This is a genomic window from Ruegeria sp. THAF57 (assembly GCF_903914075.1).
In the GTDB taxonomy this organism is placed as follows: Bacteria; Pseudomonadota; Alphaproteobacteria; order Rhodobacterales; family Rhodobacteraceae; genus Ruegeria.
On record NZ_CAIWNQ010000003.1, the window covers coordinates 615505 to 671815 of the forward strand.

General features: G+C 57.6%; 52 protein-coding genes (1 of these 52 cut by a window edge). 30 read left to right on the forward strand and 22 right to left on the reverse strand.

Annotated features, from left to right (window positions below; translation table 11 throughout):
• The first annotated feature begins 90 nt into the window (after nt 1-90).
• A complete protein-coding gene (locus RUESEDTHA_RS10925; RefSeq protein WP_180886750.1) occupies nt 91-1362 on the forward strand; it encodes an MFS transporter in 1272 nt (423 codons plus the stop codon).
• A gap of 110 nt (nt 1363-1472) precedes the next feature.
• Nucleotides 1473-2048, forward strand: a complete 576-nt coding sequence (locus RUESEDTHA_RS10930; protein WP_180886752.1) for a DUF924 family protein — start codon at nt 1473-1475, stop codon at nt 2046-2048.
• Here the strand turns inward: RUESEDTHA_RS10930 and RUESEDTHA_RS10935 are convergent.
• Nucleotides 2045-2479: a hypothetical protein gene (locus RUESEDTHA_RS10935; protein WP_180886753.1), complete on the reverse strand. Its 435-nt coding sequence runs from the start codon at nt 2477-2479 to the stop codon at nt 2045-2047. The two genes, RUESEDTHA_RS10930 and RUESEDTHA_RS10935, sit on opposite strands and share 4 nt — an antisense overlap.
• A 216-nt stretch (nt 2480-2695) precedes the next feature.
• Between RUESEDTHA_RS10935 and lpdA the strand changes: the two genes are divergently transcribed.
• Nucleotides 2696-4090: a dihydrolipoyl dehydrogenase gene (gene lpdA, locus RUESEDTHA_RS10940; protein WP_180886754.1), complete on the forward strand. Its 1395-nt coding sequence runs from the start codon at nt 2696-2698 to the stop codon at nt 4088-4090.
• 141 nt (nt 4091-4231) lie between these two features.
• On the opposite strand, the gene RUESEDTHA_RS10945 is transcribed toward lpdA, so the two are convergent.
• Nucleotides 4232-5617 (reverse strand): dipeptidase, encoded by a 1386-nt coding sequence (locus RUESEDTHA_RS10945; protein ID WP_180886756.1) that lies wholly within the window; start codon nt 5615-5617, stop codon nt 4232-4234.
• A gap of 332 nt (nt 5618-5949) precedes the next feature.
• Here RUESEDTHA_RS10945 and hemA point away from each other — a divergent pair, with 332 nt between their 5' ends.
• The 4 genes from hemA (at nt 5950) to RUESEDTHA_RS10965 (ending at nt 10408) form a co-directional block, all read left to right on the forward strand.
• Entirely contained in the window at nt 5950-7173 is a 1224-nt protein-coding gene (gene hemA, locus RUESEDTHA_RS10950) for a 5-aminolevulinate synthase (RefSeq protein ID WP_180886758.1), read from the forward strand.
• Between the two features lie 128 nt (nt 7174-7301).
• Nucleotides 7302-8516, forward strand: a complete 1215-nt coding sequence (locus RUESEDTHA_RS10955; protein ID WP_180886760.1) for a helix-turn-helix domain-containing protein — start codon at nt 7302-7304, stop codon at nt 8514-8516.
• A 71-nt stretch (nt 8517-8587) separates the two neighbouring features.
• Complete coding sequence (gene ispG / locus RUESEDTHA_RS10960) at nt 8588-9709, forward strand: flavodoxin-dependent (E)-4-hydroxy-3-methylbut-2-enyl-diphosphate synthase (RefSeq protein ID WP_180886761.1); 1122 nt, start codon at nt 8588-8590, stop codon at nt 9707-9709.
• 132 nt (nt 9710-9841) lie between these two features.
• On the forward strand, nt 9842-10408 hold the full coding sequence (locus RUESEDTHA_RS10965; RefSeq protein WP_180886763.1) for a hypothetical protein: 567 nt from the start codon (nt 9842-9844) through the stop codon (nt 10406-10408).
• Between the two features lie 55 nt (nt 10409-10463).
• Here the strand turns inward: RUESEDTHA_RS10965 and RUESEDTHA_RS10970 are convergent, their stop codons facing one another.
• Nucleotides 10464-11222: a DsbA family protein gene (locus RUESEDTHA_RS10970; RefSeq protein WP_180886764.1), complete on the reverse strand. Its 759-nt coding sequence runs from the start codon at nt 11220-11222 to the stop codon at nt 10464-10466.
• Nucleotides 11219-12601, reverse strand: coding sequence for a M48 family metalloprotease (locus RUESEDTHA_RS10975; protein ID WP_180886766.1), 1383 nt, complete (start codon nt 12599-12601; stop codon nt 11219-11221). The genes RUESEDTHA_RS10970 and RUESEDTHA_RS10975 overlap by 4 nt, the downstream gene beginning before the upstream one ends.
• Here RUESEDTHA_RS10975 and RUESEDTHA_RS10980 point away from each other — a divergent pair.
• From RUESEDTHA_RS10980 to RUESEDTHA_RS11005, 6 genes are all read left to right on the forward strand, one after another.
• A complete protein-coding gene (locus RUESEDTHA_RS10980; RefSeq protein WP_180886768.1) occupies nt 12600-13757 on the forward strand; it encodes a pyridoxal phosphate-dependent aminotransferase in 1158 nt (385 codons plus the stop codon). The genes RUESEDTHA_RS10975 and RUESEDTHA_RS10980 overlap by 2 nt on opposite strands.
• A gap of 72 nt (nt 13758-13829) precedes the next feature.
• Entirely contained in the window at nt 13830-15050 is a 1221-nt protein-coding gene (locus RUESEDTHA_RS10985) for an N-acetylmuramoyl-L-alanine amidase (protein WP_180886771.1), read from the forward strand.
• A 95-nt stretch (nt 15051-15145) separates the two neighbouring features.
• On the forward strand, nt 15146-17635 hold the full coding sequence (locus tag RUESEDTHA_RS10990; RefSeq protein ID WP_180886773.1) for a penicillin-binding protein 1A: 2490 nt from the start codon (nt 15146-15148) through the stop codon (nt 17633-17635).
• A 90-nt stretch (nt 17636-17725) separates the two neighbouring features.
• Nucleotides 17726-18850, forward strand: coding sequence for a peptide chain release factor 2 (gene prfB, locus RUESEDTHA_RS10995; protein ID WP_180886774.1), 1125 nt, complete (start codon nt 17726-17728; stop codon nt 18848-18850).
• A 186-nt stretch (nt 18851-19036) separates the two neighbouring features.
• A complete protein-coding gene (locus RUESEDTHA_RS11000; protein WP_180886776.1) occupies nt 19037-20431 on the forward strand; it encodes an amidase in 1395 nt (464 codons plus the stop codon).
• 36 nt (nt 20432-20467) lie between these two features.
• Nucleotides 20468-21250 (forward strand): DUF2189 domain-containing protein, encoded by a 783-nt coding sequence (locus tag RUESEDTHA_RS11005; protein WP_180886777.1) that lies wholly within the window; start codon nt 20468-20470, stop codon nt 21248-21250.
• A gap of 9 nt (nt 21251-21259) precedes the next feature.
• Here the strand turns inward: RUESEDTHA_RS11005 and RUESEDTHA_RS20875 are convergent, their stop codons facing one another.
• The 3 genes from RUESEDTHA_RS20875 to RUESEDTHA_RS11020 all read right to left on the reverse strand — a co-directional run bounded on the left by RUESEDTHA_RS20875 (nt 21260) and on the right by RUESEDTHA_RS11020 (nt 24686).
• On the reverse strand, nt 21260-22012 hold the full coding sequence (locus RUESEDTHA_RS20875) for a helix-turn-helix domain-containing protein (RefSeq protein WP_255431693.1): 753 nt from the start codon (nt 22010-22012) through the stop codon (nt 21260-21262).
• A gap of 294 nt (nt 22013-22306) precedes the next feature.
• On the reverse strand, nt 22307-22867 hold the full coding sequence (ilvN, locus tag RUESEDTHA_RS11015; RefSeq protein ID WP_171122214.1) for an acetolactate synthase small subunit: 561 nt from the start codon (nt 22865-22867) through the stop codon (nt 22307-22309).
• 67 nt (nt 22868-22934) lie between these two features.
• A complete protein-coding gene (locus RUESEDTHA_RS11020; protein ID WP_180886779.1) occupies nt 22935-24686 on the reverse strand; it encodes an acetolactate synthase 3 large subunit in 1752 nt (583 codons plus the stop codon).
• Nucleotides 24687-25108: 422 nt separating this feature from the next.
• Between RUESEDTHA_RS11020 and RUESEDTHA_RS11025 the strand changes: the two genes are divergently transcribed.
• Nucleotides 25109-25954, forward strand: a complete 846-nt coding sequence (locus RUESEDTHA_RS11025; RefSeq protein ID WP_180886781.1) for a hypothetical protein — start codon at nt 25109-25111, stop codon at nt 25952-25954.
• A 91-nt stretch (nt 25955-26045) separates the two neighbouring features.
• Here the strand turns inward: RUESEDTHA_RS11025 and RUESEDTHA_RS11030 are convergent, their stop codons facing one another.
• Nucleotides 26046-26693 (reverse strand): response regulator transcription factor, encoded by a 648-nt coding sequence (locus tag RUESEDTHA_RS11030; protein ID WP_171122217.1) that lies wholly within the window; start codon nt 26691-26693, stop codon nt 26046-26048.
• Nucleotides 26690-28123, reverse strand: a complete 1434-nt coding sequence (locus RUESEDTHA_RS11035) for a cache domain-containing protein (protein WP_180886783.1) — start codon at nt 28121-28123, stop codon at nt 26690-26692. Before RUESEDTHA_RS11035 ends, RUESEDTHA_RS11030 begins: the two co-directional genes overlap by 4 nt.
• Nucleotides 28124-28371: 248 nt before the next feature.
• Here RUESEDTHA_RS11035 and RUESEDTHA_RS11040 point away from each other — a divergent pair, with 248 nt between their 5' ends.
• From RUESEDTHA_RS11040 to RUESEDTHA_RS11050, 3 genes are all read left to right on the forward strand, one after another.
• On the forward strand, nt 28372-29454 hold the full coding sequence (locus tag RUESEDTHA_RS11040) for a TRAP transporter substrate-binding protein (RefSeq protein WP_171122219.1): 1083 nt from the start codon (nt 28372-28374) through the stop codon (nt 29452-29454).
• A gap of 122 nt (nt 29455-29576) precedes the next feature.
• Nucleotides 29577-30503 (forward strand): TRAP transporter small permease subunit, encoded by a 927-nt coding sequence (locus RUESEDTHA_RS11045; protein ID WP_180886784.1) that lies wholly within the window; start codon nt 29577-29579, stop codon nt 30501-30503.
• Between the two features lie 17 nt (nt 30504-30520).
• Nucleotides 30521-32875, forward strand: coding sequence for a TRAP transporter large permease subunit (locus tag RUESEDTHA_RS11050; RefSeq protein WP_180886785.1), 2355 nt, complete (start codon nt 30521-30523; stop codon nt 32873-32875).
• Nucleotides 32876-33013: 138 nt separating this feature from the next.
• Here RUESEDTHA_RS11050 and RUESEDTHA_RS11055 read toward each other — a convergent pair whose 3' ends face one another.
• The 4 genes from RUESEDTHA_RS11055 to RUESEDTHA_RS11070 form a co-directional block, all read right to left on the reverse strand.
• Nucleotides 33014-33403, reverse strand: coding sequence for a VOC family protein (locus RUESEDTHA_RS11055; protein WP_180886786.1), 390 nt, complete (start codon nt 33401-33403; stop codon nt 33014-33016).
• Between the two features lie 6 nt (nt 33404-33409).
• Nucleotides 33410-34234 carry an arginyltransferase gene (locus RUESEDTHA_RS11060; protein WP_180886787.1) on the reverse strand — a complete coding sequence of 275 codons (825 nt, stop codon included), beginning with the start codon at nt 34232-34234 and terminating at the stop codon, nt 33410-33412.
• Between the two features lie 78 nt (nt 34235-34312).
• Complete coding sequence (locus tag RUESEDTHA_RS11065) at nt 34313-34744, reverse strand: RDD family protein (RefSeq protein ID WP_180886788.1); 432 nt, start codon at nt 34742-34744, stop codon at nt 34313-34315.
• A 67-nt stretch (nt 34745-34811) separates the two neighbouring features.
• Entirely contained in the window at nt 34812-35225 is a 414-nt protein-coding gene (locus tag RUESEDTHA_RS11070; RefSeq protein WP_180886789.1) for a DUF2852 domain-containing protein, read from the reverse strand.
• 220 nt (nt 35226-35445) lie between these two features.
• Here RUESEDTHA_RS11070 and RUESEDTHA_RS11075 point away from each other — a divergent pair, with 220 nt between their 5' ends.
• From RUESEDTHA_RS11075 to RUESEDTHA_RS11090, 4 genes are read left to right on the forward strand one after another with little or no spacing between them, the layout of a single operon-like run.
• On the forward strand, nt 35446-38235 hold the full coding sequence (locus RUESEDTHA_RS11075) for a glutamine-synthetase adenylyltransferase (protein WP_180886791.1): 2790 nt from the start codon (nt 35446-35448) through the stop codon (nt 38233-38235).
• Complete coding sequence (locus tag RUESEDTHA_RS11080) at nt 38222-38494, forward strand: hypothetical protein (protein WP_180886792.1); 273 nt, start codon at nt 38222-38224, stop codon at nt 38492-38494. Before RUESEDTHA_RS11075 ends, RUESEDTHA_RS11080 begins: the two co-directional genes overlap by 14 nt.
• A gap of 38 nt (nt 38495-38532) precedes the next feature.
• A complete protein-coding gene (locus RUESEDTHA_RS11085; protein WP_180886794.1) occupies nt 38533-39735 on the forward strand; it encodes an RSP_2647 family RNA methyltransferase in 1203 nt (400 codons plus the stop codon).
• On the forward strand, nt 39732-40274 hold the full coding sequence (locus RUESEDTHA_RS11090) for an RSP_2648 family PIN domain-containing protein (RefSeq protein WP_180886796.1): 543 nt from the start codon (nt 39732-39734) through the stop codon (nt 40272-40274). Before RUESEDTHA_RS11085 ends, RUESEDTHA_RS11090 begins: the two co-directional genes overlap by 4 nt.
• A 94-nt stretch (nt 40275-40368) precedes the next feature.
• Here the strand turns inward: RUESEDTHA_RS11090 and RUESEDTHA_RS11095 are convergent, their stop codons facing one another.
• Nucleotides 40369-41058, reverse strand: coding sequence for a M48 family metallopeptidase (locus tag RUESEDTHA_RS11095; protein WP_180886797.1), 690 nt, complete (start codon nt 41056-41058; stop codon nt 40369-40371).
• Nucleotides 41059-41195: 137 nt separating this feature from the next.
• Between RUESEDTHA_RS11095 and RUESEDTHA_RS11100 the strand changes: the two genes are divergently transcribed.
• Nucleotides 41196-41717, forward strand: coding sequence for a hypothetical protein (locus tag RUESEDTHA_RS11100; protein WP_180886799.1), 522 nt, complete (start codon nt 41196-41198; stop codon nt 41715-41717).
• A gap of 9 nt (nt 41718-41726) precedes the next feature.
• Here RUESEDTHA_RS11100 and RUESEDTHA_RS11105 read toward each other — a convergent pair whose 3' ends face one another.
• The 5 genes from RUESEDTHA_RS11105 to RUESEDTHA_RS11125 all read right to left on the reverse strand — a co-directional run bounded on the left by RUESEDTHA_RS11105 (nt 41727) and on the right by RUESEDTHA_RS11125 (nt 45862).
• Nucleotides 41727-42911 (reverse strand): VWA domain-containing protein, encoded by a 1185-nt coding sequence (locus RUESEDTHA_RS11105; protein ID WP_171122245.1) that lies wholly within the window; start codon nt 42909-42911, stop codon nt 41727-41729.
• Nucleotides 42912-42914: 3 nt separating this feature from the next.
• Nucleotides 42915-43085, reverse strand: coding sequence for a hypothetical protein (locus tag RUESEDTHA_RS11110; protein ID WP_171126576.1), 171 nt, complete (start codon nt 43083-43085; stop codon nt 42915-42917).
• Between the two features lie 3 nt (nt 43086-43088).
• Complete coding sequence (locus tag RUESEDTHA_RS11115; protein ID WP_180886801.1) at nt 43089-44453, reverse strand: DUF2927 domain-containing protein; 1365 nt, start codon at nt 44451-44453, stop codon at nt 43089-43091.
• On the reverse strand, nt 44450-44899 hold the full coding sequence (locus RUESEDTHA_RS11120; protein WP_180886802.1) for a GNAT family N-acetyltransferase: 450 nt from the start codon (nt 44897-44899) through the stop codon (nt 44450-44452). Before RUESEDTHA_RS11120 ends, RUESEDTHA_RS11115 begins: the two co-directional genes overlap by 4 nt.
• A gap of 117 nt (nt 44900-45016) precedes the next feature.
• On the reverse strand, nt 45017-45862 hold the full coding sequence (locus RUESEDTHA_RS11125) for a MoxR family ATPase (RefSeq protein WP_180886803.1): 846 nt from the start codon (nt 45860-45862) through the stop codon (nt 45017-45019).
• A gap of 373 nt (nt 45863-46235) precedes the next feature.
• Here RUESEDTHA_RS11125 and dksA point away from each other — a divergent pair, with 373 nt between their 5' ends.
• Together dksA and RUESEDTHA_RS11135 are read left to right on the forward strand one after the other, a co-directional pair.
• On the forward strand, nt 46236-46658 hold the full coding sequence (gene dksA, locus RUESEDTHA_RS11130; RefSeq protein ID WP_180886805.1) for an RNA polymerase-binding protein DksA: 423 nt from the start codon (nt 46236-46238) through the stop codon (nt 46656-46658).
• Between the two features lie 70 nt (nt 46659-46728).
• Nucleotides 46729-47880, forward strand: a complete 1152-nt coding sequence (locus tag RUESEDTHA_RS11135; RefSeq protein WP_180886806.1) for an FAD-dependent monooxygenase — start codon at nt 46729-46731, stop codon at nt 47878-47880.
• 4 nt (nt 47881-47884) lie between these two features.
• Here the strand turns inward: RUESEDTHA_RS11135 and xth are convergent, their stop codons facing one another.
• A complete protein-coding gene (gene xth, locus RUESEDTHA_RS11140) occupies nt 47885-48664 on the reverse strand; it encodes an exodeoxyribonuclease III (protein ID WP_180886808.1) in 780 nt (259 codons plus the stop codon).
• A 281-nt stretch (nt 48665-48945) separates the two neighbouring features.
• On the reverse strand, nt 48946-49269 hold the full coding sequence (locus RUESEDTHA_RS11145; protein ID WP_180886810.1) for an iron-sulfur cluster assembly accessory protein: 324 nt from the start codon (nt 49267-49269) through the stop codon (nt 48946-48948).
• Nucleotides 49270-49345: 76 nt separating this feature from the next.
• Between RUESEDTHA_RS11145 and RUESEDTHA_RS11150 the strand changes: the two genes are divergently transcribed.
• Nucleotides 49346-50518, forward strand: coding sequence for a deoxyguanosinetriphosphate triphosphohydrolase (locus RUESEDTHA_RS11150; protein ID WP_180886811.1), 1173 nt, complete (start codon nt 49346-49348; stop codon nt 50516-50518).
• On the opposite strand, the gene RUESEDTHA_RS11155 is transcribed toward RUESEDTHA_RS11150, so the two are convergent.
• Entirely contained in the window at nt 50500-51051 is a 552-nt protein-coding gene (locus RUESEDTHA_RS11155; protein WP_180886813.1) for a hypothetical protein, read from the reverse strand. The genes RUESEDTHA_RS11150 and RUESEDTHA_RS11155 overlap by 19 nt on opposite strands.
• Before the next feature lie 132 nt (nt 51052-51183).
• On the opposite strand from RUESEDTHA_RS11155, the gene argS reads away from it, so the two are divergent.
• The 5 genes from argS to scpB all read left to right on the forward strand — a co-directional run.
• Complete coding sequence (argS, locus tag RUESEDTHA_RS11160; protein ID WP_180886815.1) at nt 51184-52929, forward strand: arginine--tRNA ligase; 1746 nt, start codon at nt 51184-51186, stop codon at nt 52927-52929.
• 88 nt (nt 52930-53017) lie between these two features.
• A complete protein-coding gene (locus RUESEDTHA_RS11165) occupies nt 53018-54082 on the forward strand; it encodes an SPOR domain-containing protein (RefSeq protein ID WP_180886817.1) in 1065 nt (354 codons plus the stop codon).
• The gene (gene nagZ, locus RUESEDTHA_RS11170; protein WP_180886818.1) at nt 54079-55086 is read left to right on the forward strand and encodes a beta-N-acetylhexosaminidase; all 1008 of its coding nucleotides are present in this window, start codon (nt 54079-54081) and stop codon (nt 55084-55086) included. Before RUESEDTHA_RS11165 ends, nagZ begins: the two co-directional genes overlap by 4 nt.
• Entirely contained in the window at nt 55076-55870 is a 795-nt protein-coding gene (locus tag RUESEDTHA_RS11175) for a ScpA family protein (protein WP_171126585.1), read from the forward strand. The genes nagZ and RUESEDTHA_RS11175 overlap by 11 nt, the downstream gene beginning before the upstream one ends.
• Nucleotides 55863-56311, forward strand: partial view of an SMC-Scp complex subunit ScpB gene (gene scpB / locus RUESEDTHA_RS11180; RefSeq protein WP_171122275.1) — the 5' portion only. Its footprint extends 208 nt past the window's final position; 449 of the gene's 657 nt are visible here — the first part of the coding sequence; it begins with the start codon at nt 55863-55865; the stop codon falls past the right edge of the window. Before RUESEDTHA_RS11175 ends, scpB begins: the two co-directional genes overlap by 8 nt.

A 56311-nucleotide genomic window follows, 5' to 3' on the forward strand; every position in this document is an offset into this window, starting at 1 on the left:
TTACGGTTATGTCGTAGACAAGCATGCCCAGAGCCGTTTTTCATACCAAAACGAATCCGTAATTCAGACCGATTTTTAGCGGAGGTCCCAATGATCCAGGTCCTGTCCAGCGCATGGGCGCTTCTTCTTGGCGTGGGCCTGCTTATGGTCGGCAACGGTTTGCAAGGCACGATCCTTGGTGTTCGCGGCGAGATTGAGGGGTTCTCGACCCTCGAGATGTCCTTTGTGATGTCGGCGTATTTCGTGGGTTTCCTCGGCGGATCGCGTCTGGCGCCCGAGATGATCCGGCGCGTGGGGCACGTCCGTGTCTTTGCGGCGCTGGCTTCGTTCATTTCGGCCGTGATGATCATGTATCCGATGTTGACCGAGCCTGTGGCTTGGATCCTGGGCCGTGTCGTTATCGGGTTTTGCTTTTCCGGAGTGTACGTTACGGCCGAAAGTTGGCTGAACAATGCCGCCAGCAACGAAAACAGGGGGCAGGCGCTGTCGCTGTATATGATCGTCCAAATGACAGGGATCATCACGGCACAAGGCTTGATGCTGGTCGGAGACCCCGCAGGCTATGAGACCTTCGTGATCGCGTCGATTCTGGTTTCTATTTCCTTTGCGCCGATCCTGTTGTCAATTTCACCTACACCGGCCTTTGACACGACCAAGCCGATGACCCTGCGCGAATTGATGGGCAAGTCACCGCTTGGATGTGTCGGCATGTTCCTGTTGGGTGGTGTATTCTCGGCTCAGTTCGGCATGGCGTCGGTGTACGGTGCACGGGCCGGGCTGACGCTGGTCGAAATCTCGACCTTTATCGCCGCGTTCTACGTCGGGGCCGTCGTCTTGCAATATCCGCTCGGCTGGTTTTCCGACCGCATGGATCGCCGGTTTCTGATCATGCTGGTTGCCATCGCCGGGGCCGGAGGGTCGATCGCCGGCATGTTGTTCGGAACGACATTCCCGATCCTTTTGATTGCTGCTTTCGTGATCGGTGGGATGTCGAATCCGCTCTATTCCCTGTTGATTGCGCATGCCAATGACTTCCTCGAGCACGAGGATATGGCCGCTGCTTCTGGTGGACTGGTTTTTATCAACGGGTTGGGTGCGATTGCCGGGCCGCTGATCACCGGTTGGTTGATGGGCGACGCCGTGTTTGGCCCTCAGGGGTTTTTCCTGTTCATCGCGATGTTGCTGGTCATAACCGCAGGGTACGCAATGTATCGCATGACACAGCGCGCCGCGATCCCGGTCGACGAAACGGGTACGATGTCTCCGCTTTACCCCACAGCCTCACCTGTTGCGTTTGAAGTAGCGCAGGAAGTGGCCATCGAGGCGGCCGAAGCCGAGCAGGACACGCAAGATATTGCCTAAGACACGGATTTATGTCGCAAGTGTTGCAATATGTTACTGTAACAAACCTGTAAAACATCCTTAAATGACGTTACGTCCCTGGGGGAGGCGAACAGACGGAGTTTAGGGCAATGGCAGGGCCTGAAGACGTACTGAGTTTTTGGTTGGATGAAGTCGGTCCCAAGGGTTGGTATTTGCAGGATGATGCGCTTGACGCTGAAATCCGCGAAAAGTTCCAAACCATGTGGGAGGCAGCGAATGAGGGCAAGTTTTCCCTTTGGCTGACCTATCCCAGTGGTGCTTTGGCGTACATCATCCTGATGGATCAATTTCCACGCAACATGTTCCGAGGCAGCGCCAAGGCGTTTGCATCTGACCGCGCGGCCTTATCAGCGGCCAAATGCGCTGTGGACAAGGGGTGGGATCTGAAGATCGACGAGCCCGCAAGGCAGTTCTTCTATCTTCCCCTGATGCATTCGGAAAATCTGTGTGATCAGGAGCGCTGTGTGCGGTTGATGTGTCAGAATGTCAGCAAGGATTCGAGCAATCTTTTGCACGCACGCGCACACCGTGAGGTTATCCGGCAATTCGGGCGGTTCCCATACCGCAACGAAGCGCTATCGCGGCCAATGACCAAGCCCGAAGCGGCGTATGTCGACATGGGCGGCTATGGCGCGACGGTCCGAGAGTTGCAGGCCGCCGGTTAAGACGCAGGCACGCATCCACGTATTTCAATGATCCGGTCGGCGATTGCGTCGGCCGAGGCCTCAATGGCTGTATTGATCAATTCGTCTGGCGATTCCGTCAGTTCCGAAATCCGGGCCTGCTTCGCCTGTAGCTCTTTTTCCAGATTGTCGAGCTTGGCTAAAGCGGTCGAGATTTTCTGCGCCGCCGCGCTATTCGCAACGCTTTCGCCAATTTGAATCGAGGACAAGTCGCTGCGCAAAGCCGCCAACTCACCTCGAACCCCCTGCAGTTCCTGCTTGAGGGGCGCAACAATCTGGATATTCTCAGCGAAGGCTGTCGTGATGCCTTCGACCGTTGAGGCTAGTTTCCACCCCAGAAACAGACACAACGCAACCAGGATGAGTGTGGCGTTCAGCAATGCAAGCAACAGATCTTTAAGCGTTCTGGCCATGATAAGCCTCTTGAATTTCTTGGGTTAAACAATTGCCATCAACAACCGGCCCTTAACTTCTAGCCATAGTAGGCCGCTGGGTATAGGCTCAAATCAGTGCATTTGGCGCCACTTGACCCTGCGTCGCTTTTGTCGCGGGGGCAATGTATTGATGCGCAAATAAATTTAGTTTAATGGTAAACTAATTTCTGAATCGACCTGCGCCGAGAGGGAAACATGGCTGCACAATCTTTTGATCTGATCGTAATTGGCGCCGGTCCCGGCGGGTATGTCGCAGCTATTCGTGCGGCCCAGCTTGGCCTGAAAACCGCTGTGGTCGAACGTGAACATCTTGGCGGCATCTGCCTGAACTGGGGATGTATCCCGACCAAGGCGCTGCTGCGGTCGTCAGAGGTATTTCACCTGATGGAACGGGCCAAGGATTTCGGACTGAAGGCGGACAAGATCGGCTATGATCTGGACGCTGTTGTCAAACGCTCACGCGGGGTTGCCGCGCAGTTGTCCGGCGGCATTGGTCATCTGCTGAAGAAGAACAAGGTCACCGTGGTGATGGGCGAGGCGACAATCCCCGCCAAAGACAAGGTTTCGGTCAAAACCGACAAGGGAACCGAAGAGCTGACGGCCAAGAATATTGTTCTGGCCACAGGCGCCCGGGCCCGCGAATTGCCGGGCCTTGAGGCGGACGGCGATCTGGTCTGGACCTACAAGCACGCATTGCAGCCGCCGCGCATGCCCAAGAAACTGCTTGTCATCGGGTCCGGTGCGATCGGTATCGAATTCGCCAGCTTCTACAACACGTTGGGGGCAGATACGACAGTGGTCGAGGTGATGGATCGCGTGTTGCCCGTTGAAGATGCAGAAATAAGCGCCTTTGCTAAAAAGGCGTTTACCAAGCAGGGCATGACCATCATGGAAAAGGCGATGGTCAAGCAGTTGGACCGCGCCAAGGGCAAAGTGACCGCACATATCGAGGTCAAGGGAAAGGTGGAAAAGCATGACTTTGACACTGTAATCTCAGCGGTCGGGATCGTCGGCAATGTCGAGGGGCTGGGCCTTGAAGCATTGGGCGTTAAGATTGACCGGACACATGTGGTGACGGACGAATACTGCCGGACCGGGGTCGATGGCCTTTACGCCATTGGTGATATCGCAGGCGCTCCGTGGCTGGCGCACAAGGCCAGCCACGAAGGGGTCATGGTTGCCGATCTGATCGCGGGCAAGCACGCGCACCCGGTCAAGCCAGAAAGCATCGCAGGCTGTACCTATTGCCAGCCGCAGGTCGCGTCAGTGGGATATTCCGAGGCGAAAGCCAAAGAGCTAGGCTATGATATCAAAGTTGGTCGCTTCCCTTTCATCGGCAACGGCAAGGCGATCGCGTTGGGCGAACCGGAAGGGATGATCAAGACTATTTTCGACGCCAAGACCGGAGAGCTCTTGGGTGCACATATGATCGGCGCTGAAGTCACGGAGTTGATTCAAGGGTATGTTGTCGGGCGCCAGTTGGAGACAACCGAAGAAGACCTGATGAATACGGTATTCCCGCATCCGACACTGTCGGAAATGATGCATGAAAGCGTACTGGACGCGTATGACCGGGTAATCCACATGTGAAGGGCCGCCAATGGGGGCTCTGCCTCCGCCGCCCGTATCGGGCGACTCCCCCGGGATATTTTTAGCCAGATGAAACGGGGGATCCGTACTTCATCTGGCCTCAAATATCCCGGAGCGCGAGGCAGAGCCTCGCATTAAAGTCTATCTGGTCAGAGCGTCCAGAATGCGCGCCCATGATCGGATGCCCTTGTGGAAGCTTTTGACGTCGTATTTCTCATTGGGGGAATGGATCGCGTCATCGTCGTTGGCGAAACCAACCAGCATCGAGTCCAGCCCGAGCTCGGTGTTGAAATAGCCGACGACCGGGATAGAGCCTCCCATACCTGTGAAAACAGCCTCGCGGCCCCATTCATCGGATAAGGCACCCCGGGCGGCTTCGAATTCGGGGCGGTCCAGATTCATGACAGAAGCGGGCGAGCCTTCCAGGTCGTTGTCCCATTCAATCTTTGCATCCGTCGACAGGCGTTGCTCGACATGCTTTCGTATCTTGTCGCGCAAGTCATCCGGATCCATGTCGCCGACCAGACGGCAGGTGATTTTGCAATGGGCCTGCGATGGGATAACCGTTTTTGAACCGGCACCGTTGTATCCACCCCAAAGTCCGTTCACCTCGAGCGTTGGGCGGGCCCATTGCTGTTCAAGCGCGGAAAACCCTTTTTCGCCGTGCGGCTGCGTGTACCCAACAGAGTTGAGGTATTCGGCCTCATCAAATCCACAGCCTTCCCATTGGCGAAGCTGTTCGGCTGGAACGTCGTGGACACCTTCATAAAAACCGTCAACGGCGACGCGGCCAGTTTCGTCATCGTAAAAAGACGCGACAATTTTTGATAATTCGCGAAGCGGATTCAGGCCGGGGCCACCATAGTGACCCGAATGCAGGTCAATCCGGGGTCCGATAATTGTGAATTCGTCTTTGAGCATCCCGCGTAGTTGAGATGCGATGGAGGGAACGCCACGCGACACCATCGACGTGTCGCAGACCAAGGCCAGATCTGCCTTTAGTTCAGCCGCGTTTTCGCGCAGGAACGGGACCAATGAGGGCGAGCCGGATTCCTCTTCACCTTCAAAGAAGAAAGTGATGCGGCAGGGTAGGGTGCCGTGAACGGCTTTCCAAGCGCGGCATGCTTCGACGAAGGTCATCAATTGACCTTTGTCATCGGATGAGCCTCGGCCCCGGATAACCGGGCCATTCTCGGTCTCTTCGATCGCGGGGTCGAACGGGTCACGATTCCACAGGTTCAAAGGGTCGACGGGCTGAACGTCATAGTGACCATAGAACAGCACATGCGGCGCGTCGTTGCCCTCACCGATATGTCCCACGACCATGGGATGCCCGGTGGTTTCCCGCTTTTCCGCCGCAACTCCGATGGATTGCAAATCCGAGACCAGCCAGTCGGCGGCCTGACTGACATCAACGTCATAGGCCGGATCCGTTGAGATCGAAGGAATGCGGAGCAGTTCCATCAGGCGGTCTATTGAGGTTTGAAGATCGGCGTCGATACGGTCCAGAACAGAGTCCAGCGACATGGGGGTCTCCTGCCATTATGATTTTGGCGGAACCCTATCAGCGCCATCGGCGCCGTCCAGTGCGCTTTTGACGATCGCGGGGCAAGAGGCGAAAATAGTAGGTGGATTTTCCGTATTGCCTGCGTCGTTTCCCCGCGTCTGTTTGTCGAAACTTTACTTGTCGAGTGGGATGCAAAAAGATATTTGATGCAAATCAAATACGCATTCTCTTAGCTCGTTATATGTTTTGAGCTTAAATTGAGTGCATCGGTGCAATTTCGGATCTGTCGGAAACGGTGCCATAAAAGACGTTCGACCGTTGTGAACAAGGTCGGGCAAGTAAGGAGAAACCGGTGGACTATACTGCTCAGCTTGATTCAGCGATCGCAAGGCTACATGACGAAGGCCGCTACCGGACTTTCATTGATATCGAACGGCGCAATGGTCACTTTCCTTATGCTGTTCGGACGCGCCCTGACGGGTCGCAGCAGGACATCACCGTATGGTGTGGCAACGACTATTTGGGTATGGGGCAACACCCGGTCGTACTAAACGCGATGCACGAGGCCGTTGACGCCGCCGGAGCTGGTTCGGGCGGCACGCGCAACATTTCGGGGACGACTGTGTATCACAACCAGCTTGAAGCCGAGCTTGCTGATCTGCACGGAAAAGAAGCGGCGTTGCTGTTCACAAGCGCCTATATCGCCAATGACGCAACGCTGAGCACGCTGCCAAAGCTGTTTCCGGGTCTGATCATCTATTCTGATGCACTGAACCATGCATCAATGATCGAAGGTGTGCGTCGCAACGGTGGTGCCAAGCGCATTTTCCGTCACAACGATGTCGCCCATCTGCGAGAGTTGCTTGAGGCTGACGATCCCAAGGCGCCCAAGCTGATCGCATTTGAATCCGTGTATTCGATGGACGGTGATTTTGGCCCAATCGAAGAAATCTGCGACTTGGCTGATGAATTCGGCGCGTTGACCTACATTGATGAGGTTCACGCCGTCGGCATGTACGGCCCGCGCGGAGGCGGTGTGACAGAGCGTGATCGTTTGGCGCATCGTATCGACATCATCAACGGTACACTGGCAAAAGCTTTTGGCGTGATGGGCGGCTACATTGCCGCGAGCGAAAAGATGTGCGACGCCGTACGCTCTTACGCGCCGGGCTTCATCTTCACGACCTCTCTGCCGCCTGCGGTCGCTGCGGGCGCAGCGGCGTCGGTCGCGTATCTGAAGAATGCGACAGAACTGCGCGAACAGCATCGAACCCAGGCACAGATCCTCAAACTGCGCCTCAAAGGGCTGGGACTGCCTTTGATTGATCACGGCAGCCACATCGTTCCTCTGATCGTCGGTAACCCGGTCCACACCAAAATCCTGAGCGATCGGTTGCTGGACGACCATGGAATTTACGTTCAGCCGATCAATTTCCCGACGGTTCCGCGTGGAACCGAGCGCTTGCGATTCACCCCTTCGCCGGTGCATGGACCCGACGAAATGAACCGTTTGGTAGTCGCGATGGACGAACTTTGGTCACATTGTGCGCTAAATCGCGCCGAACTTGCTGGTTAACCTCACGCCAAAGTGTGCAACTTGTTTGTCGCGTGTTAAGCTTACGCTAACAAAATCAGTGTTCGAATCATTCAGGCAGTGATTCGGCGCTAGCGTTAAACACGCGTAGGCAAAATGGGGCAGCAGGGATGATTGGGCGCAGATCTCAGCGCGAATCCGAAGACGACGTTGACGTCCGGCCAAAAGGCTATGACGATTATGAGGTGCGGCTTGGTGACATGATGCGCGGCGAACGCGCCACCATGGGCAAATCTCTACTGGACGTTCAGCGAGAATTGCGGATCAAAGCCAATTACATCGCAGCCATAGAAGACTCTGATCCAGATGCCTTCGACACACCCGGCTTCATCGCCGGGTATGTGCGTTCTTATGCCCGCTATCTGGGCATGAACCCTGATGAGACATTTGCGGCCTTCTGCAAGGAAAGCGGATTTGAGGTCGCGCATGGTATGTCCGCAGAGGCGTCCGTTGTCCGTAAGCCGGTGGGCGGCTTGCCCGCCCGGGGTCCGATGGGCCGCGACCCGTTCATTTCGCCGAATACGCCGTATATTCCAGGCAAAGAGTCTCTGGTCAGCCAAATTGAGCCTCGTGCGATTGGATCGTCAGCGGTGCTGTTGGCTTTGATCTGCGGTATAGGCTACGGCGGGTGGGCAGTTCTGAACAAAATCCAGCAGGTGCAGGTTAGCCCGGTTGAACAAGCCCCGGTCGTTCTGTCCGACCTTGATCCGCTAAATGTCGCGCGTGCTGACGGGTCAGCGGAAGAGGTGGAGACCATTCAAACCCCCAGCGCCGAGGCACTGGATCGTTTGTATCGGCCACAGGCCCTGGATGTTCCCGTGCTTGTTGCACGTGACGCACCGATTTCGACACTTGATCCGCGTTCGGTCGGAACATTCCTTCCGCCAGAGCCGCCAAAGATCGAAGTGGCCGAGGTTCACACTGTCGAACGCCCGGCACTGCCGCAGGTGGTTGAACAACTGGACACAACGCTCAAAATCGTAGCCGTCAACCCGGCATGGATGCGGGTTACAGCCGCGGATGGCAGCATCATATTCGAAGGCACTCTTGGCACGGTCGAGCAGGGCAATACGTTCGAAGTTCCGCTTACGGAAGAACCTCCGCAACTGCGCGCCGGGGCGTCCGGGTCGGTATATTTCTCGATGAACGGTGAACATTTTGGCCCTGTTGGAAATCCTGGAACGGTCGCAAAGGGCGTAATCCTGTCCAAGGATGCTGTGGCTGAGCGTTACGATGTTGCCGATCTTGAGGCTGAACAGAATAGCGCCCTAAAGCGTTTGGTCGCCGAATTGCAGGCTGAAGCTCTGCAAGACCCGGCTGAGTGATCTTGCCATTGCGATGCCCCTGTAGGCGAACTATTTAAAGTCCCAACTCAGGCAGTCTTGGATCCGTCCCCATGTCGCTCAATCACGTTCGCCCGTGGCGCAATATCTATCGCCGCAAATCCCGTCAGATCATGGTCGGCGATGTCGCCATCGGCGGGGATGCTCCGATTGCCGTGCAGACCATGACCAACACGCTGACCACCGACGTGGCAGCAACAGTGGCACAGGTGCAGGCCGCAGCCGAGGCAGGGGCGGATATCGTGCGGGTATCGGTCCCGGATGAGGCGTCTTCAAAGGCCCTGAAAGACATCGTGCGCGAAAGCCCGGTGCCCATCGTGGCCGATATCCATTTCCACTATAAACGCGGGATCGAGGCTGCTGAGGCAGGTGCCGCCTGCCTGCGTATCAATCCGGGCAATATTGGCGATGAAAAGCGCGTGCAGGAGGTGATCAAGGCTGCCCGTGACCATGATTGCTCGATCCGAATTGGGGTCAATGCGGGGTCGCTGGAAAAGCACCTGCTTGAGAAATATGGCGAACCATGCCCCGAGGCGATGGTCGAAAGCGGGCTGGAACATATCCGTATTCTGGAAGACAACGACTTTCACAACTTCAAGATCAGCGTAAAGGCCAGCGACGTGTTCCTGTCGGCGGCGGCGTATCAGGGTATTGCCGAGGCTACCGACGCGCCGATCCATCTGGGCATTACCGAGGCCGGAGGGTTGGTCAGCGGCACCATCAAGTCTGCCATCGGGCTGGGCAACCTGTTGTGGATGGGGATTGGCGACACGATCCGCGTCAGCCTGTCCGCAGACCCGGTCGAAGAAGTCAAGGTAGGCTATGAGATCCTGAAATCTCTGGGCCTGCGCCATCGCGGCGTGAACATCATCTCGTGCCCGTCCTGTGCGCGTCAGGGGTTCGACGTGATCAAGACGGTCGAAGCGCTGGAACAACGGCTGGAACATATCAAGACGCCCATGAGCCTATCCATCATCGGTTGCGTCGTGAATGGCCCCGGTGAGGCGCTGATGACCGATGTTGGCTTTACCGGCGGCGGGGCCGGTTCTGGCATGGTCTATCTTGCGGGTAAGGCCAGTCACAAGATGTCCAACGATCAGATGATCGACCACATCGTGGAAGAGGTCGAGAAGAAGGCCGCCGAACTGGATGCAGCCGCAGAAGCTGCGGAATAGCGCCTTTTCGATTTTCGTTTAGGGCGGACTGTTTCTAACAAAAAACCTTGCCTGTCAGCAGGAGCCGCCATTCTTTTGCCAAACTTAACCTGAAAAACACCCTTCAGGTTGAGCAGTTCAAGGCATTTTCAAATGAAGTTTCTTTTGAGCGTGGCCGCAGTTTCCTGCGCCATTTTGGCAGCATGCAGCAGTGGATCAGGCGAGTATGACAGATACCCCCGGGACGTGAATGTCCCGGTCCCGGAAAACGCCGCAAATACCAAGTTGCGCTATCTCTCGGCTGATCTCGCGCCGTACAATCAGAGTGGTACAGTCACAAGCATCATCGTGACCCTCGGGCCTGGCGGACAGTCAAAACCGCCCAAGGACACGCCTCTGGTGCTGGCAGATCCGGCATTGGCTGCACGTGTTGCGGCATCCTTGTGGGACGGAAGCGACTCTAGGGCCGCGATGAGCCTTGCGCAGCAGGTCGCGCGTTCGACGTATTGCCGTTCTGGTCCAATTACCCCGAACAACGGTGTTCGCCGGATCTCGAACCCGCAGGACATCAGCGCCGTTCTCGCAGAAAGTCAGAAGCAGGGGCGTGATGTCGTTCCCGCGGGTATCAAAGGTATATCTGTGCCTGCCGCGCAATTTCGGTCGGATGGCACGAATAGGTGGGTTGTTTGGCTGAAATGCGACGCGCCCTTTCCGTACTAAGCGCGCGCCGCACAAAGAGTAAGCGGAGGCGGGTGTTGGTCCGCCTCCAATCCGATTAGCCCTGTTCGGCGCGTACGCCGTTGGCAATCTCAATCATTTGGTCAGCCGTCAGGTATCCGCGCAGCATCTCGGTTCCCAGAACAAACGAAGGTGTGCCGGAAATCTGCATACGCCGCGCCAACTCGCGCGTTTGGTTGATCTCATTCGTTACCTGATCACTGTTCATCGCTTCGAGGATTGCTTCGCTGTCCAGACCCAACCCGTCCGAGATACGGCGCAGGGTCACTTCGGACGGCTGGCCGCCGAATTCCAGAAGTGCGTCGTGAACCTGTTTGTAAGCGTCGTCGCCAGCCACATGTTTGGTTGCAACGGCAAAGCGTGATGACAGGACCGATGCATCGCCCAATATCGGAAACTCTTTGATAACCAATCGGATATTGCCATCTTCTGACAAAAGCTCGGCCACTTCGGGGACGGCCCGGCGGCAATAGCCACAGCGATAGTCCATGAACTCGACCAAGGTGATATCGCCGTCCGGGTTGCCGCCAACCCAGCTATATCCATCATTGAACAACTCGTCGGCGTTGGCGCTCACCAACTCCTTGTCGGCCTGTGCTTCGGCCACGGCGTTGCGCTGTTCAAGGATATTGATGGCCTCGATGATCACTTCCGGGTTTTCCAGAAGATACTCGCGAACCTGTTCTCCGAATTTTTGTTTTTCAGCATCGGTCATGGCGTTCAGGTCCAATGCCTGAGCGGGGCCTGTGATCAACGAAAGCCCCAGCAGGGCTGGCGCAGCGTGTCTGAGGATCATTTTCGCTTCCTTTTTGTTTTCTTAGCTTGTTCTGAGGCAATCAGCACATCCTGTGCACGTTGCCAACCAGGTGAACCTTCGGGCAATTGCCCGACAGCCCGTCTTGCGTGAATACCTGCATCTGCCAGCCGACCTTGCAAGGCATATCTTTCGGCGGTCACGGCCGAGGCCATGCCTTTGTTGCCGACTTTGGCGTATGCAACGCCCAAATCCTGCATCAATCGGGCATTTCGGTAGTCTCTATTTCTTGCTTTTTCAAGGGCTTGTAAGGCGTTATTGGTCTGACCTTGCGCCAGGAGCGCCCGACCGTATCCGGCAAGGATCAGCGCATTGTTGGGAGCCAAATCCACTGCCTTGCCATATGCGGTAACGGCGTCCTGCACCTTGCGGTTTTCCAACAATATTTGCCCTTTGAGTTCGTAATAAAATGGATCATCGGGCCGAATATCCAGTGCTTGGTTGATTGCGGCTCTGGCGTTCGCCAGATCGCGGTTTTGGTGATAGGCCGCCGCTTCGCGCATGAGGCGAATGTCCCGCGCGCTTTCTTCCTTGGCTCGGCGCATGGTCCAGGTCGGGGACCGTATAAAGGCCGACAGTTTACCCTTTGTGCGCGCGAACCAGTAATCAGCACTTTGGTTGGGTTGCGCTTTATCTCCGAATTCTTCCATGAAAGCTTCGGCAGCCCGCAGGCGCTCGCGGCTGGTGGGGTGCGAGCGCATGTAGGGGTCTTGATTGATTGTGCTTAACAGTTCCTGTCCCGCAAATTTCTGGTGCAGCGCAACCATCCCGCTGGGCGAGATACCCGCCCATCTGAGATAGCTTGCAGCGCTGCGATCAGCCGAAGATTCTTCGGCACGGGTATGTGCCAGAAAACTGCGCAGAGCCGAGCCGGAGGTGCCCGCCGCGATGCCTGCAGCGGCCTCGCCGCCGCCCGCAGCGGCCACCACAAGGGCAAGTGCGGTTCCCAACTGGGCGTTCCTTTGCGCGGCTTTCAGGTTCTCTACCCGCCGTGCAAGATGGCCGTTGGCGATATGCGCGGCTTCGTGTGCAATCACCGCCTGCAGCATTTCCGGGCTTTCGACGGTCAAGATCAGCCCATAATTCAGGTAGATCGCGTTATAGTCGATGACGAAGGCGTTGAACGTGCTGTCATTCACCACCAAAATTTGCACACGATTGGTGTTCAGCCCCGCTGCGCGCAGGACCGGAAACGCCAGTTCACGCAGCCCGTATTCGATATCGGGGTCACGAATCAGGCTTTGCGCTGCGGTTTGAATGGCGCTTGAAAACCATGTCACTGCGATCAGCAACAGGGCCGGGATTGACGCCAGCCTGGATACGCGTTCAAAAGCCATGGCTGCAACATGGGAGATGGGCATGAGAAACTCAACCCGGTCCGGGGTCGATCCCTTTATCGTGATGGACGTTATGGAGGCCGCGCGCCGCGCTGAAGAGGCCGGACGCACCATCATTCACATGGAGGTTGGCCAACCGGGAACCGGTGCGCCGCAAGGGGCGACTGATGCTCTGGCAAAGGCCATGAAAGAAGGGCCACTGGGGTACACGGTTGCTCTGGGCCTTCCGGCTTTGCGGCAGCGGATCGCGCGGATGTATGGTGAGTGGTATAATGTCGACCTCAACCCCGAGCGTGTCGTGGTCACTCCGGGCTCATCAGGCGGTTTCCTTTTGGCCTTCACGGCGCTGTTTGACAGCGGGGATCGTGTCGGTATAGGCGCGCCGGGTTATCCGTCCTACCGACAGATTTTGAAGGCTCTGGGGCTGGTGCCGGTCGATCTGCCAACCGCGCCGGAAAACCGACTCCAGCCTGTGCCGTCAGATTTCTCGGGGCTTGATCTTCAGGGGCTTATGGTCGCGTCGCCAGCCAATCCAACTGGGACAATGCTGGATCATACCGCGATGCAGGCGTTGATCGGGGCCGCGCACGAGCAGGGCGCCTCGTTCATCAGTGATGAGATTTATCATGGGTTGGAATATGAGGCCAAAGCCGTCACAGCGTTGGAGGTGACGGATGAATGCTATGTGATCAATTCGTTCTCGAAATATTTCTCGATGACGGGCTGGCGTGTGGGCTGGATGGTTGTGCCCGAAGATCAGGTACGCGTTGTCGAGAGGATCGCCCAGAACATGTTCATCTGCGCGCCGCACGCCAGTCAGGTTGCGGCTTTAGCCGCGATGGAGTGCGAAGAAGAATTGCAGGCAAACCTTGATGTTTACCGGGCCAACCGCGCCCTGATGCTGGAGGGGTTGCCGAAGGCAGGGTTCACGAACATCGCACCGCCTGACGGGGCATTTTATGTCTATGCCGATGTGTCCGACCTAACGGATGACAGCCGTAGCTTTGCGGCGAAAATCCTTGAAAAAGCGGGTGTGGCGGTCACTCCGGGTCTCGATTTCGATCCTGTGCGTGGCCATACGACATTGCGGTTTTCCTACGCCAGATCGACGGCAGACATAGAAGAAGGCCTGTTGCGTTTGCAAAGACTCATGGCTGAACGCTCTGTATCGGCGGGCTGAGCACGGGGCGTTCACAAGCGGGCGCTCTTCGGCTAAGCTGGGCGTCAAACGATCTCGGGAAAACTTGAGGCCATGAGCAGGATTCTATTCGCCATTGCGCTGATCTGGGCGCTGCACGGGGCTGCCGTTGCGCATGATTTCAGCGCGCTTGCACGCGTGTTGCCCGATGACAGCCGTGTCGCTGATAACGGGCGAGCCGGAGTTCAGGTGCAACTTGGTCTAAGCCAGGGCGTTCCATACCGGGTTTTCACCCTGCGCGATCCCTATCGAATGGTTCTGGATTTCCAGGAGGTCGACTGGACCGGTCTGGACCGCGACAGCTTTTTGCAGACGGATCGCGTCAGTGGGGTGCAGTATGGGGCCTATGTGCCTGGATGGTCGCGCATGGTTCTGGAGCTTGGCGCGCCTTTGGCGGTTGAGACTTCGGATATGCGCGTCGATCCGGTAACGGGTAAGGCGAAGTTGATTTTGGACCTGAAAGGGACTGATTTTGATACGTTTTCCGCCAGTGCAGGTGCGCCGCGTCAGCCCGGTTGGGACCTGCCGGAAGCATCGGTTACCCCTCCGGCGCGGGATGAGGACGGAACGCGCCTGCTGCGGGTGATGCTGGATCCGGGGCACGGCGGGATCGACCCCGGTGCCGAGGTTGATGGTCTGAACGAAAAAACCCTCATGCTGACCTTTGCGCGCGAGCTGCGTGAAATGCTGTTGCGTGCTGGGGGATATGACGTGGTCATGACACGCGTCGACGATCAGTTCGTGTCGTTGGAGCGCCGCATCACACTGGCGCACAGGGCCGGTGCTGACGTCTTTATCTCGTTGCACGCAGACATTCTGTCCGAAGGGCGGGCGCATGGAGCTGCTGTTTATACCCTGTCCGAGGACGCGTCGGATGTGGCAAGCCTAAGACTGGCGGAGCGTCATGATCGCGGCGATCTGATATCGGGAATTGATCTGAGCGGTTCGGACGATCAGGTGGCGGATGTTTTGTTGGACATGGCCCGCAGGGAAACCAAGCCGCGCACCGACGCGCTTGCGCAAGCTTTGGCTGAAGGGATGACACAGCAGGGTGGGCCGATGAACAATCGCCCGATCCGAACGGCCTCGTTTTCGGTGCTTAAGGCGGCTGACATCCCATCTGTTCTGATTGAGTTGGGGTTTCTGTCCAGCCCCAGAGACCTAGAGAACATACGAAACCCTGAGTGGCGTACCGGTATGGCGCGCGGCATTCGCGACGGGCTGGTGCGCTGGCGTCAGGATGATCTGGTCAGACGGTCGCTTATTGGGCAGTGACCCTGCGGCGCAAAACGGCTAATATTGGCCATCGTGTTTTGACCCCGGGCAGGCGCATCACTATATAGGCGGCACCGCGAGCAAAAGGCAGTAACGTGATCCGTTTCATTCTATCCATTTTCGGGGCGATATTCAGCCTCGTGACCTTGGGCATTTTCATGGCCGCGCTGGTGATTGGTGCGGTCTTTTGGATGTATGGGCGCGATCTGCCCAGCCATGAATCGCTGGCGCAATACAAGCCGCCGACGATCAGCCGGATTTATTCCGGCGAGGGTCAGTTGATCGACGAATTCGCGCAGGAACGCCGCCTGTTCACACCGTCCGAGGAAATTCCGGATCTGGTGAAACAGGCGTTTATCTCGGCCGAAGACAAGAACTTCTACACCCATCAGGGCTATGACCCGCGCGGCATCATTGCGGCGGGCGTCGAAGCGGTGAAATCCAAGGGTGAGAATGTGCGCGGGGCGTCCACGATCACCCAGCAGGTGATGAAGAACTTTTTGCTGTCCGGCGACCGTCGGGCCGAGCGAAAGATCAAGGAAATCATCCTCGCCACGCGGCTTGAGGATACGCTGGACAAAGAACAGATCCTTGAGCTGTATATGAATGAAATCTTTTTGGGTCAGAACTCATACGGTGTGACCGCAGCGGCTCAGACCTATTTCAACAAAACTTTGCAGGAACTTGCCCCGCATGAGGCGGCAACCCTTGCCGCCATGCCCAAGGCACCGTCCGATTTCCACCCGGTGCGCGAGAAAGAGCGCCTGCTGGCCCGCCGCAACTATGTGCTGCGTGAGATGAACCAGAACGGATATATTGATCAGGCGACCTTTGAGGCAGAAACCAACATGCCTCTGCGCTCGGTCCAGAACGGTGATTTCGAAAGCTTCCGCACGGCCCTGCCGCCGCGTGATTACTTCACCGACGAAATCCGCCGCCAATTGAGTGAGGATTTTGGTGAGGGTGAGTTTTTCACCGGAGGCTTTACCGTCCGCGCCTCGGTCGACGAAGAGATGCAGGTCGAGGCGGCCCGTGCATTGCGCGTAGCTTTGCAAAAATACGACCGTTCCCGCGGTAAGTGGCGTGGCACGGGCGAGGTGATCCCTGAAGACAAACTGACGGATGAGGTGCTGTGGCGCGAGGCGCTGGCCATCACCGAAGTCCCGCGTGACGTGGTCCTGCCAACGCAATGGTATCCTGCAGTCGTGCTGAATGTCGCCGATCAGTCACTGACCGTGGGTATTGAAAATGGCCCGGCAGACGGCACTGTCCCGCGCTCTGACATTCAGTGGATGCAGGGTAATTTTCAGGATAATTTCAAGCGCGGAGATGTCATTCTGGTCATGGCCGGGGAAGAGGGCCAATGGTCCGCCCGTCAGGTGCCCGAAGTACAGGGCGGTTTCGTCGCGATGGATGTTAACTCGGGCCGTGTTCTGGCGATGCAGGGCGGGTTCTCCTATCAGGACTCTGTGTTCAACCGAGCGACGCAGGCGCAACGTCAGCCGGGGTCGAGTTTTAAGCCCTTCGTCTATGCCGCGGCGCTTGACAGTGGGTACAGCCCGGCAACGATCGTCGTGGACGCCCCGATTGAGGTGGACACACCGCAAGGTTTGTGGCGGCCCAAGAACTCATCAAATAAATTCTACGGCCCTACGCCGCTGCGCACCGGGATTGAACAGTCGCGGAACCTGATGACAATTCGTTTGGCGCAAGAAGTCACGATGCCGGTGGTCGCCGGATACGCCGAGCGCTTTGGCGTTTATGACCGGATGGGTGCGTTCCTCGCCAACTCTTTGGGGTCCGAGGAAACGACGCTTTACAAGATGGTCGCAGCCTATGCGATGTTCGCAAACGGGGGCGAGCGGGTTGAACCGACGCTGGTTGACCGGATTCAGGACCGGTTCGGCAAGACGATCTACCGCCACGATGACCGGCAATGTCTGGATTGTAACTCTAGCTGGCTGGAACCGGACGAGTCGCCCACCATCGAAACCAACCGCAGTCAGGTCATGGATGCGATAACCGCTTATCAGTTGACCTCGATGATGAAAGGCGTTGTCGATCGCGGAACAGCGTCGAGCCATATCAATCTTCCGGTGCCGACGGCTGGCAAGACCGGCACGACAAATGAATCCAAGGACGCATGGTTCATTGGCTTCACGTCGAACATTGTGGCCGGCTGCTATATCGGCTACGACCGTCCGCGTCCGATGGGTCGGGGGGCGTATGGTGGCACGATGTGCGGCCCTGTGTTCCAGAGCTTTATGGAAAAAGCCGTCGAAAAGTATGGTGGAGGCCCGTTCGAAGTTCCCCCGGGTGGGCATTTCATCAAGATTGACCGCTTCAGCGGCGCGCGCCTGCCTGCGGATGCAACCGGCGAATACGTTGTGGCCGAGTATTTCCGTGACGGCGTAGATGGTTTTATCGACCGCGTTTACGATGGCGGTTTTGCGATGGGATCAGATCTGCCCTTGTTTGAAGAGGTCCACAGCTCAGGCCGTCAGGTAACCACATCCACAGGCAACACAGTCACCGTCGGTCCAAATGCCAGCCAGGGTGAGTTGCAGGGCGGCGGGCTTTATTAACGATGCGCAGTATTCGGGGTCACGCCGTCTTGTGGTGACCCCACGCACTTGCTATCACGCAGGCCTGATTGAGCAAGTTGGGACGTAACCATGCGCGCCGAAACCCAGAATATCGTGGCGGAAATCGAAAAGTCTCTGGAGCTGCTGGCGCAGCGCATGGACTATGAAACCGCGCCGCACCGGTTGGAGGAATTCAACGCGCGGGTTGAGGACCCCAACCTCTGGGACAGCCCGGAAAATGCGCAGAAACTGATGCGCGAACGTCAGATGCTGGTTGACGCGATCGAAACATATGAGTCGATCAAGACCGACTTGAGCGACAATGTCGAACTGATTGAACTGGGCGAGATGGAAGAGGACAACGAAGTTGTCGAGGACGCCGAGTCTGCGATCAAGTCCTTGCAGGCCAGGGCCGCCAAGAAAGAGCTTGAGGCGCTGCTGGACGGCGAGGCGGACAGCAACGATACCTTCCTCGAGATCAACTCGGGCGCGGGTGGCACCGAAAGCTGCGACTGGGCTTCGATGCTGGCGCGGATGTATGTGCGTTGGGCGGAGAAGAAGGGTTATACGGTCGAGCTGCAATCTGAGACCGCCGGAGAAGAAGCGGGGATTAAGTCCGCGGCTTACAAGATTTCCGGCCACAATGCCTATGGCTGGCTGAAATCGGAAAGCGGGGTGCATCGGTTGGTACGGATTTCGCCCTATGACTCGGCGGCCAAGCGTCATACTTCGTTCAGTTCGGTCTGGGTTTACCCGGTGGTGGACGACAATATCGAGATTGAGGTGAACCCGTCGGATATTCGGATTGACACCTATCGGTCCTCGGGCGCAGGTGGCCAGCACGTGAACACCACAGATTCCGCCGTGCGGATTACGCACATTCCGACTGGCATTGTCGTGACCAGTTCCGAGAAGTCGCAACACCAGAACCGCGATATTGCCATGAAGGCGTTGAAATCACGCCTCTATCAGCAAGAGCTGGACCGTCGGAACGCCGATATCAACGCCGCACACGAAGCCAAGGGTGACGCGGGTTGGGGCAATCAGATCCGGTCTTACGTGTTGCAGCCCTATCAGATGGTCAAGGATTTGCGGACGAACCACGAAACCTCGGACACCAAAGGTGTGCTGGACGGCGATCTGGATGAGTTCATGGCGGCGACGCTGGCGCTGAACGTGGCGGGCAAAAGCCGGTCCGAGGCGCAGGGCGATTAAGCTGGGAAGGGGGCGCTGCCCCCGCCGCGACAAGCCGCGACTCCCCCGGGATATTTTGGGCCAGATGAAGGGGATCCCCAGGTTGCGGGTGGCTTGGAAAGATACATCTAAACAGTGGGTTTTATTGACAGGGCACCCCCGCTAGGCTGACCACTACAGAGTGATGAGAATGCCAATGAGCCCCGAATGGACTTAAGACAAATTAGCGCCTCTGCATTGTTGGCAGAGATATCCGGGCGGCGAGTCTCAGCGGCTGCTGTTGTGCGCGCAACCCTGGACAGGATTGCAGAGGTTAACGGAGCCTTGAATGCAATCGTTGCTTTGCGCGACGAAGATGATCTGATGGCTGAGGCGCGGGCCTTGGATGAGGGGCCGATCTTAGGGCCGCTGCATGGGTTGCCCGTCGCTGTTAAAGACCTTGTGAATGTGGCGGGGATCCCGACCTCGCAGGGGTCGCCATTGTTCAAGGATGATGTGCCTGACGATGACGATCTGATCGCGGCGCGGATGCGGGATGCTGGTGCGATATTGATCGGTAAGACCAACACGCCCGAATTTGGGCTTGGGTCGCATACGTATAACCCCGTCTACGGAGCTACACGAAACCCCTATGACTCGGAACGATCCTGCGGTGGATCATCTGGAGGTGCTGCTGTTGCGTTGGCCACCGGGATGGTCGCGTTGGCGGATGGGTCGGACATGATGGGCAGCCTACGCAACCCGGCTGCGTGGAATAACGTCTACGGGTTCCGTCCGTCGTGGGGGCGCGTACCGGCGCAGCCCGTTGGGGATGGATTTTTGCACCAAATATCGACATTGGGGCCGATGGCCCGAAGCCCCGAGGATCTTGGGCTTTTGCTGGACGTGATTTCCGGCCCCGACAAGCGGCAACCTCTGAGCGCGCCGGTTCAGGCCGTATCGCCGGTACCACCGGCGGACCTGAAAGGATTGCGCATCGGCTGGTTGGGGGATTGGGGCGGCGCATTTCCGTATGAGGATGGAATCTTCGATCTTTGTGAGGATGCGCTGAAGGTTTTCTCGCGCTTAGGGGCCACTGTTGAAGCCGTAGATGCGCCATTCGAACCTGAGAGGATGTGGAAAAGCTGGGAGACTCTGAGATCATGGAGTGTGGCCGCGGGTCTTGCACCGCTTACCGAGCACAGGTCGATGCTGAAGGATACAGCCCAGTGGGAGCTGGATCGCGGGATGGCTTTGACTGCGATGCAGGTGCATCGGGCCAGCCTTGCGCGGTCGGACTGGTTTCGTCGCGCCGTTGAGGTGTTTGACAAATTTGATGTCTTGGCCCTGCCATCGGCGCAGGTTTGGCCTTTTGATCTGGATACGCCGTACCCTACAGAAATTGCGGGTAAAAAGATGGATACCTACCATCGGTGGATGCAAGTCGTTGTGCCCGTCAGCCTGATCGGACTTCCAAGTTTGTCAGTTCCGGCCGGGTTTGGCCCCGAGGGGATGCCGATGGGTATGCAGATTTTTGGACCTCGTGGTGCGGACGCGCGTGTTTTGTCCATTGGGGCTGCGTATCACGAAGCTACGAAATGGCCGCAGAAGCGACCCGCCTGACGAACTCGGGTGGAATAAGGGGAGGAGAGACTGAGAATGGAAAAGCCTTTTGGCGTTCCGAAGATGGGGCCCGTAACGACGGACATGCTGCGCGAGGCCATGCGCCGGGCCTGGGTGGATTTTCGTCGCGCGCCGATGTTCGGGTTGATGTTTGCCGGGGTCTACGTGGTGGCGGGTTGGGCCATTGCCTGGGTCACCATTCAGACGCAGACGTCGTACTGGCTTGTGTTGGCCGCGATTGGGTTTCCTCTGCTTGGCCCGTTTGCCGCTGTTGGATTGTATGAGGTGTCGCACAGGCTAGAGCAGAATGAGCCGCTGGGTTTGGGGGCAATCTTTGGGGTGGTTGCCCAACAAGGTCGGCGTCAACTGCCATCTATCTGTGCGATCATCGTGGTGATGTTTCTGTTTTGGTTTTTTCTGGGTCATATGATCTTTGCCCTGTTCATGGGATTGTCCACCATGACCAATGTATCCACCTCGCTTGAGGTGTATCTGACGCCCAATGGACTTACGATGCTGGCAGTGGGATCGGTGGTCGGGGCGGTTTTCGCGACCGTTCTTTACATGATCACGGTGTTGTCGATTCCGATGCTTTTGGATCGGGAATTGGACTTTGTGACCGCCATGATTGCCAGTTACAGCTATGTCAGTGCAAATTTTCCAGTTATGCTGGGGTGGGGCGTGTTCGTGGCTGTTCTAACTTTTGTCGCGATGGTGCCCTGGTTTCTGGGCCTGCTTGTGGTGTTGCCTCTGCTTGGCCATGCAAGTTGGCATCTCTACCGCCTTATTACTCAGGCAGAAACGGGAGAGCCCGACTAAGATCGAAGTTCAGGCCACTATTTCTTCGGCTGTTCGTTCAGCGCGTCGGGCGGCCCTTGCCGCTGAAAGCGCCGCCTTGGGCTTGGGGCCAAGATAGCGCAGCGCAAGCCTGCGCATTGTTGTGTCATTCGCCGTGGTCTTTGACAGGCAAATAGCAACGCCTCGCCATTGATCAGATTGCGCGTCGTTCCCGCGCTTCACGAGGTAAATTCGACTGTTCTGCGATGCACGGCTGGACATGAGGATATAGATCTGGCGGCCAGCACAAGCTGCAATTCCCTGAACCTCGCGCAGGTTGGACGCAACGCTTTCTTCTCCTGTCGGCGGTTCATAGCTGCGGACCAGTGTGCATTGTGGCAGCCTGCGTGCATGCAGGACCCTGTGCCGGGTCGCATGGGGTTCGTCCAGCCCAGTCTCGGAGACAAAATAGAAACCCGCTGGAAGCAGGTTTTCCGTAAGTGTCCCAGGGCCGGAACCCAGAAATTCAGTCAGCGCCGAGGCCGCCGGGTGGACCGGGGGTAAGTCGATCTCGTCTATAGGGCGCAGAAGGATGCGCGCGTCGACATCGAAGAAATTGCAGATCCGGTCCAGAACGTCCGGGCGCGGAAAGCTTTCACCGCCGAGATATCTGTTGAATTGCGTTCGGTTTATTCCAAGTTGGCGGCAGAGCTCGGAGACCGAGGGGTACTGCCTTGCCAATCGCCGTAGATTTGCGCCGAACATCTTGCGCAGTTCCGCCGGGCTGCGAGTGTTATTCGTCATTTGTGTCCCAGGTTCTTATTGTAACTTTTCAGGGTAACAAACAGCGCACGGACCAACGAATGGTATTGTGCGCTTAATCTTACTGAAGACGCTAACGGGCGCATCCCAACGCCACGCTACCCCCTGAGGCTAGCGTGCAAAAGCGTAAACGCAATAGGCTTTAGTTCGTTTTGTTTGATCTTTATGGCGGTTTTCCGCACAGGGCGGAAAAGGGAATCCCTAAATCCTGTTAGACGCGGATTTTGGGAACAGATACCCCGCCCTCGGTTATGTCCAAGGGCGGGGTGGATATTATCAGTCACCGCGCAGCAGGGCTGCGACTCCGGTGCGGGCCACTTCGACCAATCCCAGCGGGCGCATTAGATCGGCAAAGGCGTCGATCTTGTCCGGTGCGCCGGTGATTTCGAAAATGAACGAATTCAAGGTGCTGTCGACCACGTTGGCGCGGAAAATATCGGCTAGACGCAGGGCTTCGACCCTCTTGTCGCCTTCACCGACGACCTTGATGATCGCCAACTCCCGCTCGACCGAGGGGCCTTCGACAGTCAGGTCGTGGACATCGTGCACCGTCACGATCCGACCCAACTGCGCTTTGATCTGTTCGATCACCTGTGGGGTGCCGGTGGTGACGATGGTGATACGGCTGAGGTGGCCGGTATGATCAACCTCGGCCACGGTCAGACTTTCGATGTTGTAGCCGCGACCAGAGAACAGCCCGATCACACGCGCCAGTACACCGGGCTCATTCTCGACCAGAACTGCTATCGTGTGACGTTCCTGAACGTCCGAGAAGGTGGGCCGTAGGTTATAGGCCGAATGGCGGGTGGCGCCTTTTTTGATATGTAGGGCAGACATTTACGTCCCTTTCATCATCCTGCGAAGGTCGGGCACCGGGGCGCCCGACAAAATTCGACGAATTTTGTTAAACCAGAACCGAACCTTTGGAGTCGATCACGCCCTGCGTCTCGGCCTCGCCCAGCAGCATCTCGTTATGGGCCTTACCTGATGGGATCATGGGGAAGCAGTTCTCGTGCTTTTCGACCAGACAGTCAAAGATGACAGGGCCGTCATAGTTGATCATCTCCATGATCGCGTCATCCAGATCTGCGGGGTCGGAACACAGGATGCCCTTGGCTCCGAAGGCCTCGGCCAGTTTGACGAAGTCGGGCAGCGCTTCGGACCATGAATGCGAGTACCGCTCGCCATGCAGCAACTCTTGCCACTGGCGGACCATACCCAGACGTTCGTTGTTCAGGATGAACTGTTTCACAGGCAGGCGGTACTGAACGGCTGTGCCCATCTCCTGCATGTTCATCAGCCACGAAGCCTCACCCGCGACGTTGATCACCAGCGCGTCCGGGTGGGCCATCTGCACACCGATTGAAGCCGGGGTGCCGTAGCCCATGGTGCCCAGACCACCGGATGTCATCCAGCGGTTGGGGTCTTCAAAGCCCAGATACTGTGCCGCCCACATCTGGTGCTGGCCGACTTCGGTCGTGATATAGCGGTCGTGGTTTTTTGTCAGCTCTTCAAGGCGTTGCAGCGCATATTGCGGTTTGATCGTCTTTTCGCTGTTGGTGTAGGCCAGACAGTTGACCTTACGCCAGTCACTGATCTGCGCCTGCCATTTAGAAACTGCCGCAGCATCGGTCTTGCGACCGCGCGCTTTCCAGACCTTCAGGATATCCTCGAGAACATGCGCGACGTCGCCGACAATCGGGATGTCCACACGGATCACCTTGTTGATGGACGAGGGATCAATGTCGATATGCGCCTTTTTTGAATTCGGCGAAAACGCATCTATCCGCCCCGTGATCCGGTCATCAAACCGCGCGCCGATATTGATCATCAGGTCGCAATCATGCATCGCCAGATTGGCCTCATAAAGGCCGTGCATTCCCAACATCCCCAGCCAATTTTCACCCGAAGCCGGATACGCGCCCAAACCCATCAGGGTCGAAGTGATGGGAAAGCCGGTCGAATCCACCAGTTCACGCAGCAACTGGCTGGCCGCGGGGCCCGAGTTGATCACGCCACCGCCAGTATAAAATACCGGCTTCTTGGCGGTCTCCATCGCGGCGACCAGTTCGGTGATCTCTTCCAGATCGCCCTTCATTACCGGTTGGTAATGCGACGTCGAGGGTTTCGGGCTGGTATATTCACCCGATGCGAATTGCACGTCCTTGGGAATGTCGATCAGCACCGGACCGGGGCGGCCCGAGGTGGCGACGTGGAACGCCTCGTGCATGGTCTCGGCCAGCGAATCCGTGTCTTTTACCAACCAGTTATGCTTGGTGCAGGGGCGGGTGATGCCAACGGTGTCAGCCTCTTGGAACGCGTCCGAGCCGATCATGAAGGTCGGCACCTGACCGGTCAAAACAACAATCGGGATCGAATCCAGCAACGCATCGGTCAGGCCGGTCACCGCATTGGTGGCACCGGGACCCGAGGTCACAAGCGCAACGCCGGGCTTGCCGGTTGACCGGGCATAGCCTTCGGCGGCGTGGACGGCCCCTTGTTCGTGACGCACCAGAATGTGGCGAATGTCGTTTTGCAGAAAAATCTCATCATAGATCGGTAGCACGGCGCCGCCGGGGTATCCGAATACCGTGTCCACGCCCTGATCCTTGAGGGCCTGAACCACCATCTTTGCGCCGGTCATCTCACGTGTCATCTGCTTTGCTCCGTTCGCGACATGTGTCTTGCGTTTTGCCAAAAAAAAGCCCCCGAGATTTTCGGAGGCGCATGGGTTGGATTATGGTTTACCGTTACCGGCCCATGCGCGTGTTTCCTACGATTACGACTAGCGCTTTCATCGCCAGAGGCTCCTTTTTTGCGTGCAGGGACATTATGGGCGGTAAAAGGGGGCGTCAACAGGCAATCGTACCAATTTTGTATCTTGAGTGGTTAATTTTGCGACATTTTATTGCGCGTATTGGCGCCTGGCCGGAAGATTCGAGAAGATTTCCTGTCGTCTGCATGTGCATCGCAAAAATAACAGTGTCGGAAAGCGTCATGGCAATGTCCTAAACAAGCATGTTCAGCCGATTGGGTTGGGTACGCTGACTTTGTCTTTGCAGGCAGAGGAGGCGGGAAATGTTGCACGATCTTGTGGATCTGGGACGGTATCCGATCGATTGTCCGGGCTCGCGGGCGTATGATCAATTGATCGGCGATTTGCGGCGTGAACTGGATCAGGACGGATGCGCCGTTCTGCCGGGTTTTGTGCACACCGAAGGGTTGGTGCAATTGCTGCAAGAGGCGCGGGCGACCGCCCCAAAAGCGCATCGCTCGTTCAATCGAACAAACGCCTATTTCACGAAGGATGATCCTGGGTTGGCGGCGGATCATCCTGTCCGGCGGTTCTATGATCGGTCCAATGCCTTTGTGCCGGCTGATAATTTCAAAACATCCGGACCCTTGCGCCGGATCTATGAATTCGAGGGGTTTCTGCCTTTCATCCGCGAGGCCTTGAATGAGGCCGAGGATCGGTTCTTTCGCTATGATGACCCGCTGGCAGACGTCATCATCAATGTAGTTGAGGAAGGGCAGGGCTTTCCATGGCATTTCGATACCAACAACTACACCGTGACATTGGCCATCCAAAACGGAGAGGAGGGCGGCGCGTTCGAGTATGTGCCGAACCTGCGCAGTTCTTCGGACGAGAATTTTGACACAGTGGCTTCGGTGCTGGACGGGAACAGAGCGCGGGTGCGCAAGCTTGAACTGCAACCCGGCGACCTGCAGATTTTCAAAGGGCGCTACTCCCTACACCGCGTTGCGCCTGTCAAAGGGTCGTGCAGCCGGTATGTGGGAATTTTTTCATTTGTCGAGGCCGAAGGTATGTGCGGCGGGGTCGAACGAACTCGGCAATTATATGGCCGTGTTTTGCCGCATCACCTGGAGCGGGAAGGGGTAAGACGGGATAGTCTGCTTGACTGATGCTGGCCGTTCAGAAGGTCCTCCCGCCCATTGTCGCCGCGCCTTTGGCGCGCCTCCGCTGGTTGGCGTGGCAGCGCTGCGCGCTGCGGGATTAAAATCCGGGGCTTGTGCCTTGTAGGACGCCGTGTTCCAACGCATAGCGCGTCAGACCGGCTGTCGATGATATGCCCAGCTTGCGTTTGATGTTCTTGCGGTGCGTCTCGACGGTGCGAACAGAGATATCCAGCGCCTGAGCGACTTCTTTGTTCGACTTGCCTTGCGCAAGCTCCAGCAGGATCGTCTGCTCGCGCCCAGTCAGAGCCTCACGGGTGCTTTCGCCCTTGGGCTGCAACGAGCCACTGGCACCGGTACAAAGGTATTGTTCCCCGCGCATTACGGCGTCGATGGCCTGTTTGATCTCTTCGGTTGGGACATCCTTGAGGACATATCCCTTGGCACCATGACTTAGCGCGGTCGAGATGTATTCCGGGCTGTCATGCATTGACAGGATAAGGATGCGGGTCCGGGGCAGGCGTTCCAGGATGATCTCGGTGGCGCTCAACCCGCCAAGCCCCGGCATATTCAGGTCCATCAGGATGACGTCAGGGGCCAGGTCCGTCGCCTTCTCCACCGCCTCCTGTCCGCTACTGAGCGTTCCAACGACCTGAATCTCGTCATAGCTTTCAAGGATCGACTGAATCCCTTCGGCGACCATCGGGTGGTCATCTACAATAAGGACCCGGATCGTTTGGTCGCTCATGTACCGGCCTTTCGGTTTGGGGTCGCGTCTTCGCGTGGTGGCAACAAATGACTCAGGGGCAGGCTGGCCTCGATCACCGTGCCGCTGCGTGGGCCGCGTGATGACAGAATACGCAAGGAGCCGTCAAGCTGTTCGATACGTTCCTGCATGTTCCGCAATCCGATCCCGGCGCTTGCCTGTCCGGAGTCGCTGCGCAGACCACGACCGTTATCGGTAATGCGCATTGTCGCGCCTTTCTTATGGCCGCGCAAATCAATTGTGACGCGTGTTGCCCCTGAATGGCGCTCAATATTGGTGAGGGCTTCTTGGGCGATGCGATACAGCGCGATCTTGCTGTCCTGATCCAGACGGTTGCGGAAGACAACGGTTGAAAACTCGGTCTCAATCCCGGTGCGTTCGCGGAAATCGTCTGTTAGCGCCTTGAGCGCCGGACCAAGCCCCAGATCGTCCAGTACGCCGGGCCGTAGGTCGCGGCTAATGCGGCGGACCTCGGTGATGGCCGTGCCAAGGTGGTCGATCCCTTTCTCCAACGGATCACGTGCGCCTGCGTCATCACCCCGCGCCAAGCGGCGACGAGCGTTGTCCAAAGCATAGCGCACACCGACCAGTATCTGACTGATTCCGTCATGCAGTTCACGCGCCACGCGACCGCGTTCTTCTTCTTGCGCGTCAAACACACGCTGGGTCAGTTCTTTCAGTTTGGCATCGGCCAGCCTGCGTTCGCGGAAGTTCAACAACATGCCCGAGGCAAAGACGATCAGTACGGCGGCCAGTACGATGCCGCCGATATACATAAAGGTACGCTGAACGCGCGCCTCGACCTCGGCGCGGGCATTGGCGACGGTGGCGACTATATCGTCGATGAAAACCCCGGTTCCCACGGCCCATCGCCAATCTTGCAGGCCGACGACATAGGCGATCATCTGCGCCTCTTCCCCGGTTGAAGGCTTTTGCCACATGAAACTGTGCCAGCCCGCCCCCTGACGGGCGAGGCGGATGAATTCATCAACAACGGGCGTGCCGTCGCTGTCGGTCAGACCTTCCCAGTTGCGGTTGATGAACTGGGTTTGGCGCGGGCTGACCAGATTGTTACCGTCGTAGTCGTAGACGAAAAAGAACCCATCCTTGCCGTAGATCATCGCCGACAGGATTTGGGTCACAAGGTTCTGCGCTACCTTGTCGTCAGTTGATGCGCGGCCATAGATATAAGCGAACCCGTTGCGGGCCTGGGTCACATAGTTGCGCAGTTCTTCCTTCTTGGCCTCGATCAATCTGCGTTCCAGCGCCTGAATCTCGCGCTCGGCCGTTGCGCGGGATTCATACGTCACGAACAGGGCAATCGCTGCGACAGCCACGACCAAGGGAATCGCCGCGACAAGCGACAATTTCTGGCCATAGGTCAGCGAAATCAGATTTCGGAATCCCCTCATGGTCGAATCGATACGCAAGCCAGCGGGAAATTGCAAAATTTTTGAACTTTTGATCGTTATTCCCGGCCATGGGTCAGAAAATTGTGGTGTTTGGCGTCAAATTCACGACCCAAGCCGCCAAAAAACCGCTCCTCCTACGTAGAAGTAGGTATTCACATTCAATTTGGGGTCATTAGGCTGGCGCGCACTGACAACGACTGCCCCCGGCATCGACTGGGGTATTGGATATGTAGGGGAGGAACACTCATATGGATCGTCGTTCATTTCTGAAAACATCTGCTCTGGGCGGCTCGGCTGCTGCGGCCACCACGCTGGCGGCTCCGGCTTACGCGCAGGGCAAGCGCACTCTGACCATGGTGACCTCGTGGGGTCGTGGTCTGGCAGGTGTTTTCGACAGCGCGCAGCGTTGCGCCGACAGCATCACCGCAATGTCTGACGGCAACCTGACCGTTGACATCAAAGCAGCCGGTGAACTGGTTGGCGCGTTCGAGGTCTTCGACGCGGTCTCGTCTGGTCAGGCCGACATGTACCACGCGGCGGACTACTACTTTGTGGGTCAGCACCCGGGCTATGCCTTCTTCACCGCTGTTCCGTTCGGCATGACCGCGCAGGAACTGGTGAACTGGTATTATCACGACGGCGGCATGGAAGCCCATGATGAGCTGGGTCAGATCTTTGGCCTGAAGTCGTTCCTGGCCGGTAACACCGGTGCGCAGGCGGGCGGCTGGTTCTCGAAAGAGATCAACAGCCCCGAAGACTTTAACGGCCTGAAGTTCCGCATGCCAGGTCTGGGCGGTAAAGCTCTGGGTAAACTGGGCGCGTCCGTTCAGAACATCCCGGGTTCCGAAGTGTATCAGGCACTGTCGTCTGGCGCGATCGACGGGACCGAGTGGATCGGACCGTGGGCCGACGAAAAGGCCGGTTTCCAGGAAATCACCAAGACCTACTATACTGCGGGCTTCCACGAGCCGGGTGCAGGTCTGTCGCTGGCGACCAACCGCGACGTGTTCGAGGAACTGACCCCCGCACAGCAGAAGATCATCGAGATCGCTGCCGCCGAAGCGCACCAGTGGAACCTGGCGCAATTCCTGGCCAACAACGGTGCGGCCCTGCAGCGCCTGCAGTCGGGCGGCGTAAAGGTCATGGAATTCCCGGACAGCGTTTGGGATGCCTTCGGCACCGCCAGCCAGGAAGTTCTGGACGAAAACATGGGCGACGAGCTGTTCAAGAAGATCCACGACAGCGCAATGGCTTCGATGGCGGCGTCTTCGGCTTGGTTGAACCTGTCGTCGGGTGCCTACACCGCACAGCGCGACCGCGTTCGCGGCTAATCGCCGGACCTGAACTCAATTGGTTTCCCCGCCGCGTGCGGGGAGACCTTTCCCGTTGCGCATGCAGGGCTCGGACAAGCCAAAAATAAGCTGCGGTGCAACTGACGCGACCTGGGGACAATATGCAGGACGAAAACGGTATCTCGTTCTTCGGCGCCCTGTGGAATGGACTGGTTTGGTTCATTCAGAACATTGCCGAAGCCTTCTATAATTTCGGATATGCCATCACGCATCCGCAACTCTGGCTGAACTGGTCGGACAAAGAAGCCATCATGCGCTTTGTCTATTATGGCGGATCGGTCGAATTCTTCTTTGTGATCTTCACCATCTTTTTGGTTCTGACGGCCATCGGCCTTTATTACCGGAGCTTCATGTGGGGCATGGTGCGCGGTCTTGAGGGGTTCGCCAACACCACTGGGCGTTTCTTTGCATGGGCGGGTCTGCTGATGGTGATCCAGCAAATCGTTATCGTCTTCATGCAGCGCGTGTTCGCGCGGCCGGATATGGCCTTTGGGTTCGGTATCCCGATCCAGATGGATATCAGTTGGTATGCCGAAGAACTGAAGCTGTATAACGCAATGGTCGTGTGCCTGTGCTGTACCTATACCTTCGTGCAGGGCGGTCATGTTCGGGTTGACCTGATCTATGCAGGCATCAGCCATCGGGCCAAGCGTGTGATCGACATGCTGGGTGCGTTGCTCTTCATGATGCCGATGGCGGTGCTGACATGGATGTACGGATGGTACTTCATGTGGCGGCATCTGATCGTGCCGAAGCCTTCGGCCAGCGACACGCTGGATAAACTGGTTCTGAAATCCCGCGCGTTGCGTTGGAATGTGGAAACCATCGGCTTCAGCCCGAATGGGTTCAACGCCTACTTCCTGTTCAAAATCCTTCTGGTGGCCTTCGCAGGCATGGTGTTCCTGCACGCCATTGCATTCCTGTACCGGTCGTATCTGGAATATGTGGAAGGGCCAGACAGCGTTGGAAAATACCTCGACAAGGACAGCCTTGGAGAGGGTGAAGAAGCCTACGAAGGCGCACATTAGGGACGGGGACCCAGACTATGTTATTCGGACTTGATGGCGTCGAGATTGGCCTCATTATCGTGTTCTTCTGCCTTTTCGGAGGCATTCTATCCGGCTTTCCGGTGGCCTTTGCCATCGGTGGGGCGGGGATCATTTCATTCGGGATCATTGCGGCCCTGGACAGTGCCGGGCTGCTGATACATCAAGCGATTGATACCAGCTCACAAGCCTATCGGGACGTGGTGAATTCTGGGATCAAGCCAGATGTGATATCGGTGTTTCGATACCCGGACTTACCGCGCATAGCTGAGCCGGTCTTTGTCTCGGGTTGGGAAACAGCCCTTGACCGCAACGTCTCATTCATCGTGAACCGCATGAATGAACGCGTTCTGGCGGGGCAGTCGATCGAGACTCTGCTGGCCGTGCTGATGTTTGTCCTGATGGGCATCACGCTGGAACGGTCGAAAATTGCAAACGACCTGCTGACGACGATGGCGCGCGTGTTCGGACCGCTGCCGGGCGGTCTGGCTGTGTCGATTGTTGTGGTGGGCGCGTTTCTTGCGGCCTCGACCGGGATCGTGGGGGCCACCGTGGTGACCATGGGCCTGCTGGCGTTGCCGACGATGTTGCGGAACAACTATTCGCCCGAACTGGCGACGGGTGTGATCGCTGCTTCGGGTACGTTGGGGCAGATTATTCCGCCCTCGATCGTGATCGTTCTATTGGGAACTCTGGCGGGAGATTTGTATTCAACCGCTCAGGAAACCCGCGCAGTTGAAGCGGGCTGTACCGACGCGCTGACCTATCTGGGTGAGCCGGCGGTGGTTTCGGTTGGCACATTGTTCCAAGCGGCGCTGCTGCCGGGGATCATGCTGGCCTTGCTCTATGCGCTCTATGCGTTTGGATATGCGTTGCTCAACCCCGACAAGGCTCCGGCTGTTGAACTGTCGGGCGGCAGTGGCGAAGTGATTACCCGCTCAGAAGGTCTGACTTGGCTGTTGGGTGCGCCGGTTGCCTTGATCGTGGGCGCAGTAATGCTGAGTAGTGCCGGTGTCATCGGCAGCCAGAACATCAGCGTTTCGGCGTTCTCTGACATTGGCGAGGGCGCATCGCTGCGCACTAACGTATCTGCGGAATGTAAGGCCTCGATGATCGACCTGCATGGTCAATCCGCCTGGGATCAGGCCGTGGCTGAGCAAGAGGCCATCGACGCCGCAGGTGGAACCAGCGAAGCCACACGACTGACCGAAGAGGAACTGGCCGCTGCTCAGGAAGCCAAAATCGCAGCGGCTGCACCGATCGGAACAGGCGTCGCCGTGATGGTTGTTCTGCTGGGTCTGACGCTGGTCATGGGACGGGGAATTGCACCGTCGCAGTCTACACAGCCCCTGATTGTTGGAGCCATTGGCCTGTTGCTGATGCTATTGGTGGATGTGCTTCTGATCGCGCCGACAACATCGTCCGGGGCAACCTTCCTGCTGTTGGCAGTGCCGTTTGCGCTGGCCATGTATGGCTGTAAGGAAGCTGCGGCGCGGTGCGCGACCAATGATCTGATCCGAGTGGTGTTCCCACCGCTGGTTCTGATCATCGCGGTTCTCGGCTCGATCCTGGGTGGCGTGACCAATCCGACTCCGGCGGCTGCGTTGGGGGCCGGTGGTGCGATCATGCTGGCGGCCTACCGCAAGCTGCAGGATCAGGGACGGTCCGGTAAGGTGATCATCTGGTCGACATTTGCCGTGATCATTGCCCTGCTGATGGGGGTCAACTTTGACCTGCGCATCAATCAGGGCGGTGTGACGGTGGAAACCTGGATTGCCTTCCTCATCGCGTATGGCGCTTACCTGTTCGCCCTGTTCGGCCTGATCTATGGGTGCTGGGTTCTGTTTACCAGCGGCGTTCTGACGCCGGTGGTACGGGAAACCGCCAAGGTGACCTCGATGGTGTTCACCATCCTGATCGGGTCGCAATTGTTGAACCTTGTGGTGATCTCGTTTGGGGGGGAACACTACATTCAGCAATTCCTCAGGAGCTTTGACAACGAGTTCACGGTTTTCCTGATCGTGATGCTGGTCCTGTTCATCCTTGGGTTCGTGCTGGATTTCCTTGAGATCATATACATCGTGATCCCCATCGTTGGCCCGGTGATCTATGGCGGGTCGTTTGATCCGAAATGGGTCACGATCATGGTCGCGGTGAACCTGCAGACCTCGTTCCTGACGCCACCTTTCGGATTTGCCTTGTTCTATCTGAGGGGCGTTGCTCCGAAGGAGGTCACGACGGGGCATATCTATCGCGGGATCATTCCTTTCGTGCTGATCCAGGTGGTCGGAATCGCGATCCTGTGGTTCTTCCCGTCGATTGTGACAATCGTTCCGGATCTGATCCCGAACTGATCTTTGAGTGTCATTCAGTGAAAACGCAAAGGGGGCCTGCTGGCCCCCTTTGCTTTGGTGTTTTGGGAAGGGGCCAGCCCCTTCTTGGCCTGCGGCCAATTCAACCCCGGGATATTTTTGGCCAGATGAAGGGACGGATCAGGTGAATTGAATGAGGTCCCAGCGGTTTCCGAATGGGTCGCGCCAGACAGCGACTTGTCCGTAAGGTTCGTGCCGGGGAGATTCTTCGAAGTGAACGCCTGCGGTGGTCATTTTCGCGTGGTCGCGATCAAAGTCATCGGTTTCCAGAAAGAAGCCGACACGTCCGCCGGTCTGGTTGCCGATTGCTTCGGATTGGTCGGGTCCGTCCGCGCGGGCGAGCAGCAGTGATCCCTGCTTTGATCCTGGAGGTGCGATGCGAACCCATCGCTTTCCTGCGCCCAAGTCAATATCCTGCAGTACGATGAAACTCAGCGTTTTCGTATAAAATGTGATGGCTGTGTCATAATCCGGGACCACCAGCGTCACCGCGTGAAGACTTTGGCGCATTTTGCCTTAGCCCTTGGTCGGGTGGCGGTCGGGCAATTGGATATTGGCTACCTGTTCGGCAATGGGGGCAGTGGACAGTGGATGATGACTGGAGTCAGGCAATTCCGACGGATTGCCGACGTTGACCCATTCGCCCCGAATGTACGCTTCGAGCCCGGAGAAGCGGGCCTTGTATCCCATTTTGGGGCTTCCGGGTACCCAATACCCCAAGTAGACGTATGGCAGGCCAGCTTCACGGGCGATGTCGATGTGATCGAGGATCATGTACGTCCCCAAAGAGCTTTGCGGCTGAGTCGGGTCGTAAAAAGAATAGACCATGCTAAGCCCGTCATCCAAGACATCCGTCAGGCTTACGGCGATCAGGTCACCGGTGGTCGGGTCCGCGTATTCCACGACCCGGCTGCGGATCGGAGTTTCTTCGATCATCGCGGCAAATTCAAAGACATCCATATCGGCCATGCCGCCATCCGCGTGGCGAGTGTCCAGATATCGGCGGAACAGTTCGTATTGTTCATCTGTTGCCCAAGGCGAGTTCGCCTTGCGCTGGAGGTAGGCGTTGCGCTTGATGGCGCGTTTCTGGCTTTTACTGGTGCGAAACTCGGACACGTTTATCCGGGCGGATAGGCAGGCTGCGCAATCGGCGCAAGACGGGCGGTACAGCACGTTCTGCGACCGGCGGAATCCTTGTTGAGACAGCGAGTTGTTGAGCTGATCCGCGCCTTCGCCCTGTAGGGCGGTGAACAACTTACGCTCCATCCTGCCCTCAAGATAAGGGCAGGGTTGTGGGGCCGTCACATAAAATTGTGGCGCTATTGGCAGCGTGTGTCGCATGAATGTTCCAGGTTTCCTGAAACGGATGATAACAACCGATCCCGGTACCGCCAAGTGATTCAAGCAGTTGGATATTTATTACGCGCGCTGGTTGATCATGACCGTTCCAAGGAACGCATCTGTCAGCCCCTGGCACCGCGCGCTTGTCAGCATCATGATGACTGAGATGATCTGTAGGACTGGGAAAGCCATACTGACGAAATAGCCCGCGGTGTGCGCCAAGGCTTTGCCGGTATCCATGCGGGCACCAAAGGAATCGCGCAATTCTATGCCCATGAAACGCATACCCAAAGTGGCAGAGCCATTTGCGATGGTGACAACGCGATAGATAAAGCTTACGACCGCATAGATCAGGGCAAGAATAAACAAGCCCATGCCAAAGGTCAGAAAGATCGCAACTGTGCAGAGCAGCGAGACAAAGGCGATGTCAAACAGCCACGCGACAAAGCGTTTGATCGCCACGGACTGATAAAACTCCGGTTGGCGGTCAGGGTCAGGCAAATGGGTCATGTAGGGAATTTCCGAGTTGTTGTGTGGTTTACCCTGTCCCGATCAGGCGGGGCAGGGCAAGTCTGGATCAGGCGTTTTCGCCTGGATCGCCGTTCTCGCGGGCGCGTTCGTCCATGAACTGATCGAACTCGGCCTTGTCCTTGGCTTCGCGCAGACGACGTAGGAACGCTTCGAAATCCTGTTGTTCGCGCTCCAGACGGGCAAGGGTGTCGGCTTTGTATGCATCAAAGGCGCTGTTGCCCGAGGGTTTCATGGCGCTCATGTGGCTGTGCCAGGTTTTGCGGCGGCTGCAGGACTTGCTGAACATGCGTTTGCTCCAGATCATATAGGCCAGAATAGCCAGGCCTACGGGCCAGAAGAAGATGAATCCAAGGACCATTACAGCGATCCAGGCCCCTTTTCCCTTATCATCAAGCCAGGCTTCGGCGCGGTAGAGCCATCCCGGATTTTCAGGGACGGCGTGGTCGGACAGTGCGGTCATTTGGGGTCTCCGGGTTAATGTAAATTGCGTTCACATCATCTAGATGGGGGGTATGCGGCAGGTTGCAAGGGGTGAATGTGAAAAAGATTTACATCTTGGGCGGGCGGTGCATGGCAAAGCGCCGAGAAAGGGTTAGTTTCCGCTTGCGCAAGGCATTGAAATTACGCCATCTCCTAATTGGGGCTTGAATCCCTTGTATAGTCTTTCCGCCGGAGGGTTAATGTCAGGACCACTCGCCATCCAACGAATGCCTCGACCTTTCGATCCGTCGTTGGGGGCAGAGGCGCGTGCGCTTGTCACTGATCTCGTACCTGAAGCCGGTGAACTTATTGCTGGGGCCGCCGGATCGAGCCCTTATTTGAATGGGCTTGTCGCGCAGGAAAAGGACTGGCTTGCGCAGGCTTTAACCCAGCCAGATCAGGCACTGGCAGATGTGATGCAGGGCGTACGTAATCTGCCAGCGGATCAGTTGAAGCCCGGATTGCGACAGGCCAAACGGCGGGTGGCGCTTTTGACCGCTCTGGCTGATCTGGCCGGTGCCTGGCCATTGGAGAAAGTTACGGCGGCCCTGACGGATTTTGGCGCGCTTGCGGCCGACGTTGCGGCCAAAGCTGAGGTCGCCGCGCTGATCCGGCGGGGCAAACTGCCGGGCATGACTGAGGGTGATGTCGAAACTGCGGCCGGGATGATCATTCTGGCCATGGGAAAGATGGGTGCGCACGAGCTGAACTATAGCTCTGATATCGACCTGATCGTTCTGTTTGATGAAACCCGGTTTGATCCGGACGATTTCTATGATGCGCGACACGGAATGGTCCGGGCCACGCGGAATTTCTGCGCGACGCTCAGCGACAAGACGGCAGATGGCTATGTGTTCCGCACCGATCTGCGTCTGCGTCCCGATCCGGGGGTGACGCCGGTGTGCATCGCGGCTGAGGCAGCCGAACGGTATTACGAAAGCCTTGGCCGCACATGGGAGCGCGCCGCCTATATCAAAGCGCGGCCCTGCGCAGGTGATATCGAAGCAGGACAGCGCTTTTTGGACACGATGCGTCCGTTTGTCTGGCGGCGGCATCTGGATTTTGCCGCCATTCAGGATGCCCATGACATGCGGCTGCGTATCCGCGAGAACAAAGGCACCGGCGGCGCGTTGACCATACCGGGCCATGATATGAAGCTGGGGCAAGGTGGCATCCGTGAGATCGAATTCTTTACACAGACCCGCCAGTTGATCGCCGGAGGGCGCGACCCAGATCTGCGGGTTCGTGGTACAGTGCTCGGGCTGGCAGCATTGGCTGACAAGGGCTGGGTTCCACAGGATGTCGCGGAAAAGCTGACCGACCATTATCGCGCTCATCGGGATGTCGAACATCGGATTCAGATGGTCCACGATGCCCAGACCCACAAGGTACCTCAGTCGCCTGATGGGATCGAACGTGTCGCCTGCCTTATGGGGATCGACAGCGCCGAACTGACCGGGGACCTGACCCGCCGCCTGACCGAAGTCCACGAGCTGACCGAAGGGTTCTTTGCGCCTGGCTCGTCTACGCCGAAACCTGCCGGAGAGGCCGGGTTTGATCAAAGCGTTCTGGCACGCTGGCCCACCTATCCCGCGTTGCGATCGCAACGGGGCGCGCATATTTTTGAAAGGCTCAAGCCCGAGCTGCTGTCGCGCCTTTCGAAAACCGCGAAACCGGACGAGGCGCTGTTGGCACTGGATGGGTTCCTTTCGGGCTTACCGGCGGGCGTACAGCTATTTTCGTTGTTCGAAGCCAACCCTCACCTGATTGACCTGCTGATCGACATTGTCGGAACCTCTCATGCGTTGGCGGCGCACCTGTCGCGTAATTCTTCGGTGTTTGATGCGGTGATTGGGGGCAGTTTCTTTGACGACTGGCCGGGGCGATCTGCTCTGCAAGCCGATTTGCAGCAGGCATTGGCGCAGGAAGGGGATTATGAAAGCCAGTTGGACCTCGCGCGGCGCTGGTGCAAAGAGTGGCACTTCCGGGTCGGTGTGCATCACCTGCGTGGATTGATCGACGGGGCGCAGGCCGGACAGCAATATGCGGAACTGGCAGGGGCCGTAATCGCCGCGATCCTGCCATGCGTGGAAGAACAATTCGCCCTGAAACACGGACCCGCGCCGGGACGTGGGGCTGCCGTTTTGGGCATGGGGTCGCTTGGCGCTGGCAGGATAAACTCGCAATCCGATCTGGATATCATCCTGATCTACGATCCACTGGATCAGGACATGTCTGACGGCCCGCGGCCCTTGGCAACCCGGACTTACTATGCCCGGTTCACGCAGGCGCTGATTACGGCGCTGTCTGCGCCTATGTCTCAGGGCAGGTTGTATGAGGTGGACATGCGCCTGCGCCCTTCTGGCAATCAGGGCCCCGTGGCGACAAGTTGGGCGAGTTTCACCAATTATCAGCGAAACGAAGCGTGGGTTTGGGAACATCTCGCCCTGACCCGCGCCAGAGTCGTGGCGGGCGATCCGGGGCTGTCCAAGGATATTGAGGCGTTTCGCGCAGAACTCCTGTCCCGCCCCCGAGACCAAGTGCAGATATTGAACGATGTGGCAGAAATGCGGGCCCGTTTGGCGGCGGCGAAATCCCCGTCCGGTATTTGGGACGCCAAGAATGGCGCAGGGCGTATGATGGATATTGAGTTGATGGCCGAAACCGGAGCCTTGCTGTCCGGTGAGACCAAGCACGATGTTCACGCTGGGTTGGACGGCGCGGTCGCTGCCGGGCTTTTGGACGTCGCGCAGGCGCAAACGCTTAAAGAATGCTACGATCTATGTTGGTTTGTGCAATGTGCGGCTCGGCTGCTGTCCGGTAAGGTGATCGAAGCGGACAAAATAGGCCAGGGCGGATCAGATTTCCTGTGCCGGGCCACTGGGTTCGAACAGGTTGAACAGCTTCAGGCCGCGCTGCAGCAGAGGTATTCAAGCGCTGCCGAAATTATCGCCAGCGTGATCAAGGAGGACGGCAATGGCGCGCAGTGACGATCCGAACGACCACAAAGGTCTTATCCGCGAAGCCTATCGCATTGATGGCATCACTTTGCCGGAATGCCGCTCTATCTTTCTGGACTGGGCGCTCAGCCTGCCTGCGGAACGGGATCAGGCTCAGGCGCTGGTAGACCTACACGCCGCCTATTCAGCACAGGCTACGGATCATCCTATGACGCAGGTTCTGGCCGAAGGTCTGCAAGCCGCTAAAACCCCCAAAAGACGCGGTGGATGGCGTTCGCGTTCGCGCTAGGGCTTTTCCCAGCGGGCAATCGGCACTAAGAGGGCGCCATGACCCAAGCCGCCGATCGCCCCCGTATTCGCCTGAAACCCAAAGCCAACGCACGCGGGCTGCGCCATGGCTTTCCCTGGGTCTATGCAAATGACATCGTGACCGACCGCCGGACGCGTAAGATCGAGGCCGGTGCCCTTGCGGTTCTCGAAGACGAAAAGCGCTCGCCCATTGCGCTGGTCGCGGTGAACCCGAACTCTAAAATCATGTGCCGCGTTCTGGATCGCGATCTGGAAGCCACATTGGATTCCGATTGGTTTGAGACCCGTCTGAGCCGCGCGCTTCAGATGCGTGAACGGCTGTTTGACGCGCCATATTATCGCCTGATCCATGCCGAAGCGGACGGTTTCCCCGGTGTGATCATCGACCGTTTCGGTGACGCCTGCGTTATTCAGCCAAACGCGGCTTGGGCAGAAAAACACCTTGAGGTTCTGACCGACGCTCTGGTTTCTGTGACGGGCGTTTCGGTCGTGTTGAAAAACGCTTCGGGCCGGACACGCGGCCTTGAGGGGTTGGATGATGCTAACCTCACGTTGCGCGGCAAGGCCCCCGATGACCCGCTGCCGGTTCCAATGAATGGCGCGACCTACATGGCCGATCTAACCGGCGGGCAAAAGACCGGTCTTTTCTACGATCAGCGCCCCAACCATGCGTTTGCCGCGCGTTTGGCGCAACCAGGCGCGCAAGTGTTGGATGTTTTTAGCCACGTTGGTGGGTTTGGTCTTGCGATGCTGGCCGGGGGTGCGGCGCACGCGCTGTCCGTCGATGGCTCAGCCGCCGCTTTGGAGCTGGCCACCAAGGGTGCGCAAGCCTCGGGTTTTGACGGCAGGTTCGACACTCGGCAAGGCGACGCCTTCGATGTTCTGACACAACTGGGGCAGGAGGGGGCTCAATTCGACGTCGTTATCTGTGACCCGCCGGCCTTTGCCCCGTCGAAACAGGCACTGGACGCGGGGCTGCGCGCGTATGAGCGTGTGGCGCGACTGGCCACGCCACTGGTAAAGGCGGGCGGTTATCTTGGCCTCTGCTCATGTTCGCACGCGGCTGACCTTGGTCGGTTCCGCGATGCTTCTTCGCGCGGGATTGGTCGGGCAGGGCGGCAGGCGCAGCTTATCTATACCGGGTTTGCCGGACCCGATCACCCGCAATTGCCACAATTGGCCGAAAGCGGTTACCTCAAAGCTGTGTTCTATCGTCTGTGAAGGCCGTTCTTGATACCTGCGTCATCTATCCGACGGTGATGCGTGAGATGCTGCTGGGTGCAGCCAAACTTGGTCATTTCACACCGATCTGGTCTGCGCGCATTCTAGAAGAATGGGCGCGCGCGGCCCGTAAACTTGGCCCTGAAGGTGAGGCGCAAGCCCGCGCTGAAATCGCTTTGACCCAGGCAAACTGGCCAAATGCCATACACGCGGAGAACCCAGGTTTAACGCAGCGGCTATGGCTACCCGACCCGGCAGATATTCACGTTCTGGCAACGGCTGTTTCCATGTCCGCGGATGTCATCGTTACCGTGAATGCAAAGGACTTTCCAAGGAATATCCTTTCGGAAGAGGGGCTTGAGCGTCGCGATCCCGACGCGCTACTGCATCGGTTCTGGTCAGCAAACCCGGTCGACATGGCCGAGCTCGCCGACAGTGTTCTGGCCGAAGCCAACCGTCTGTCGGGCGACCAATGGAACCTCCGGGCGCTGATGAAAAAAGCCCGGCTTCCGCGTTTGGGCAAAGCACTCACACGTTAGCTCAGGATCCATCTGCATCTGGCCGTAAATACCCAGAGAAGCCGCGCTAGGGTCGAGCGACGATGGCATTGGGGCGGCCCCCCGATGTCGCAGCTTATCCGCCCGCGCCCCAACGCTGTTCAAGTGCCTCAAGCGCCGCAATACGCTCATCGGTTTTGGGATGGCTCATCAGCCAAGCGGGGGTCACACCTGCGCGTTGTTGCGTCAGATCTTCGAGTTTGTGAAACAGGGACTTTTGCGGCCCGATTCCGATCCCGGCCTTGGTCAGCAATGCGGCGGCGTATTCATCGGCCTCATACTCGTCCCCACGCGACAGACGCGAAGCCAGAAGATGGGTGAGCATGTTTGCGATCCATGCTCCTATGAATGGGATGAAACGGTTCAGCAACATCATCAGCGCCGCCCGGAGCGCATTCTGCCCCGAGAAATCAATCATGCGACGCCGGGCATGGCCTAGCGCAACATGGCCAAGTTCATGCGCAATCACGCTGGCCATTTCTTCGGCCGAAACCTCACCATTGCTGAATTTACGGTAGAACCCGCGCGTTATGAAAATCCGACCATCCGGTGCGGCAAGCCCGTTCACCGGGTCGATCTCGTAGATATAGACCGGCACGCGGTCGATCCCCAGCGCCGCCGCAAGCCGATCCGTCATGCGTTTGAGTGCGGGATCGGCCAGTTCGGTTGACTTGGCGTCCAGTTCCCGGTGGGTGCGCCAGACAGAAATTCGATACATGACAACGGCATAGGCGATTGCCAAAAGTATTGGGGTTAGGCGAAACATTGTTCAGATATGGCCCTGCGCTGCGGGATAAGCAAGCCGCGAAACTTGTCAGAACGAGAAGTGCATTTAGTCCTAATTCTGCCAACTTGTCTGCTTAACACGCAAGGAGGCAAGATTCTTTAAGGTATGCAGAAAAGATGAAGAACTTTATTTTCCGGCTATATACATTCGGTTTGAAAGCGCAGGGAAAGTATGGGCTGTTGGTATCAGCTCTTTTGGTATGGGCGTTGATTGCCCGGTTTCCCGAGGCACATGGCCTTGTTCACATGATCGTGCTTTCCGGACTTGGTCTTGTGGTCGGAGCGCTTATGGGAATTGGGCGCTTAACTCCGTCGTGGCTTGAGGATCCCAATAGCCTTTTGAAAGGCGGTGGCATCTTTGTCGCCTCAACGCTTGTCATGTTGCTGTACATTTTGGTTGGCATGATGGCCGTCATACCATGGGAGATAGAAGAGCCGTTGTCTCGGTCGCTTGCTATGTTGGCGTGTCTGCCAACCCTGCTTTTTGCTAATATCTTCGGCTGGGCTGCGCTTATTTATGGCATCGTTGGCCGTCCAAGCAGTCCGCCTCCGCAAATTGAAACCGGTTGGAAAATGCCCGAAAAATCAGACGAAGAGGTCGACTTGCGAAGCCTCAGGCATTCGCGCATGACCCGCTGATCCTTTGGGTCAGCGCGTCAGTTCCTTCATTCCCTGTTCCAGCCCGGCCAGTGTCATCGGCACCATGCGGTCTTCGAATATCTCGCGGACCATATTGATCGAGTGGGTGTACTGCCAATACTTCTCGGGCACCGGATTGATCCAAAGATGCGATGCCCACTGTTCGCGGGCTCGTTGTAGCCAGACCTGACCGGGCTCTTGATTCCAGTGCTCGCTTGCGCCGCCGGGATAGGCGATCTCATACGGGCTCATGGATGCATCCCCTACAAAGATGCACTTGTAGTCGGGGCCATAGGTCCGCAGCACCTCGTGAGTCGGGGTTTGTTGATCCCAACGACGTACATTGTCCCGCCAGACGCCTTCATACAGGCAATTGTGGAAGTAGTAGTATTCCAGATGTTTAAACTCGGTCCGCGCAGCCGAGAACAGTTCTTCGACCACCTTGATATGCGGGTCCATTGATCCGCCCACGTCCAGAAACAGCAGGACCTTTACGGCATTGTGACGCTCGGGCCGGGTTTTGACGTCCAGATAGCCGTGCTCGGCCGTGGCGCGGATTGTGCCGTCCAAGTCCAGCTCATCCGCCGCACCTTCGCGGACCCAACGGCGCAGGCGCTTCAGGGCCACCTTGATATTACGCGTTCCCAGTTCGACCGTGTCATCCAGGTTCTTGAATTCACGCTTGTCCCAGACCTTGACCGCGCGTTGGTGGCGGCTTTCCTTCTGGCCGATACGAACGCCTTCAGGGTTATAGCCATAGGCCCCGAACGGTGATGTTCCGGCGGTGCCGATCCACTTGTTACCGCCCTGATGGCGGCCTTCCTGATCCTTGAGCCGCTCGCGCAGCTTTTCCATCAGCTTGTCAAACCCGCCAAGTGCCTCGATCTCGGCCTTTTCTTCGTCTGACAGGTGCTTTTCGGCCATCTTCGCCAACCACTCGGCCGGGATGTCGACGGCTTCCAAAACCTGATCAAAGCTGATTTCTTCCAGCCCTTTGAAACTGGCGGCAAATGCCTGGTCGAATTTGTCGATGTTGCGTTCGTCTTTCACCATCGACACGCGGGCAAGATAATAGAACGCCTCGACGTCATAGGTCGCGAGGCCCTTTTTCATACCCTCCAGAAAGGTGAGGTACTCGCGGAGCGAAACGGGAATACCGGCTTTGCGGAGATTTTCGAAGAAGGGCAGGAACATGGCTCAGACCACCAAACGAACAAGGATGAGGGAAAGTACAAGGCCGACCAAGGCAAAGGCAATGCCGTAACCTGCTGCGTATTGGGCAATATCCGCCGTGCTGCCGTTGCGCTTGCGCGCGGTCAATGCCCCAAGGATAGCCCCAAGGATTGCCATGCCCAGAACCACTACCATGCGTTACCCGCCTTTGTTGTTTGCAGGGGCTTCGGCAACGTCTTGCACCAGCGACCTGACCACGATTTCTGAGCCGAAGCCGTAGCGCGCCCACCCCAGACTGTCCAGCCTGACGGAACGTGCCTGCGTAAGCCGCCCGCTCTGACTGAGCGCTTCTGACTTCAGCAGCAACAAAGTGGCCAGTTGCGATGCATTCTCGGCGCGTGTCATCACGTCGATTGCCTTGTCCAACTCGGGCAGAACCTCGGATCCCTTCCCCTGCGCCAGCGCGTAAGAGGCGGTTTGGGTTGTGACATAGGCGCGATGCACCTCGGTGCCCGGGCTTGCCCGGAGAAACTGCAGGGCAACGTCATAGTGCAGCAAAGCCTGCTGCGGATCGTCGAATTGCACCATGCGTCCCATCAGGTAATAGGGAAAGGCGCGGCGGTGGTCCGTCCATCCCTGTTCCTGACCTATCAGGGCAGCTTTTTGCGCGGCGCGAAAGCGTTTGCGCGATCCGGGCCCCGGACCGACGGATTTTTGAATGGCGTTGACCCACTCGCGCGGGGTTTCAGTGATGGGTTGCGGTTGGATCGAGTCCCCGCGCGGGTTCAGCCGCGACAGGATGCCGGGGATGGCGGCCTCGACCTGTTCGCGCGTCATGCCACTTTGCAGTTCGGGAGCATAAGTTGCGCGCAGGATCAGCATGTCGAACCCGGTCAGTACGGTGTGGATGTTGTCGTCGTTAAAGACGGAATCCGGCAGGTGATACAGGTCGTTTAGCGGCCCCAGCGCCTGCGCGATCTCTTCATGCAGGCAGTCCCGTTTTTCTTGCGGGCTGACGTCGTATGGTATGAAAATTCCTATCCGTTCCCGGTTGCGCAAGGCGGTCCAACTGCTTTTCCGTTTGCGGCGATCGCGGCTGTATTCTTCAAAGCTGGAAGAGTTGGGGACAACGAAGCAGGCCGCGTTCGGCAGAATATCGTGGATCTGGTCCTGGCTGACAGCCTCGACCGTGATGTTGGCCTGACCCTCTGAAATCTGGCGGATGTCGATTTTGGCTTCGCGTTGCAGACGGGACAGAAGCCGGGTCAGATCACGCTGCATGGACGGGGTTGGTGTGCCCGTCAAACGCAGGGTTACCGGTCCTTCGAACCGCGTCAACACGGGCAGCGGGGTGCCGCTTTCCAACGCGAAATGCAGGTTGATGAAGTCCGACGCGATATTGGTGTTCGACCGCGATGGGGGAGTGGGGTAAGACGCCGTGAAGGCCTTGACAGGCGGCAGGATTTCTTCAACCGCGTTCACACGTGTCGGCGGTTGGGGCGGGGGAACCGCAGTACACCCGGACAGGGCCAGCCCAAAAAGGATTACCGCCCATCGCATCATGGGCGTTGATACCGGATAAAGGGCGTTTCCTTGCCGATACGGTCATACAGCTTGCGCGCCGTATGGTTGAACTCCTGTGTCAGCCAGTAAACGGTCGGAGCGCCCTGCCTGTCGGCCGCGTCATAAACGGCCTGAATCAGCGCCCGCCCAACACCCGTGCCGCGCGCCTCTGGCCGGGCAAAAAGGTCCTGCAGATAGCATACGCTTTCCACTTTCCACGCGTGGCGGTGAAAAAGGTAGTGGGTTAGGCCCAACAGGTGGCCGTCTTTTTCGGCGACGAAACAGGAAAAATCGTGCGGATCATCCGCCAACAGACGCGCAAAGGTGCTGTCGTAAATCTCGGCTGAAACAGTTGTTTCATAGAAAGCCAGATAGTCGTGCCACATCTCTTGCCATGCCGGGCGATCTTCGGGCCGCAATGCGCGAATTGTAAGAGTATCAGGCAAGCAACATGTCCTATTCGTAACGTGAGCAAACGCCCGGACCGACCCGGACGCCTATGCGCTGATGCTGACACCCGACCTTCTATAAGGCAAGCGCCGATCAGCGGAACTGTATATGACTCAGCGTTTGCTGCGGGCCATGAACGCCAGACGTTCGAACAAATGCACGTCCTGCTCATTTTTCAGCAGCGCGCCGTGCAGCTTGGGCAGAGCGTTGGCACCGTCACGTTTGAGGTCCTCGGCCGTCAGATCCTCGGCCAGAAGCAGCTTGAGCCAGTCCAGCACCTCGGAGGTCGACGGCTTTTTCTTCAGCCCCTGCGTTTCACGGATTTCGTAGAACTGTGTCAGGGCGGTGGTCAGCAGCCCGTCTTTGATACCGGGATGGTGAACTTCGACGATACGGCGCATCGTGGTTTCATCGGGGAACCGGATGTAGTGGAAGAAACAGCGGCGCAGGAACGCGTCGGGCAGTTCCTTTTCGTTGTTCGAGGTGATGATCACGATGGGGCGGTTCTTGGCCCGGATCGTTTCGCCAGTCTCGTAGACGTGGAACTCCATCTTGTCGAGTTCCTGCAGCAGGTCGTTGGGAAATTCGATATCGGCCTTGTCGATTTCATCAATCAGCAGCACGACCTTTTCGTCGGCTTCAAATGCCTGCCACAGTTTGCCCTTGCGGATATAGTTGGACACTTCGTGAACCCGCTCGTCACCCAACTGGCTGTCGCGCAGACGGCTAACCGCGTCGTATTCGTACAGACCCTGCTGCGCGCGCGTGGTCGATTTAACGTTCCACTCGATCATCTTCAGGCCCAACGCCCCGGCGACTTGTTTGGCCAATTCAGTCTTGCCTGTGCCCGGCTCGCCCTTGACCAGCAGCGGACGTTCCAGCGTTACAGCGGCATTCACCGCTATCGTTAGGTCGTCAGTGGCAACATATTCTGCTGTTCCTTGGAATCGTGCGGTCATCGGCCCCTCATCAAGTGTCGCGCGGTAATTGCAACATGGGGTTATCGCGGCACAGGAATTTTGACAAGGCAGGTCGCAGCGTCGCGTGCCGCCAAATTTCTAAGCAACTTAAATGCTTGGCACGATTCGGTGCCTTTCAGGTCGCAGAATATTTTTAACTTACGCCACGAAATCGCCCGGTGAGTTTCATAGAAAAACAACGTTTTGTTGTTTTATGTCTCATATTTAGACGACACAGGATCACACGGTGCCGGCGACACGTTTGCATAGTGACAATCCTTGCGCCGTCAGATAAACGCTCCGCAGAAGGGAATGCCTCATGTCTGGTGAAGAGAGAGCACTCGGCGTTGCAGGCCACACCGAGGGAGCAAAAATGAAGCAGGAAGTATTTCTGCCCGAAGATTATCGTCCAGCCGAAGACGAACCATTTATGAACGACAAGCAACTGGAGTACTTTCGCCGTAAGTTGCAGGACTGGAAAAGCGAACTTTTGGCAGGCAGCCGTGATACCATTGAGGGGCTGCAAGACAACACCCGAAACATCCCTGATGTTGCCGACCGCGCAAGCGAGGAAACCGACCGCGCGCTGGAGCTGCGTACCCGTGACCGTCAGCGCAAGCTGGTTGCCAAGATCGACTCGGCCCTGCGCCGGATTGACGAAGGCGAGTATGGCTATTGTGAAATGACCGGTGATCCGATCTCGTTGAAGCGTCTGGATGCGCGTCCGATTGCAACAATGACGCTGGAAGCGCAGGAGCGTCATGAGCGCCGCGAGAAAGTCCACCGCGACGATTGATCGCTGAAGAATTCAAAAATCTCAGACGCCGGGGCCTGTCGCTCCGGCGTTTTTGCGTTAAGCGTTGAACATGAATATTGACGGTCTCAGTTTTGTTGTGATCGGCGGCGGAATAGGCGGCCTGGCCAGTGCATTGGCGCTGCGGCAGCGCGGGGCAGATGTCACGGTGCTTGAGCAGGCACCAGCGCTGACAGAGGTCGGCGCGGGACTTCAGATCAGCGCCAATGGCGTGGCCGTTCTGCGTGCCCTGGGTGTTGCAGGCAAATCGCTGGACATCGGGCAGTTGTCGCAAGGCACAACCCTTAGGGACTATCGAAAAGGCCGCGTGATCAGTCACCTTCCGGGCCCGGCATCCGGTCCAACTTACTATTTTCATCGCGCCGATCTTCTGGACATTCTACACAGCGAAGCCGTGCATGCTGGCGTGCGGATAAGATTGGGCGCTCGGGTTTCGAGCGCCACAAAGCACCCGGCCGAGGCCGAGGTCGTACTGAACGATGGCGAGCAACTGCGATGCGAGTGCGCTATAGCAAGTGATGGAGGGCGCAGTATTCTCCGCCCGATCCTGAACGGGGCCGAAATACCGCAATTCACCGGTCAGGTCGCTTGGCGCGCAACGATCCCGTGGTCCCCTCGAGGCGACGTTCCGCGCGCGTCTTTGACGATGGGGCCGGGGCGTCACGTGGTGACCTATCCATTGCGGGATCAGTCCCTGATGAACATCGTTGCAGTCGAAGAGCGGTCAGACTGGCAGCAGGAAGGGTGGCGGCTGCAAGGCGACCCAGAAGACTTGCGTGCGCGTTTTTCGGATTTTGGGGGCGGCGTGCGCGATATTTTTGCGAAGGTTACAGAAGCCCATCAGTGGGCCTTGTTTCTGCGCCCTGTTGCCGAAAATTGGCAAAACGGACGTCTGGCTCTTTTGGGCGACGCTGCGCATCCAACGCTGCCTTTCATGGCACAAGGAGCGTGTCTGGCGTTAGAGGATGCCTGGATATTAGCCCGGTCATTCGATGAACAATCCGGCGTGTCGCAGGCGCTGCAGGCCTATGAGACTCAACGCCGGCCCAGAGCGCGCAAGGTTGTCGCGGCAGCCGGTTCCAACGCTCGAAACTTTCATTTGCGAGGACCGATGCGGTTGGCCGCGCAATTGGCGTTGAAGGTTGCGGGTCCAAATCTGGCCCGCAAATATGAATGGATTTACAGCTACGACGCGACCAGCTAACCCTTCAGAGGTCGAGTTCTACCCACACCGGAACGTGGTCAGATGGTTTCTCGTGCCCACGAATGTCCGAGTCGATTCGGCAATCCCGCATCAGATCGGCTGCTTGGGGTGTCACTAGAAAATGGTCGATGCGTATTCCGTCATTCCGGTTCCACGCGCCTGCCTGATAATCCCAAAATGAATAATGTCCTGGGCCTTGAGTTCGCGCACGGAACGCCTCGGTAAATCCAAGATTCAGGATCTTTCGAAATGCCTCACGGCTTTCGGGGCGAAACAGGGCATCCTCATGCCAGGCTTCGGGACGTGCTGCGTCCTCAGCTTGCGGAATAATATTGTAATCACCTGCCATCAACGCGGGTTCCTCACTGGCAATCAGTTCTTGCGCCCGGTGGTAAAGGCGTTCCATCCAAGCCAGTTTATAATCGTATTTTGGCCCGGGGGCAGGGTTTCCATTCGGCAGGTACAGCCCACAGATACGTAACGCTTTCTTCCCAACAACCGTGGCCTCGATCCAACGGGCCTGCTCATCAGTTTCATCACCGGGCAATCCGCGGGTCACATCTTCCAGAGGGAATTTGGATAGGACCGCAACGCCATTAAAGCTTTTCTGGCCGTGGGTTTCGACGTTGTAACCGCGCTCCTCGAACATTTCGCGCGGGAAGTTTTCGTCAACAGACTTGATTTCTTGCAGCAGCACAACGTCTGGCTGAGCGTCGTCCAACCAGCGTGGAAGAGCTTCGGCCCGCGCCTTTATGCCGTTGATGTTGAACGTGGCGATTTTCATACGCGATCCTCCGAAGCCATTGGCAACCTATTGCGCAGAATGAACCCGTCGGCAAGTCGGAGGGCGAGGGATGCGAGGCTCTGCCTCGCGCTCCGGGACATTTTTAGCCAGATGAAGATTCGGATCGTTAACCAATTTCTGCGATTAATGCCGTGCGGAACAGGCGGGGACGCCGATGGCCGCGCCAGGTGAAGCTCTCCGGCGGTAAGGTCGGAGAGCGGACCCCTTGTTCATCTGGCTAAAATATCCTGGGGGTGTGGGGGCAAAGCCCCCACCGGCGATTACATCGAAAAAGACGTACCACAGCCACACGATGAAGTGGCGTTGGGATTGTCGATTACAAACCGCGCGCCGATCAGTTCTTGGGTGAAATCTATGACGGCGTTTTCCAGAAACGGCAGAGAAACAGCATCAACGATGACCTTTTGGCCTTTGCCTTCAAGGATGAGGTCGTCATCCTTCGGCTCATCGAGTGCGATCTCGTATTGGAACCCAGAGCAGCCGCCGCCTTCCACGGCGACGCGCAAAGCTTGTCCTTGATCGGCGGCGCCGATTTCGGCCAGACGCTCAAAGGCGCGTTCAGTGACTGTTGGGGGCAGATTCATGCCGCACTCCAAAGGTTTATTTCTCGCTTACTCTACCATATAGAAAACGCAATGGCAGGCGACAAGGACAAGACCTTTGGAAAGAGCAGGTTTTGCATCTGACCCAGCGCGCGCTCGCGGGCGTCTGGTGCCAGAGGAAGAGAGCAGTTTTCGGTCATGCTTTCAACGGGATCGGGACAGGATCATTCATGCCAGTGCGTTTCGGCGGCTTAAACACAAAACGCAGGTTTTCGTTGAGCATGAAGGGGATAGCTATCGCACGCGATTGACGCATTCCATTGAAGTCGCGCAGGTGGCACGGACCATTGCCGGGGCTTTGGCTTTGAACCCCGAACTGACCGAGGCAGTGGCTTTGGCCCATGATCTGGGTCACACTCCGTTTGGGCACACGGGTGAGGACGCATTGCACGCGATCATGCAGCCCTACGGCGGGTTTGACCACAATGCACAGGCCATTCGTATCGTCACCAAACTGGAACGGCATTATGCCGAGTTCGACGGTTGTAACCTGACATGGGAGACGTTGGAGGGGATCGCAAAGCATAACGGCCCTGTACTTGGCGCGCTGCCCTGGGCTTTGGCCGAATGCAATGAAGCGTTCGATCTGGAACTGCACACCCACGCCAGCGCCGAGGCTCAGGTAGCCGCCCTTTCGGACGACATCGCCTATAACAACCATGACCTGTTGGATGGCCTGCGCGCGGACTTGTTCCTTGATGAAGACATACAACGCCTGCCAATCGTGGGTGAGTGTTATGCCGAGGTCGATCGCAAATACCCAACGCTTGATCCCTACCGGCGCAGGCATGAGGCTTTGCGGCGTGTGTTTGGCGTAATGGTGTCGGACGTCATCGACACCTCTGCGATGCTGATCGCCGAATCCGGGGCGCAGTCCGTGGAAGAAATTCGCGATCTGGGCCGCCCGGTTGTCCGGTTCTCGGACGGGCTATGGGCGCAGTTGAGAGAAATCCGGGCGTTTTTGTTCACCCGAATGTATCGCGCGCCCTCGGTGATGGAGGTGCGGGCCGAAGTCAGCCGGATTGTAGAAGAGCTGTTCCCGATCTACATGAACGACCCCAAGCAGATGCCCACACGATGGCATGCAGATATCGAGGCTGCGGTTGATGAGACTGCTCTGGCGCGGATCGTGTCAGACTATATCTCAGGCATGACGGACCGGTTTGCGATTCAGGATCATGCACGGCTGACGGGTAAACCTTTGACTGCGGGTCACTCAACCCCGATGTAAGCCAATGCCCAGACCTGTTGGCTAGTTTGTTCCTCGGCAACGTCTTCGTTCTCTGTTGGAGGGAACACGATCATGGTGGGGCCGTATCCGCCAATGCCCATAGGTGCGCCATCGGCGTGGGTAGCCAATATGGGTTGGTAAGTCGAAATGCTGTCCCACGGGATTTCCGCCTGATAACCGTCCATCGCCATGGGGCGTGCGGTTTTGCCCTCGGCCCCAGCCATTGCCATGACGTCCGACAACAGAGGGCCACTGAAGGTATAGTCGCGCTGATGTTCGGGTGGACCGTAAGGGATGGTGATCTCGATCTGAGGCATGCTGTCCAACAAGGCGGCATCAAAGCCTGCCGCCCCATCATGGGTCACTTCAAGAAACCCAAGAAGGCCGCCGTCGTTTTCGCCCCGGGCGGGCAGGTTTGTTTCACTTGCTGCGCCGCCCAGTGTCACCAGCACATGACCTTGCGGGGCAGGCATCTCGGCCAGGGCGGGCAGGGCGGTGGACAGAAGTAGGGTCAGGGGCAAAGCAAGGCGCATGAATGGACTCCGTTTGGGCGTTTCGGGCCGACTGTAGCGAGGATTGCACCTAAACCAAGTTCAAACTTTAGGCATCCATTGACCTTGCCGTGTTGCGTGATAAACCGCCGGGCAAGCAAAAGGACATCCGAAATGAACCTGTTTTCCGAGATCCGCGGCCTTGTGTTGGACGCGCTGGCGCAGATGCAGTCCGAAGGTGCTCTGCCCAAGGGGTTGAGCTTTGACAACGTGGCGGTCGAACCTCCGCGTGATGCGGCGCATGGCGATATGGCCACGAACGCGGCGATGGTGCTGGCGAAACCGGCCAAGATGAAGCCGCGCGACATTGCCGAGGTGTTGGCCGGGAAACTGGCAGCCGACGATCGGATCACCAGTGCCGAGGTGGCCGGGCCGGGTTTCCTGAACTTGCGGCTTGCCTCTTCGGTTTGGCAGGGCGTGCTGGCTTCTGTACTCGAAAAGGGCATTGACTATGGCCGCTCGACCATGGGGGCCGGGCAGAAGGTGAACGTGGAATATGTCTCGGCCAACCCGACCGGCCCGCTGCACGTGGGTCATACGCGGGGTGCGGTGTTCGGCGATGCCTTGGCGAGTTTGCTGGCCTATTCCGGCCACGACGTGACACGTGAATATTACATCAACGACGGTGGCGCACAGGTGGATGTGCTGGCGCGTTCGGCCTATGAACGCTATCGCGAGGCCAATGGCCTGAGCCCCGAGATTGCCGAGGGGCTGTATCCTGGCGACTATCTGATCCCGATCGGTGAGGCGCTGAAAGAGAAATACGGCGACAGCCTGGTCGACAAGCCCGAAAGCGAATGGCTGGAAGAACTACGCAACTTTGCCACAGATGCGATGATGGACCTGATCCGCGCAGATCTGAAGGCGCTGGGCGTTGAGATGGATGTGTTCTTTTCGGAAAAGTCGCTCTATGGCACGGGCCGGATTGAATCTGCACTGCAGTCCTTGACGGACAAGGGCCTGATCTATGAAGGCGTGCTGGAGCCGCCCAAGGGCAAAAAGCCCGAGGATTGGGAACCGCGCGAGCAGACCCTGTTCAAATCGACTGAACATGGGGACGACGTCGACCGGCCGGTCAAGAAATCGGACGGCAGTTGGACCTATTTCGCGCCCGATATCGCCTATCACTACGACAAAGTGAGCCGTGGGTTTGACGCGCTGATCGACGTGTTTGGGGCGGATCACGGCGGCTATGTCAAACGGATGAAAGCGGCCGTTTCGGCCTTGTCCGATGGCAAGGTGCCGCTGGATATCAAGCTTACGCAGTTAGTGAAGCTGTGGAAGAATGGCGAGCCGTTCAAGATGTCCAAACGGGCAGGGAACTTTGTCACCCTGCGCGATGTGGTCGATCAGGTTGGGCCGGACGTGACCCGGTTCGTCATGCTGACCCGTAAGAACGACGCGCCTTTGGATTTCGATTTCGACAAGGTGCTGGAACAGAGCCGTGAGAACCCGGTGTTCTACGTGCAATATGCCCATGCCCGCGTCATGAGCGTTCTGCGTCGCGCGGCTGAGGCCGAGATTGACGCCGATGATACCGCCCTTGCAGGTGCGGACCTGAGCAAGATTGATCATGCTTCGGAATTGACTGTTGCCAAGAAGCTGGCCGAATGGCCACGTCTGGTCGAAATTGCCGCGCGAACCAATGAACCGCACCGCGTTGCCTTCTATCTGTATGAATTAGCTGGGGATTTTCACGCTTTGTGGAACAAGGGTAACGACGAAACCCAGCTCCGGTTCATTCAGGATGGCGATGTTGACACAAGTCAGTCAAAAATCGCACTCGCCCGGTCCGTTTCTGTTGTGATTTCAGCGGGCTTGGGTATTCTTGGCGTTACTCCGGCGCAGGAGATGCGGTAACAAATATCGCCCGAACCGCCGGTACGAGGTAGGCAAGAAATGACCCGCGCGCCTTATTTTTTGGCGCGAAACGGGCAGTGAGGCGGACATGGCGAATTACGATTACTCGGGGCAAATGCGCCCCGAGCAGATGCATTACACGAATCAACCGCATCCTCAGGATGGGTCCGAATATTTCGATGACATGCTGGAATATGAAGCGGCACCGCACACAGCGGGGTTGGGGCGTATCGTAAATACGCTGGGCGCAGTCGCGTCGCTGGCTTTGGTCGCGGGTATCGGCATCTGGGGTTACAAGCTTGTAATGCGGGACGTGAGTGGTGTGCCCGTTGTGCGCGCTCTGGAAGGGCCGATGAGGATTCAGCCTGAGAACCCCGGCGGAACTCCGGCGGATCATCAGGGATTGGCCGTCAATGCTGTTGCTGCGGTTGGAACGGCTGCGCCGCCTGCGGATCGACTGATCCTTGCTCCGCGCCCGGTTTCGCTTGCTGATGAAGACACACCGGTCGAAGCGTTGAAGCCGACCAAAGCCGTGCATCTGGTTGAGGAAGAGATTTCTGACCAGGAAGCTGCCCAAATGCGTCAAAGCGCGGTGGACGCGCTGGTTGCAGAACTTGCGGATGAAAATACCGCAACTGACACCCCGGTAGAGCAGGGCGTGCAACTGGCATCGCTGGTTACCCCGGAAGAAGAGCCCGCGATTGACCCCGCCGATCTGGCGGCTCAGCTACCTGACCCGGAATTGGCGGCCTTGCCCGGCGTCCGGCGTTCGCTGCGCCCGATTACGCGCCCGGCGCGGACGATACCGGCGGCGATTACACCGAACGGTACAACCGAGAACGCAATCAACGCAGCCGTCAAAGCGGCGGTTGGTCTGGATGTGGACCCTGACGCGCTGTCAAAGGGAACACGTCTTGCCCAACTTGGCGCATATGAAAGTTCTGATGTGGCCCGCACCGAATGGGATCGTCTGAATGGCCGATTTGGCGAGTATATGGACGGAAAACAGCGCGTTATCCAAAAAACCTCAAGCGGTGGGCGCACCTTTTACCGGCTTCGTGTATTGGGGTTCGATGACCTGAACGACTCGCGTCAATTCTGCGCGGCACTTCAGGCGGAAGGCGCTGACTGCATCCCGGTTGCCGCCCGTTGACGTTAGGCGCTGCAATCACTGACGCCGAGGGCCTTCGCCTGTCGGATGACGAAAAAAGCCTGTTCCGCGATATGAACCCGTTTGGGTTCATTTTGTTTGCCCGCAATATCGACACGGCTGATCAGGTACGCGCCCTCTGTGACGACTTCCGAGAGGCGGTGGGCCGTAATTGTCCTATTACCATTGATCAGGAAGGTGGCCGCGTGCAGCGCCTGCGGAGCCCAATCGCCCGCGAATGGATGCCGCCACTGGATCACACCACACGTTCTGGCGAAAAGGCCGAGCGTGCAATGTATCTGCGGTATCGGCTGATCGCGCAGGAATTGTTCGAACTGGGAATCGACAGCAACTGTGCCCCTATGGTCGATCTGGCACGCGAGGATACTCATCCTTTCCTGCAAAACCGCTGCTATGGTTCCGATCCGGATCAGGTTTCTAGAATTGGGCGCGCCGTCGCCAAAGGGCATTTTGATGGTGGTGTGCTTCCCGTGATCAAGCATATGCCCGGCCATGGTCTTTCAACCATGGACAGCCATCATGATCTGCCCCACGTGGATTTGCCTTTGGATGAGTTGGACCGCGACGACTTTGCCCCGTTCCGCGCTTTGAACGACCTGCCGATGGGTATGACCGCTCATTTGGTATATGATCAGATTGATCCCCAGCCAGCGACGATTTCATCCGTGATGATCCAACTGATCCGCGACCGAATTGGCTTTGACGGGCTGATCATGACCGACGACATCTCGATGAAAGCTCTGAGCGGCGCGCCAGAGGATATCGCGCGTCAGGCACTCTACGCAGGGTGCGACGTCGTTCTGCATTGCAACGGATCGTTCGACGCCCGGGCACGCGTGTTGAAAGCCGCCGGTGACATGACCGACCGGGCACAATCACGCGCGGAAAAGGCGCTGTCGATGCGGCAGAAGCCAGCGGAACTTGACATCCCTGCGGCTGAGGCTGAACTATCTGCCCTAATGGGCGGGCAGGTGTATGAACGATAACCTTTTCAGCGAAGACCCGGTCTCGGTCGCGGATCGCCTTGCGGCCGAAGCCCTGATCGTTGATGTCGACGGGTTTGAAGGCCCGTTGGATGTCTTGCTGACCCTGTCGCGGACGCAAAAGGTAGACCTGCGTAAGATCTCGGTTCTGGCTCTCGCGCAGCAGTATTTGGCCTTTGTCGAAAAGGCGCGCGCCCTTCGGATCGAGCTGGCGGCGGACTATCTGGTCATGGCCGCGTGGCTGGCCTTTCTGAAGTCCCGCCTTTTACTGCCACCCGACCCGGATGACGAAGGACCGTCGGGCGAGGAACTGGCCGCCCATCTGGCTTTCCAACTGGAACGCCTGCAAGCGATGCGCGACGCCGCCGCCCGCCTTATGGCGCGGGACCAACTGGGGCGCGATTTTTTCAAACGTGGGCAGGGCGAGGATATCACGCGCATCCGCACCGTGACCTACTCGGCCACGCTGTTGGATCTGATGCAGGGTTATGCCCGCATTCGCACCCGGGATGAGTTCCGCCCCTTTGTCATGGACCGCGATGCCGTCTTTACGATGGAGCAGGCGCTGGAACGGATGCGCCCGTTGATCGGTTTTGCCGGGACATGGACGGATATGGAAACCTACCTGCCCGATGGCTGGGATGCCGATCCAGTGCGCCGACGCTCGGCCACGGCTGCGACTTTTGCGGCCTCGCTGGAGCTAGTGAAAGAAGGACATATGGAGATCAAGCAGAGCGAGACCTTTGCTCCGATCCACCTGCGTAAAAGGACCGAAACACGTGACTGACGCCCCCGAAGACGAAGGCACCGGCACCCTGTTCGAGGCCCCTCCGCTGGCCGAACAGGAACGTATGGTCGAAGCCGTGCTATTCGCCAGCGCCGAACCCGTGACGATTGCCGATCTCGAGGCTCGGATGCCCCATGGCAGCGATGCAGCGCAAGCTGTTGAACTGCTGCATAAGCGATACGAGGGGCGCGGTGTCCGCGTGGTCCGTGTGGGCGAGGCTTGGGCGATTCGCACCGCGCCCGATTTGGGTTTCCTGATGCAAAAGGAAACGGTCGAGACGCGGAAACTCAGCCGTGCCGCGATCGAGACACTGGCGATTGTCGCGTATCATCAACCCTGTACACGGGCCGAGATTGAGGAAATCCGCGGTGTTTCCGTTTCGCGTGGCACCATTGATCAGTTGCTTGAGATGGAGTGGATCAGGCTGGGCCGTCGCCGCAT

Coding starts and splice junctions, on each gene's coding strand:
- RUESEDTHA_RS11155 (WP_180886813.1), bottom strand. CDS start 51,051: ATGCGCCTTGCTTTGCCCCTGACCCTACTTCTGTCCACCGCCCTGCCC.
- RUESEDTHA_RS10965 (WP_180886763.1), top strand. CDS start 9,842: ATGAAGTTTCTTTTGAGCGTGGCCGCAGTTTCCTGCGCCATTTTGGCA.
- RUESEDTHA_RS11030 (WP_171122217.1), bottom strand. CDS start 26,693: ATGAGCGACCAAACGATCCGGGTCCTTATTGTAGATGACCACCCGATG.
- ispG (WP_180886761.1), top strand. CDS start 8,588: ATGTCGCTCAATCACGTTCGCCCGTGGCGCAATATCTATCGCCGCAAA.
- RUESEDTHA_RS11055 (WP_180886786.1), bottom strand. CDS start 33,403: ATGCGCCAAAGTCTTCACGCGGTGACGCTGGTGGTCCCGGATTATGAC.
- ilvN (WP_171122214.1), bottom strand. CDS start 22,867: ATGTCTGCCCTACATATCAAAAAAGGCGCCACCCGCCATTCGGCCTAT.
- RUESEDTHA_RS11005 (WP_180886777.1), top strand. CDS start 20,468: ATGGAAAAGCCTTTTGGCGTTCCGAAGATGGGGCCCGTAACGACGGAC.
- RUESEDTHA_RS11165 (WP_180886817.1), top strand. CDS start 53,018: ATGGCGAATTACGATTACTCGGGGCAAATGCGCCCCGAGCAGATGCAT.
- RUESEDTHA_RS10980 (WP_180886768.1), top strand. CDS start 12,600: ATGAGAAACTCAACCCGGTCCGGGGTCGATCCCTTTATCGTGATGGAC.
- xth (WP_180886808.1), bottom strand. CDS start 48,664: ATGAAAATCGCCACGTTCAACATCAACGGCATAAAGGCGCGGGCCGAA.
- RUESEDTHA_RS10955 (WP_180886760.1), top strand. CDS start 7,302: ATGATTGGGCGCAGATCTCAGCGCGAATCCGAAGACGACGTTGACGTC.
- RUESEDTHA_RS10985 (WP_180886771.1), top strand. CDS start 13,830: ATGAGCAGGATTCTATTCGCCATTGCGCTGATCTGGGCGCTGCACGGG.
- RUESEDTHA_RS11115 (WP_180886801.1), bottom strand. CDS start 44,453: ATGATGCGATGGGCGGTAATCCTTTTTGGGCTGGCCCTGTCCGGGTGT.
- RUESEDTHA_RS10945 (WP_180886756.1), bottom strand. CDS start 5,617: ATGTCGCTGGACTCTGTTCTGGACCGTATCGACGCCGATCTTCAAACC.
- RUESEDTHA_RS11050 (WP_180886785.1), top strand. CDS start 30,521: ATGTTATTCGGACTTGATGGCGTCGAGATTGGCCTCATTATCGTGTTC.
- RUESEDTHA_RS10975 (WP_180886766.1), bottom strand. CDS start 12,601: ATGCCCATCTCCCATGTTGCAGCCATGGCTTTTGAACGCGTATCCAGG.
- RUESEDTHA_RS11145 (WP_180886810.1), bottom strand. CDS start 49,269: ATGAATCTGCCCCCAACAGTCACTGAACGCGCCTTTGAGCGTCTGGCC.
- lpdA (WP_180886754.1), top strand. CDS start 2,696: ATGGCTGCACAATCTTTTGATCTGATCGTAATTGGCGCCGGTCCCGGC.
- dksA (WP_180886805.1), top strand. CDS start 46,236: ATGAAGCAGGAAGTATTTCTGCCCGAAGATTATCGTCCAGCCGAAGAC.
- RUESEDTHA_RS10935 (WP_180886753.1), bottom strand. CDS start 2,479: ATGGCCAGAACGCTTAAAGATCTGTTGCTTGCATTGCTGAACGCCACA.
- RUESEDTHA_RS11060 (WP_180886787.1), bottom strand. CDS start 34,234: ATGCGACACACGCTGCCAATAGCGCCACAATTTTATGTGACGGCCCCA.
- RUESEDTHA_RS11020 (WP_180886779.1), bottom strand. CDS start 24,686: ATGACACGTGAGATGACCGGCGCAAAGATGGTGGTTCAGGCCCTCAAG.
- RUESEDTHA_RS11065 (WP_180886788.1), bottom strand. CDS start 34,744: ATGACCCATTTGCCTGACCCTGACCGCCAACCGGAGTTTTATCAGTCC.
- RUESEDTHA_RS11110 (WP_171126576.1), bottom strand. CDS start 43,085: ATGGTAGTGGTTCTGGGCATGGCAATCCTTGGGGCTATCCTTGGGGCA.
- RUESEDTHA_RS11135 (WP_180886806.1), top strand. CDS start 46,729: ATGAATATTGACGGTCTCAGTTTTGTTGTGATCGGCGGCGGAATAGGC.
- RUESEDTHA_RS11085 (WP_180886794.1), top strand. CDS start 38,533: ATGACCCAAGCCGCCGATCGCCCCCGTATTCGCCTGAAACCCAAAGCC.
- RUESEDTHA_RS10925 (WP_180886750.1), top strand. CDS start 91: ATGATCCAGGTCCTGTCCAGCGCATGGGCGCTTCTTCTTGGCGTGGGC.
- RUESEDTHA_RS10970 (WP_180886764.1), bottom strand. CDS start 11,222: ATGATCCTCAGACACGCTGCGCCAGCCCTGCTGGGGCTTTCGTTGATC.
- prfB (WP_180886774.1), top strand. CDS start 17,726: ATGCGCGCCGAAACCCAGAATATCGTGGCGGAAATCGAAAAGTCTCTG.
- RUESEDTHA_RS11105 (WP_171122245.1), bottom strand. CDS start 42,911: ATGTTCCTGCCCTTCTTCGAAAATCTCCGCAAAGCCGGTATTCCCGTT.
- RUESEDTHA_RS11125 (WP_180886803.1), bottom strand. CDS start 45,862: ATGACCGCACGATTCCAAGGAACAGCAGAATATGTTGCCACTGACGAC.
- RUESEDTHA_RS10930 (WP_180886752.1), top strand. CDS start 1,473: ATGGCAGGGCCTGAAGACGTACTGAGTTTTTGGTTGGATGAAGTCGGT.
- argS (WP_180886815.1), top strand. CDS start 51,184: ATGAACCTGTTTTCCGAGATCCGCGGCCTTGTGTTGGACGCGCTGGCG.
- RUESEDTHA_RS11045 (WP_180886784.1), top strand. CDS start 29,577: ATGCAGGACGAAAACGGTATCTCGTTCTTCGGCGCCCTGTGGAATGGA.
- RUESEDTHA_RS11175 (WP_171126585.1), top strand. CDS start 55,076: ATGAACGATAACCTTTTCAGCGAAGACCCGGTCTCGGTCGCGGATCGC.
- RUESEDTHA_RS11040 (WP_171122219.1), top strand. CDS start 28,372: ATGGATCGTCGTTCATTTCTGAAAACATCTGCTCTGGGCGGCTCGGCT.
- RUESEDTHA_RS11000 (WP_180886776.1), top strand. CDS start 19,037: ATGGACTTAAGACAAATTAGCGCCTCTGCATTGTTGGCAGAGATATCC.
- RUESEDTHA_RS11035 (WP_180886783.1), bottom strand. CDS start 28,123: ATGAGGGGATTCCGAAATCTGATTTCGCTGACCTATGGCCAGAAATTG.
- RUESEDTHA_RS11080 (WP_180886792.1), top strand. CDS start 38,222: ATGGCGCGCAGTGACGATCCGAACGACCACAAAGGTCTTATCCGCGAA.
- RUESEDTHA_RS11095 (WP_180886797.1), bottom strand. CDS start 41,058: ATGTTTCGCCTAACCCCAATACTTTTGGCAATCGCCTATGCCGTTGTC.
- RUESEDTHA_RS11100 (WP_180886799.1), top strand. CDS start 41,196: ATGAAGAACTTTATTTTCCGGCTATATACATTCGGTTTGAAAGCGCAG.
- RUESEDTHA_RS20875 (WP_255431693.1), bottom strand. CDS start 22,012: ATGACGAATAACACTCGCAGCCCGGCGGAACTGCGCAAGATGTTCGGC.
- RUESEDTHA_RS11025 (WP_180886781.1), top strand. CDS start 25,109: ATGTTGCACGATCTTGTGGATCTGGGACGGTATCCGATCGATTGTCCG.
- RUESEDTHA_RS11070 (WP_180886789.1), bottom strand. CDS start 35,225: ATGACCGCACTGTCCGACCACGCCGTCCCTGAAAATCCGGGATGGCTC.
- RUESEDTHA_RS11075 (WP_180886791.1), top strand. CDS start 35,446: ATGTCAGGACCACTCGCCATCCAACGAATGCCTCGACCTTTCGATCCG.